Here is a 57,671-nt window from a genome sequence, read left to right as displayed (position 1 = left end):
ACCAATCCCTGAAGCTCAAAATGCTCAACAAAAAATTATTAATATCATTCGTTAAAAAATCGATTAAATAATGAAAAGGACTTCCTTATGCTTGGAAGTCCTTTTTGGTATACAAAAACAATATTCATTTTTAACAACTCTTTGATGATAAGAGCATGTATGTTTATCCCTCTGTGTATGGATCACTCTTATCCGACTATTATTGATGTTGTTCTCGCTTCGCCAAAATAACTGCATTATCGAGACGACTAGAAGATAACGCTTCTACACGAGCTTCTGGAAAAGCAGCCGAAGCAAGACCACTCAATACTTGTCCGGGAGGCATTTCTAGAAATAAACGAGCCCCTAGCTCGTAAAATAGCGTTGTTACTTCATGCCAGCGTACAGGATGAGCAATATTTAACGACAAATCTTCGATAATCCCTTCTGCTGTGCGAATAGCTCTCCCTTTATAATTACCAGCATATGGGATAACTGGACGAGACACTTTCATGCCATCCAGTGCTGTAGCTAATTGATCAGAGACGGAAGATAATAATGGACAATGAGATGGCACACTAACATTGAGTCGTTTGGCAGTATGCGCACCATTACTTTTGCAAGTCGTTAATAACTGATCGATAGCTTGCCATTCACCTGCAACTGTAATCTGTGTTGTTGCATTTAGGTTAGCGATATATACGGGATGTTCATCTGAATGAATACTCAAGCGAATCTGTTCCACCTGACGCGCAGTCATTCCGGTAATAACACCCATTCCATACCCTTGTGGATAAGCTTGCATCATCAATTGTCCACGCAAACGTGTCAAATGCAGAGCATCTTGAAATGAAAGGGAACCAGCAACCACTGCCGCAGCAAAAGCACCTGCACTATGACCTGCCACAAGATCAGGAAAAATACCTTCTGCTGCTAAAGCTCTAGACACAGCGACTCCAGCAATACATAGAGACATCTGTACATGATCTGTTGTCTGTAATGCTTGTTCACTATCCAGTTGATCGATCGATAACTGCAAGATTTCTTCTGCTTCTGTCAGTGTCTGCTTGATCACAGCATGATCAGGTAATTCATGCAACATTCCGGCACGTTGTGAACCTTGTCCCGGAAAAAGCATCACTACACTCATCTGGCATCTCTCCTTTATCTTATAATAATTACACTATACGTGGATTCCATGGATCACTTACCAGTAAAGGTCCTTGTAGTGTACGCATTAACACACGATCAGTAGCAGGCTTTGCCCATTCCTGAAGAGCAACTGCTCCGTAAGGTGTCTCAATTTGCACATCAACACGTACAGGCAGTTCAAGCGTCTGTTGCCATAATTGCTCTGCTACAGCCGGCTCAAGAAATTGCGCACAGCGTAGCATAATATCCAAATCGCTAGTCATTGTGACTGTACGATGCCCTGTGGCCAACTCAAAACCAACACTTCCTGTCGGTCCCCAGTTCATCTGGTTGTCTGCCCACTGGGAACAGAGTTGTTCCAATGCTTGTAAGGCTGGCATCGTAGACCAGCGGTCGTTGTAGTATCGCTTCTGTACACTTGGCAAGCTAGGTGATGCTATACATTGCTCTGGTGTTACTTTTTGTGCAACTAGCGATTGAGGAATATTCAATGCTTGTCGTAAATGACGTTCTTGACCACGTACACCGACAGCAATCTGTCCTTCTAGTGCAGGAGCACGTCTAACAACGACCCAGGGTGTCTGTTCTAAAGACAAATGTACCCATGATGGTATATCATCTAATTCTTCTATTTCTGTCCAGTGTGGATACAATTGGAGCAGATCATGAGTTGCTGTCATTAATCCCATTGCTCTGCTAATAACTGTCTTACTTTGATAGAAGCAGCTCGACCTGTAGCCGCGGTTGCACTGGTTAGGCGGTTACTTAGATCACGAGAACCCTGACGAGTATCTGCAATCGCTATCGTTAGATACTGCTTAATACGGTCGATATCTTCTGCTGGTGGTTGATCTGCTTCGATACCTTCGATCAATTGATCCAATGCACCTAATTTGGCAAAGGAACGAATATCATAAGCTGCACCTGGCACTTTGGTCGCTGCTTCATTTAGTTGATCGATAGAGCGACGGGTAATACGTGCCGCAGACTGCTTGGACATAACTTGTACAGTTACTTTTTCATCGTCCAAAGCAAGTAATCGATTCGCTTGCATCCCATGAGCTAGAAATGCGCCAGAGATTGCATTTCCTACAATCAAAGCGATAACGGGATGACCGGCAAGACGTGCGCTCGCATAAGCATCGACCGCTGATCCGCATGATAAATGAATCCCTAACACTTCTTCACGGTAACCGTAGGCTTGACTGGGGACATCGACAATAGCAACAATAGCACGCTTTTCTCCGTCTTTGTCTGCTTCAATCGCTTCACGAATATAACGGGCTATATTCCAACCTTCTTCCAGTCCTATCTCTCCTTGACGGGCTCGAACAAAGCGTGCATTAGGGTTGGGCACAACCGAGATATAACGTACCGATTGACCTTCTAACGATGTATCAGCACACAATACAGAAGCAATGCCCTGTTGGTCTGACGCTTGTTGACCGGATAACGCTTCAAACCATGTTCGTCCTCTAGTGATAGGCGCTTCATTTGTATCGGTTGGAGGTTGTTCTGTTTTCGCTTGCTGTTGTTGAAGTGCGTTCTGATCTACTACACCGGATTTCCAAGATTCACGAATAGACGATGGGACAATCAATGTATCGGCATCGACGGCTGCTAGTAATTTCAGGTAACGATCAACTTGAGCTGTACGAGTCACTTCTTTGATCCCTTGATTAAATACATCATGAATAGCTTGATTGATTTCTTGTACATCATCATTTACAAGAGCATCAGCGAATCCAGCACCTACCCGTTGTTCTCCGCCTACCATCGACCAGATACGAGAACGATCTGAAGCATCCATTTCTTGAATACCTGCTTCTTGCTCAATCACTTCTGAACCATTCAGTTGTAAGCGTCCTTGACGGGTCATAATCAGATGACTGGATAATCCTGCGGCACAGATTGACATCCCGCCATAACAGCCGATCATCCCGGAGATTACACTAACGACAGGTGTGTACGGACGAAGTGCCATAATGGCTGCGCCAATCTCTGCAATAGCCAGCAGACCATAATTGCCTTCTTGTAGTCGTACTCCACCTGTTTCTAACAATAATACCGGACGTGTTTTGATCCCTTTTTGATGATCAAGCAATACTTGCTCTAGAGCACCTGAGATTTTGGCTCCACAGACTTCCCCTATACCTCCACCTTGAAAAGCACCTTCTAAAGCAATCGCTACCGCAGGTTCGCCATCAATAGTTCCTCTGCCTACAATAACACCATCATCACTTTGTGCCACAATGCCTTGTAACGGCAAATGAGGAGACGTTATGCGATCAAAAGGGCCGATTAATTCACGAAAGCTACCTTGATCAAGTACAGCTTGCGCCCGTTCCCGTCCCGACAATTCGATAAAACTTTCAGTGGCAATCTCTATAGATTGAGTATTATTGTTCATCACGAAGCACCTCCATAGCTTGAGTTAACCGCAAATTAACCACACCGGGTGTAGCGCCAAAATCATTAATTTCAATCTTAACAGCATAAGAATAGAGTTTGAAAAAGCGATCAAATACTGCACGCCAGATATCTTCAAATCCATTCGCACTTGTACTGATCTGAACATACGCTTGATTATCGGTTGAAGGTTCGATCAATAGTTCCAAATCTCCTGAACCAGCCACACCAATATGAGCACGCCGAGTTAACGATTGTTGAGCTGGATATTGCAGATGAATAATTTGCATTACATACGACCTCCTGTCGTTTTTGAAAAAGGTTCGGTATACGACATATGTGTGATACCTGTGATTATCGAATCTATATATAAAGTAGCTGCAAGCAGATCTGCATTACCGCCAGGTGAAAAGTGATGTCTCACCATCCACTGGTCGAATGCTAATAGCGCTTGCCAGCCTTTATCGGTAGATGTTCCACCTTGCGCCAAAATCGCTGACGCACGCTCCTGTGTCTGCACAAGTGCCTGCTTCCCTCCACGATATAAAATGCAGGTGTCTGGCAATACCGCCATAATGGCAAGTAAACTATCTAGACGTGCATAACATTCGTCTATACCTTGATGCCGAGCTTGTTGTAGAGCCGGCAGACCGATATCGATCACATGGGGAAATCCACGCTCTGCTTCGTCTCTAGCACCGCCTGTTCCATAGTGACGCTTCACATGAGTTCCATGTGAACCACTATTAGGTGCATAACGATCTGTATAGCGAGCGATAGTCGCTGCTATCTCAGTAATTTTCACAGCAGCTATAGTCTCTAAAGATGTAGATACGATAGTGGATTGATGATGGGCTTGTGCTAACCAGAGCGAGGTAGCACCTGTTATTAATCCCAATGCCCAGATAGCACCCCGATGGGTATTAACACCTTTCGTCACTTCTAACATATGTTGTTCACCCTGTCGTCCGATCAAAGCTAGTTGTTCACGTAATGATTGATCGGCACATCTGCCATACGATGCTTGAGCCATTTGGACAAAAGTGACATGTAATGATTCTGCTGAATCATACATTAACTGAATATTCATATCTTGATGGGAACCATTATGATCAAGATCTACAAGTCCGGGCTTGGGCGTCAATGAAGCTTCATCTTTAAGAGCAGTTACAGCCAGTTCCCCTAACCATAATGCATAATGATCTGCTTCTACTTTTTGATAGCTTGGGGTCAATAACGATGAATAACTATCAACAGTGCTCATCATTACCAGCTCCGAAATTTGGATGGTGGTTCATATAGTCCATCTGACCAGTCTACAAGTTCTTCTATACTTTTAGCAGCTAACAAGGAACGCTTCGCATCGGTACGACGAATATCCAAATCTTCTGGAAAAGCAATCAATCCATCCTGACGTAATTTCTCATTCAAATCGGTATTATGACGTTGTCCCAAAGGTGTTACCCCTGCGATTGCCGCCAAAGCAGTACGACGTTCTTCAATATTTTGCGCTTTGTAGAGATAAGCGATTCCTTCTTCTGTAACGACATGTGTTACATCGTCTCCGTAGACCATAACAGGAGCAAGCGGTAGACCTGCATCATGCCCTACTTGAATCGCATCGAGAGAATCGACAAATGTTGGTTGATCTCCTGATTGGAATGTTTCCACCATTTGAACAACTAATTTGCGTCCACGTACGATCGGTTGTTGATCGGTAATCATATTCAGCCAAGCTTCTGTATCATGACGGCGACCACGAGCATCACTACCCATATTTGGTGCACCCCCAAAACCGCTTAAACGACCTGAAGTTACTGTCGATGAATTACCATCGGGATCGATTTGTAGACTTGCTCCAATAAACATATCTGCGGCATACTGCCCGGCAACTTGTCCCATCGCCCGATTGGAGCGAATTGTACCATCATGTCCGGTGAAAAAGACATCCGGGCGAGCCGCTGTATATTTTTCCATTCCTACTTCGCCACCGAAGCAATGTACACTTTCGACCCAACCACTTTCGATTGCTGGAATCAATGTAGGATGCGGATTAAGTACCCAATTTTTGCAAATCTTGCCCCGTAAGCCAAGCGATTCGCCATACGTAGGCAATAATAGCTCAATCGCGGCTGTATTGAATCCAATCCCATGATTCAGCGATTGGACTTGGTGACGTTCATAGATACCGCGAATCGCCATCATTCCCATCAAGATATGTGTTTCTTTGATATGACGCGGATCACGAGTAAATAAAGCTTCCAATTGATACGGTTGATCGGCTTCGACAATCACATCAATCCAGGAAGCGGGCACATCGACACGAGGTAATTCGTCAACAATTTCGTTGACTTGTACAATCACAATGCCATCTCGGAAAGCAGCCGCTTCAATAATTGTCGGTGTCTCCTCGGTATTCGCTCCTGTATAGAGATTCCCCTGACGATCTGCTTTGTCTGCGGCAACGAGTGCAATATTAGGCGTTAGATCGACAAACATCCGACCATACAATTCTAGATACGTATGAATAGAACCAATACTTAGCGTCTGATCTTCTACCATTTGCGCAATACGTAGACTTTGAGGGCCTGCATAAGAGAAGTCTAGTTTGCTTGCAATATTTTTTTCAAAAATATCTAAATGTTCAGGACGGGATACACTGGACATAATCATATGCAGATTATTTACTACTTGCGGATTCACATTGGATAATGCTTGCGATAAGAAACTGGCTTGCTTCTGGTTGTTACCTTCGAGAGCTACGCGATCACCACTAACCAGTAGCACTTCCAGTGCATCTACAATATGATCTGTAGGCAAAATCACACCATTTAACATCGAGCGAACTTTGTCCATACGACGTTTTTTTTCATCACGACGGGTCGTCCAAATACGTGGTGTTCCGGCTTTCAACTTGCTGATATGGGTTGACATGATACTCCTCCTTGATGTTTGATTAATTGAGATTGGATGGTGTTCTGATGGAATTACTTCATTTAAAATATTTTTGTAAAGTAGCAAGACTTCAACATATGACCCATGCCGCTGAAGAACTTCATATCGCTCAACCTGCACTGAGTAAATCGATCAAAATGCTCGAAACCGAACTCGGTGTATCTTTATTTGATCGTACCGGACGTTATATTACACTCAACGAATACGGAAGAACATTTCTCAAACATGTTGAACAAGCACTGCAATCGCTGGAAGATGCTACCCGCGAAGTACATGATCTAGCAACAGGCACTGTAGGTTATATTAAGCTCGCTTTTCCTGTAGGCTCACATATCGTACCGAATCTAATCACAGCTTTTCGTGAAAAATATCCTGATATTCATTTTCAATTGCTTCAGCATTATGAAGAAAATGTAAAGCCTGAATTTGATCTTTGTATCTCTTCATTGCCACAAAATTATGAACATATGCAAAGTATTCCTCTTGTGACCGAAGAGATATTTCTAGCTGTACCCAAAGGTCATGCTCTAGCAGATCGTTCTAGTATTGCTCTGTCTGAAGCCGCTCATGAACATTTTATCGGTCTCCGGCATGGACATAGCTTGCGTGAGACGACCGATGATTATTGTCATCTGGCTGGCTTCAAACCCAAGCATATTTTTGAAAGTGATGATCCTGCTACAGTACGCGGATTGATTCGAGCTGGACAAGGTGTTGCTTTTATTCCGGCTGTATCCTGGGAAGGATCGACAGGGCCAGATATTTCGCTTGTGCCTATCCATTCGCCGATCTGCCAGCGTACGATTGGTATTTCATGGCGTGGAGATCATTATTTATCTCGCGCTGCACTGGTATTTCGTGAGTTTACAATTGAATTTTTTGGTAACACTTCTGATTTGTGAAACAAAGCCATTATTTTTTTGCATATCCATTCTACGATATACACCATAGTAAACGAGAAAAAAGCTGTGATTGCAAAAGTCATCAGTAGATTCAACCCTAAAGGAATATCACTAAAATAATCTCCTATCAACAGAACAGTCAGTTGAAGTGCAAAATAACTGGCAAGATACGCACGAAACGCATATTTAGCGATAAATTTAAAATAACGTAGTGATTTGGAACCGGTATTGATTAACGATACTGTAAATCCATACACGATAATGATTAATGTAATATTGAATAGTACCATCGACCATTTCAAATAACTGGCATCAGCTAGATTGAGTGTATCTAATCCAAAAGAAAATAATTCACGATTGACCAGTATAAATAGCAATGCACCGATAGGTAATGCCCACCAGCGAATACGTTCTACCCATGCATGCCATTGTTGATTGTATGTAGACGCAATCACACCAAGCACTGCATAAATGCCAAACATGAATAGTAGTCGATCCCACTGAATCCATGCGGGATGTTCTTGATTATGAAATGCATAAATAGAGTACCATGCGATCAATCCAGCATAGATAATGACGGTAATGATTATTACCCCAATCGTATTCTTTTTATTTTTCAGTAAAAATAGAACCAATCCTGTGAGCAGTGGCAACAATAAATGAATCTGGAACATCATAATCGTATACCAGAGCTGTGGTGCAGCACCGCCAAGCAAAACACCTTTTACAATACTCCAGATCGTAGAGTAATGACCTACATTAAAAGCAATCATATAGACGGCTGTCCAGGCAAGATAAGGGCCTATAATCTCTTTCGTTTTGTGCCATACATAATGAGAATAATGGGTGTCTTTTAACTTCGCCAAATCAAATGCTATTGCAAAAATAAACATAGGCGCTGAAAATTTAACCAGATCGTATAATATGCCAATTTCTATCTTTTGGGCTGTACTTTGGTAATGAAGTAGCATCACATTTAACATCAATTGCCACATTACAGCACTTACAGCTAACGTCTTCATGATCTCCGGCTCAGTCGCTTCACTGACACGTACAGCAGGAGATGTGGATGACATACTCAAAATGACACCTCCAGTGACCAGCCATGATAGATTGCGCATGGCTTAACGGTTCTTTTTGCCTAAAATCCTTATCATGAATATGTATCATCAAGCGCTTGAAATCTCATATTCAATTACCTTACATGTATAATAGTAGAACAGATATACGGCTATGTATAATACAGAACGAGTTATCAGCTTATAACAGATTTGGTATAGAACAAGACTTACAAATTATGTTTCAAATCAGGAGGATATTATGATCAGACCTGCTACACCTAATGATGCACCTGTTGTTTTAGAATTAATGTATACCGCTATTGGCGATATCGCGCATGCTTTTACAGGTACAAATAACAAAGAACAAGCTCTACTTGCTCTTCGTCCATTGTTTGAGCAGACCGGCAATCGAATCAGTTATGAAAATATATTTGTAGAAGAACGTGAAGATCAAGTGATTGGCTTTGTTCTTGCTTATCATGGCAGTCAGATTGCTTCTCTCGATGCGCCCCTTATTGAACGTGTTCGACAACGTGGACAAGATCCATCAGCTATTATTCCTGAAGCCCGGGAAGACGAATATTATCTTGATTCACTGGCTGTCGATTCAAGCTATCAAGGACAAGGGATTGGAACAGTGTTAATCCATGCTTTTGAACAGCAAGCACAGCAATTAGGTCATCACAAAGTCATGTTGATTGTTGATCAAGAAAATCCCAAAGCGAGAAAATTATATGAACGGTTAGGCTATACGGAAGATGGTCAGATCACTGTAAATGGACATGAATTTTATCGAATGATTAAGGCAGTGTAGTTATTGTTTGAACATGTACTCCGATGTTTAACCATGTAGTAAAGACTAATTATGTTAAATAATTGAAATTAATAGTCTGGTTAGCATGTATATAGGAGGATCATCATGGAAAACAAAACAGCTAGAGAATCTGTTATCTATCAGATTTATCCACCTAGTTTTATGGATAGTAACAATGATGGTTGGGGAGATCTCAATGGAATTGCTTCGCGGATTCCTTATCTTCATCAACTAGGAATCGATACCATCTGGCTCGGCCCTATTTACGATTCGCCGATGATTGATAACGGCTATGATATCAGAGATTACTACCAGATTGATCCGAAGTATGGCACGATGGAACAATTCGAATCTTTGCTTGATCAGTTACATGATATCGATATGAAGCTAATTATGGATCTGGTCATTAATCATACTTCAGATGAACATCCCTGGTTTCAACAATCCAAAAGCGCTAAAGACAATCCTTATCGAGATTACTATATATGGCGACCTGCCAAAAGCGACGGTACAGAACCCAACAACTGGCGTTCTTTTCAAAGTGAATCAGCATGGACATATGATGAACAGACTGACGAGTATTATCTACATCTATTTGATCGCAAACAACCTGATCTGAACTGGGAACATCCACCATTACGGCAGGAAGTCTACAAAATGATTCGCTGGTGGTTAGATAAAGGTATCGATGGGTTTCGTCTGGATGCTATTAATATGATCTCCAAACATCCTGATCTACCTGATGCCGCAGAAGACGATCCGCATCCGATTGGACAGAAATTGTATAAAAATGGCCCGCGCATTCATGAATTTTTACAAGAATTGCATCGAGAAGCGTTTGCCCATTATCCACATATTTTGACGATAGGTGAAGCTCCTTCATTAACGATGGAGCAAGTTTTGGAATATACATTACCTGAACGGAAAGAATTGAATATGGTACTGGCAATGGATATGATGCGTATTGGTAAAGACCCACATAATCCCTGGGGTTCAGCGGATTGGTCTGTGTTGCAGTTAAAAGAATCAGTATCCAAATGGTATGAGCATGTGTTTGCCCGCGGAGAATATGGTGTGTACCTCAGTACACATGATCATCCACGTATGATTCCTGATGTGATCGGGCATCAAGAACATAATATGACAGCCGCCAAATTAGCAGCGACCTTTCTCCATCTGATTCCCGGTGTACCACTGGTCTATCAAGGTGAAGAATTGGGACTACCGAATACAACCTACGATCGAATCGAAGATTACCGGGATCAAGGAACGATTCATTATTATGAGGAAGCAGTACAAGACGGGCAGTCTCCTCAAGAAGTGTTATCCGGTATTCATCTGCGCAGTCGTGATGGTTCACGTTCACCTATGCCTTGGGATGCGCATAGTGAGAATTTTGGATTTAGCCCATCTGCTTCAACCAAGCCATGGATTCCTTTTCCAGATAAAAAGACTCTTACTCACTTGAGTGTGAGTGAACAAGAAGAACAAAGAGGCTCGGTGCTGTCGTATTATAGACATTTGATTGCTATGCGCAAGCAGTTCCCGATTATGTCGCATGGTTCTTTTACAATGTTATTAAAAGATCATCCCGAAGTGTTTGCTTTTATACGAGAATGGCAAGGTCAACGCTGGTTAATCTTACTCAATTTCGATGATGTAGAAGCCGAGATCGATTGGACACAGGAGTATAGAGTTTTTCCAACATCAATGGTGAAAATACTGGGGAATTATCCTCATACGGCTCACCCTCCTCATCCCGAAGAAGAACAACATATTGATGATCTGCAATATTTACGTCCTTATGAAGTGTTGATTTACCGGATGTAATTCACCAATCGAATAAATACTTATTATCTAAACGATATCTCTAATGTGCATATCCAATGTGCAAAAAAACCTTTTTCGTCTGCATGGTAACGCAGATCTGAAAAAGGTTTTTTACTTGTACTCTGTATCGGGTTTATATCATTTTTTGGGATGTGCTACTTATTTTCTATTTCTTTAGGGAGTTAACATTTTGGACATTTGATAATCTGTAATCTGGTATCCTGCTTTTTCATACACATGTAATGCTTTGAGATTGTGACCGAATACATGCAGTCCAATTTTGACGGCTCCTTCTTGCATTGCCGCTTGATCCAGTGCTTGCATAGTCGCTTGACCATATCCTTTGCCTTGATACGGTTCATAGATCAAAATATCGTATAAAAAGGCTTGCTTGCCTGCTGGAGCATCGCTGATCTGTAACCAGATATATCCGATAATCTGTTCACTCGCTACCTCAACAATATTATAAATGTAAGCCCCTGGTGTATCTTTTCCCTGTGGCAAATATTTGGCAAAGCTTTCTGTAGCTAATCGCTGTGCATCAACAGCATCCCATGTGCCTGCCAGTACTTTTTCCGCTGCATAATCCGCAGCAGATTGATCGCGAAAAGCTTCATATTGCTCATGATTCATCAATACTAATTCAATCATATACTAGCCTCTTTCTTTTTACGGTTTTTAAAAATAAGATTAATAATCAACGTAATCACAAATGAACAGGTCAGACTTCCCAACATCGCAATCGCAAACCCTGCGATATGATTCGATGAGAATGGAGCGGCAAATGCAGGAACATACGCAATACCACGTACATTCAATACACCTACTAATAATCCGCCTAAGCCAGCAGAAACAATCGCTCCTCCAAATACCCATTTACTTGCAAACATAAAAGGATAAGCGGCTTCCACAAATGTCCCAAATCCAATATTAATCAGAAATCCCGGTGCGGCTACAGCGGCTGCCCCTTTATCTTGTGGAGCGATAATATTAGCAAGTGTAATCCCTGCGGATACCATCACTAAGCCTGTCATATCTACAGCACCCAAAAAGCTGTTACCGCTTCGTTCCATTTCTAACAATACGATAGGTAAAATAGCAGCATGATAGACTCCACCCAAAATAGCAGGCCAAATTAACAATCCAGCAATTAGACCAGCAAGCGCACTATTCGCTGCGACCAGTGTTTCTAACAACTGACGTATACCTTCACCGGCTTGAGCAGCAATAGGAGCGATAAAAAAGTATACAACCAATCCTGCGACCAGACCCGATACTCCACCTGCTACTATATTAACGGTTGTTGCTGGAAAGCGCCATTCCACACATTGACGAAATAAATAATTGGCTAATAATCCAGCACCGATTCCGCCGATCAATCCGCCAATAATACCTCCATTAACCGATAATACACCGGCTACAATACCCGCTACTATTGATACTTCATCTAATTCAGCCACTTGCTTAGCGGCAACCACTGCAATAATAACAGGCAATGCCGCAATCATAATATCGAATACTTTGCTTAGCCCAGTCAATCCGGGAATCTGACTGACTGCTAGAATCAATGCCATCGCGATAAAGCCCGGTAATGAAGCCAGCATAATCCCTCGAATATTGATACGTGAAAATCCTGTACCTTGCTGTCCCCCTTGCCCGCTGGTTGCTTTACCGATCACCGGACGATACGATTGTCCCCAATACTTACTCAAAGAAGTAACGAAAGAAACGGCGCGCGTACGGTTCGTTGTCCCTGTTGTACCGGAAGTAGAGATGACTTTCAGTCCTTTAGTTGCGGCGGCTGCCATCGATGTTCCACCTGTACCAGTGACTGGTAATTGAGCCGTTGCTGCTGCTTCAATCGCTAATCGATTTGCCCCATCAGGGCTTGCACTCATCAAAATAACACCATCTACTTCACCATTGACTATCATTGTAGCTAATCGTTCATCTTCAGCTACAGCAGCTTGATTGATTTCTTCTAAAGTGCCTTCAGCACTAATCACTGCACGCTGTTCCTCTTCGTTCCATATGTATAAAGAAGCAGGGGTCGATTCTTTGATATGATCCATAGATGTTTGAGCAGCAATAAATTGAATACCTGCACAATGAAGCTCTGCTGCTTCGAGTTGTATCAGTAATTCTTGTAATAGTCCCTCTGGATTTTTGCCACCCAGACTATATAAATTGCCTCCGCTACTGCCTAATATAATAATATTTTTCATACGATCCTCCCCTGACTATTATAGTCGATTCTATTCACTATACCTTGTTAGCTCTTTCGTGGTAAAGCAATAACACATTAACCCGATATACTTAACCGGAAGTAACCTATTGTAAACGAAAAAAAGATTACTGCTAATATACACAGTAATCTTTTGAGAGTAAATATCTATGCTATTGGTGTATCGATTGTTTCTAGTGTTATAAACGATTACAGATCATCGCTATCTTTTTTCTCGATAGGTGTGTATTTATCCAACATTTTTTGCTGGAAATCAGCGATATCTTCATAATCTTCTTCAAATTTACGAGATATACGAATATAAATAGGTAATAACTCGCGGTAGATCGCTACATGTTCTTTGTACGGTTTGTGTTCGTAAGTTGTACCGATCATTTTAGACACTTCATCTAAGGAATCTATCCGTTTAAGAGCATACAATCCAAGCACTGCCGCACCCAGACAAGAACTTTCGATACTTTCAGGAACCACTACAGTCTGATCGAAAATATCTGCCATCATCTGACGCCACAATTCAGAACGTGCAAATCCGCCTGTCGCATGGATTTTTTTCGGCACACCGATTTGCTCTTCGACTGCTAACATCACCGTATACAAATTGAACAAAACACCTTCCAGTGCCGCGCGAATCATATGTTCTTTTTTATGATGCAATGCCAGTCCGAAGAATGAACCTCTTGCATCTGGGTTCCATAATGGAGCACGTTCACCGGATAGATAGGGATGGAATAATAGTCCATCTGCGCCAGGATGTACTTTTTCAGCAATACGAGTCAATACATCATAAGCGCTTAGTCCAAGACGCTTCGCTGTTTCTACTTCAGAAGCGGCAAATTCATCACGAATCCAGCGGAAAATAATACCACCGTTGTTAACCGGCCCACCGACTACCCATTTATCTTCAGTAAGAGCATAGCAGAAAAAGCGTCCTTTTGGATCGGTTACAGGCTTATCGGTTACTGTACGAATCGCTCCACTGGTTCCGATCGTAACTGCTACAACACCAGGTTCAATCGCATTTACACCTAGATTCGAAAGTACTCCATCACTTGCTCCGAGTACAAATGGAGTGCTTTCGATTAGACCCATTTCAGTCGCATACGTCGCATGTAAGCCATGCATCACATGTGTTGTAGGTACTAATGTAGAAAGGTGATCACGCGTAATCCCTGCGGTTTCTAGCGCTTCTTGATCCCAATCTAATTCTTTTAAGTTCATCAACCCTGTAGCAGAAGCCATCGAATGGTCTGCCACATACTCCCCGAATAATTTGAGGAAAATGTATTCTTTAATCGAAATATATTTGTACGCTGCATTAGCAATCTCTTTGCGATCATGTGTAATCCACATAATTTTGGTCAATGGAGACATCGGATGAATCGGTGTCCCTGTACGCATATAAATTTCGTGCCCTTTTTTCTCTTTTTGCAATTGACGAGAATACGCTGCACTACGATTATCTGCCCATGTCATACACTGCGTAATCGGCTTGCCTTCTTTATCCACGACTAACATACTGTGCATCGCTGAACTGAAAGATACAAATAAAATATCTTCCGGTGCTACACTGCTTTTGTCCATCGTTTGTCTTACCGAATCAATCACTGCACGAAATAATTGATCTGGATCTTGTTCCGCAATGGAAGGTACAGGCGTGTGCAAAGGGTATTCTGCTCCGCCTTGTGCTACAATTTTTCCATCTTCTTCAAATAATACAGCTTTGGTACTGGTCGTTCCGATGTCTACACCGATCATATATTTTGCAGTGCTCATGATCTAACCTACTTTCGCTCTAATTTCCAGAACTTCTTTTCTTATTTAGACTACTACATTCAATAGTAAAATTAAACCGAACGCCACTAGAGACAATAAAGTCTCCATGACTGTCCAAGACTTCAGTGTCTGTGGAACTGTCATATTAAAGAATTCTTTAACCATCCAGAAACCGGCATCATTTACATGAGACAGGATCAATGAGCCTGCACCTGTTGCCAGTACAACCAGTTCAATATTCGCTCCCGGTGTCAAAGCCAGTACAGGCGCAACAATACCTGCTGCGGTTGTCATGGCGACTGTAGCTGATCCTGTAGACACACGAATCAAAGCGGCGACCAGATACGCAAATACAATTACATTCACATGTGCAGATGTAGCAACTGCGGCAATCGCGTCACCGACACCACTATCAATCAATATCTGTTTGAATGCTCCACCACCACCGATAATCAAAATAATCGAAGCGGTTGGTGCAAGACAATCTCCTGCAAATTTGGATACTTGTTCTTTGGTAAAGCCTTGTCCGAATCCAAGAGAAAAAAAAGCAAACACTGTTGCAATAAACATCGCTACAATCTCATTACCAACAAAACGCAAAAATACACTTATACCATGAGTACTTTGCGGATCTGCAATTTCAGCAATCGATCCAGCTAACATTAGAATAACAGGCATCAAAATCGTCAACATCGTAATACCGAATCCTGGCAACGGCTTGTCTGGACGATCCAATTTGTTATTCGTTGTAAATTGCTCTGCTAACCCTTCAGGCGGATGGACAACGATTCGTTTACCAATATAAGCACCGAATAACGGTCCGGCTACTATCGCTGTTGGAATCCCTACAATCAACGCGTAAATAATCGTTTTACCTATACTAGCTCCAAACGCATCGATAGCTATCATTGGTGCAGGATGCGGAGGCAACAGTCCATGTACAGTCGATAGACCTGCCAGCATTGGAATCCCTACACGCAACAGTGAAATATTCGTTTTGCGAATAACGGTAAATAAAATAGGAATCAGCAAAATAATACCGACTTCAAAAAAGACCGGCATCCCTACAATAATCCCTACAATCAGCATCGCCCAGGGAATATTTTTCTCCCCGAATCGATTGACCATCGTTGTGGCAATCTGTTCTGCACCACCTGATTCTGCCATCATTTTACCGAGCATCGTACCCAGACCAATAACGATTGCAATCGAACCCAGTGTCCCACCTAGACCACTTTGTACCGATTTGACTACGTCCAGTGGTTCCATGCCGATAATCAATCCTAGAAACAACGATGCCATCAGCAGAACGACAAATGGATTCCATTTGTACTTCGCAATCATGACAATCAAAATAACAATAGCAACAAGAGCCCATACCAATAGTGTGGTTTCATGGCTCAAACCAAAAATGGAATACATTCATTTTCCTCCTTTTTCTGCTTATGTACATCTTTTCCCAAATAAACCCCTTCTATTATTACCCCAAATTAAAGATTTTTCAAACGATAATGTCATTTTAATTATTTCATGCTCATTTGTGACCGTTTACATTGTCTGAGAATAATGAAAAGAGAAAGACTGAGCAGGTATATGCAGATAACACGTATACAACGCAAAAAAAGCTGTCAGCACTTCATCCTTAGATGTGCACTAACAGCTTTTTGGTATTTATGAAGTTGGACGAGAAGAAGCGGATTCTGCTGTAAAAAAATGGTGCGAAAGACCATCGCTTAGACCGCGCCAGCTTGCGAGCAATGCTGAACATTTCATATGCTTTAACAGCGTACGCAAAATAAGTGTACCTGCTACAATAATATCTGCACGATCTTTGCCGAGATCAAATTGATTAACCCGTTCTTCCAGACTTAGCGTTGCCAGCGCTTCGGCATAAAAGAAAATCGTATCAGGATCAATGCGATAAGGATCACTAGCCGGTTTGGATTGACGTTTGCGTTCGCGCTCCATTCTGGCAAGAGCACGAATCCCTCCACCCAGACCGATTAAAGGCAAATCAGGATGATTCGCTGTCCAGGGATAGTCTGCTAATTGCTGATTGATTTTCTGTTCCAACTGCTCTGTCGATTGTTCGCTCCAATGGTCTGTTCCACCATTTTGCATCGTCATATTGACTGCACCACAAGGTAGTGATGTACTTTGTATTAATTGATTATTTTTGAAATATGAGATTTCTGTGCTACCTCCACCAATATCCACAATAAATCCTTCTGTGACATAAGCAGGCATCGAGCGCATTACACCCAAAAATCCAAAATAAGCTTCTTCTTCGCCTGACAATATCTGAACTTTGATATCTGTATTGCTTTCCCAGCATGCAATAATATCTTTGGTATTGGTTGATTGTCGGACTGCTGCTGTCGCTACAGCACGAATCTGACCTGTATGATTGGTTGCACAAATATGCTTAAACTTCTGGAGGATAGGAATAACCGTTCGGATATCTTCCTCAATCATGCTGCCATTCTCATCCCTGCGTACACCGAGTCGAACTGTTTCTTTGGCTTTGTGTATCATACGACAGGTTCCATCTGCACCTGCTTCATAAATGATCAGACGGATTGAGTTTGAACCAATATCAATGACTCCGAGTCGATTCCGGTTTTCGCTCATCGGATATTCGCCATGAACGCGTCCGCTATTCCATTAATCGCCATTAACGAGTTCCTCCTTCTATCTATTTTAGGTGCTGGCTATTCCACATTCTTAACCTCTATATACATATTTGACCTGACAACCATCTTGTTCATTTGACCTAAAGTTTAGATAGCCAAATGTTTAGTTGGTTATGATTTTATCAGGAACGGTCTCTCATTTCCATAATTACTCTGTAGAAACCTTATTTATTATCCAAAATAACAACAAATAGCCACTCTTTATTTTAAAAGAAGTAGCTATTTGAAGTCATTATATAACAGGCTCTATTTCAAATTGCGGATCGCCGCTTTTAATTAATACTTTGATCGCATCCTGATTAGTATTTACGAAAATATAACGATCGGTATCGACATCTTTGGCTTGCCAATCTTTGAGACGGATAATAAAACCTACATTGGTTTCTTCAGGAGCAACAATAATTTTGGCTACTGCTCTGCCTTCTTCAATCCGTTCAAAATCGACCTGTCTGTGACCTAAAATCGGTCCCCATACCCACAGATTCCACCCTTTGTAGTCTTGATTAGGACGCTCATACTCTACTTCAATGCTACGAGGAATATAAGGCAACACTTCCACTAACCACTGTGCGGTCGCTTTCCCGCAAGAAGCTGTAATCTTCGCTGTACCCGGACGAATCCCGCGTACTAGCCCATCTTTGTTGACACGAATAATGCGTTTGTCACTGGAATCCCAGTATACTTTCGGGCGAGCAATTGGACGACTGTATTGATCCAACACTTCCGCTTTTAACGGAATACGTTTGCCACCATACACTTGATGTTCCCCGTGTAAATGAATCATATGTGGCACCAAAGTCTCTACATGTAGCAAAAGAGTACTTTTCACACTGCCACACGAAGCACAGATTGTACTGTCTCCTTCGTGTAAAGCAATAATCTGTCCATTTTCACGCACGATAATATTTTGTTCATTGGAAGAATGGAACATCACCGCTTCTGCTTCAAAAATACGTCCTCGTTGATCGCGTGGAGTTACTTTCAGTTGCAACTTTTCACCGGGTTCCATAATACTTGGCGTATAATCCCATTCTAGGCTAGCTGCGACCGGAATATATTGATCTTCTTCATCGTACAACACCATCATCGACAGTTGTGGCACAATCACTTCTTGACCGACTACACTGGCTAATGGATGAATACCGGCCTGGTTCTCATTCACGACGACTTGCCATGGACTTACTGATACTGGCAAAGATACGGTCTGATCATGAGTGCTGGCATTATAAATTACAACGATCCGGTTCCATTTATCACCATGTGCATATTCTCCTAGTTGAAAAGCAACTACTTGCTTATCACTACGCAATACTTTTAAATGTTTTTCTACATCTTCTCGTTGATCCATACGAAAAGCAGGATGAGTACGCCTCAATTGAATAAGACCTTGATAATAATCAAATACTGGACGGAATCGATGTTTATTTTCCCAGCGTAATCCATTGATCACATCAGGACTGCGATAACTATTATGATCGCCAAATTTGGTACGTAACATTTCATCACCAGCATGGATAAATGGAATCCCCTGACTGGTTAACACAATGCCATTAGCCAACAAAGAACGACGAACCCAATCATTGGATAATACATGTTCAGGATCGATATATTTGTAAGGCTCTGCCGCTTGTACGGCTTCTTCTACACTGCTTCCATCGGCTAATTGACCATTATCCATATGCAGGAAGGAAAGAGCTTCATCTTGTCCATAAGTGCGTACGAGCTTATCCCATAAATTCAAATTGTCATGGGCAGTCACATAGTTAACTGTTTCACTAGGATGATCTGTAAAATCTCCGATAGCGCCATAAATGCCTTTGACAACATCGCCTTCTACGCCAAATGATCCGGTAGCAAATCCCTGTGTATCTCCATCACTATCGCCTTTGATCGCTTCACGGAAATTATCATTGAATACTGCAAATCCTTTACTCCGCTGTGAGCCTTTTAGTGTCTGTTGTGGAAGAAGTGACCAGCCACCTGTCCACGGCTCGCCATAGATCAATATACAAGGGTCTACATCCCGGCGTAGCTCTTGTGTTAATTGAGTGACGGTATCGGTATCGATCAGACCCATCAAGTCAAAACGGAATCCATCCAGATGATATTCATTTGCCCAGTAACGCAGTGAGTCTTTGATATATTTGCGTACCATCGGACGCTCTGTGGCAATCTCATTACCAACACCAGAACCATTGGTTAATTGACCTTTTTCATCGGTGCGATAAAAGTACCCTGGAACCAAACGATCAAAAGGCCCATCATCAACAGAATACGTATGGTTATATACCACATCCATGACTACACGCAGACCTTCAGCATGCAAGGACTGAATCAGACGCTTAAATTCACGAATACGTGATGTTGGATCTGTTGGATCGGTCGCATATGCACCTTCAGGCACATTATAATGCTGTGGATCATATCCCCAGTTGTATTTGATCTGCGTTGAATGAGGATCTTGTACTTTTAATTCATTTACTGTATGAAAATCAGCAATCGGTAACAAATGAACATGAGTGACACCCAGCTCTTTCAGATGATCGATACCGATGGAATTACCATGCTCATCTTGTAGACCTTTTTCTGTGAAAGCAAGATATTGACCTTTATGCTTCATACGTGAAGAATCATCTATCGAGAAATCACGTACATGCAATTCGTAGATCACCGCATCAGTAACACTGGACATACGCGGTTTGGTATCATGTTCCCATCCTTCTGGATTGGTTGTCTGTAGATCGACAATAGCAGTACGCTGTCCATTCGGAGATACCGCACGAGCATAAGGATCAACTGCATACTGTACAGAACCGTCAGCAAATGTAGCCCGGTACATATAATACTGACCTGCTAGATCAACGTATTGCACACATTGCCATACGCCGCCTTCTTCTGCTTTCATTTTATGAGCTTCACCTGTTGTATGATCGTGTACAAGACCATTCTCGTCGTACACACCCATATCTGTATATAACATCAGATCCATTTGAACCGCATCAGGTGCCCAAAGTTTGAATATACTTTGCTGAGGCGTATAGTGCAGTCCAAGATCATCTATATCATAAAAGTAGTCAGCCGCTACATCTAAGTTTCGGATTAAGGAATGATTCATTTTATCTAACATTATATTCACCACCATATTTTAGGTTATCTATGAGCATGAGTGCTCATCTCCACTTCATACCATCAAACTTTACTAACAAGTCTAGTATTTATTTACAAATGCTTATAATAATAGTATCGGAAATTTTGTCGAATTGCTGAAGGTTTGATGGAACTTTAGTCCTATGTGATGGGGGTTTTTGGAATATTCAAAACGTGCAATCGTTAGCACAAATATTTAATGAATATCATACCGACTATTATTATTTATCCGATTAGCGATTGTATAATTAGAAAAGCGGAGGTTGTATTGCATATCATGTGTTTATTATTTACCTCAATAACTTGCTTTTGAATACAAAAAAGGATAATGATGCCTAACTTATAGATCTGTTACGTGTAATGGTGTAATGATACCCGGGTAGCAATCTTAACATGATACTGGTTAAAACTGCTACTGCATAGATATCTCCAAAAAACGTTGCTAACACAGAACTATTATTGAGCTGTCAAAATAATCGGCCCATCTGCTGTAATCGCTATCGTATGCTCATACTGAGCAGACCATCCTCCATCTGCTGTACGTGCTGTCCAGCCATCCGCATCAATCGTCATCCGGTATGTGCTTTCATTGATCATCGGTTCGATCGTAAACACCATACCTTCTTTTAGACGTGTACCTTTACCCGGTTTACCGGTATGGGTAAAGTTAGGCTCTTCATGAAGATCACGACCGATACCATGACCTAATAGATCACGTACCACATGGAATCCATTGCTCTCCGCATGATGTTGTAGTGGAGCCATAGCATCGCCGAGACGATTGCCGACAATCGCATGTTCGATTCCGATATACAGACATTCTTTTGTAACACGCATTAGCTTTTCAGCTTCTGGTGAGATTTTACCTACTGCATAACACCAAGCAGAATCACCAAGCCAACCATTATATTCAGCAACGATATCGATTTTGGCAATATCGCCTTCTTGTAAAGGCGTACGATTTGGAAAGCCATGAGCGATAACATCATTAACCGATGCACACGTCTCATATTCAAAACCATTGTATCCATTAGTGAACTGCTTGCCACCTAATTTGGTAATATGCTTTTTGACAAATTCATTAATTTCCATCGTTGTAATACCAGGTTGAATCAGTTTGGCAATCTCACGATGACAATCTGCTACGATCTGATTAGCTGTTTTCATTTCTTCTATTTCTTGAGGCGTTTTCAGTATGATCATTGATCGGCTTCCTTTCCACAAGCTATTTCCTTTGGGCATCTGCCCGAATAAGTATTATCTCTATATGATTGTTATGGTTCCTCATTCATATTAACGTCAACTGTATATTTGAGCAACCTACCCAGCTTATCAGATATCTCCAAAAGTCAGTTGCATTTTGCGAAAAAATACAAAAACACCTGATAATGATTAGACGCATTATCAGGTGTTAGGTTGCATCTATACAGTTAACGTGTTAGATCATTTTACTTGGTATCTATCCGTTTGCCTACAATCGCTAGATGACGTTCTACATCGTCCAAAATAGCAACGCGTGGCAAATGTCCCCAGTCTTCAAATCCAAATTTACGCAACAAATTCAGACTTGGATCATTATGAGCAAATACAAAACCAAGCAGTGTATGTATATGCATTGTTGGAGCTTGCTCAATCGCATAAGAGACTAATTTGCTACCTATACCTTTGCCTTGATAATCGTTGTGTACATATACACTTAGCTCTACAGTACCGTTATAAGCAGGGCGTCCGTAAAATGTCTGTAGACTTGCCCAACCTGCAATCTGTCCATCTTGCCACAGCACCCACAATGGACGACGATCAGGAACATGTTCATCGAACCATGCTTGTCGGCTTTCTACTGTTACAGGTTCTGTATCCGCAGTAGCCAACCTTGCAGGAATAGAAGAATTATAAATATCGACAATAGCAGGTAAATCTTCTTGTCTAGCTATTTCTATCGTGTAAGGTAAATGTTGATCACTCATTTAATCTGCCTCCTTGTATAAAAACAAATGTAAAGATCAGCGTAATTGACGAAAGATTATGTGATGGATTAACGAACAAATGTGTTTTTGACACGTACAGAACGCATAAAGTAGAAAATCCAAGCAACCAGCGTAGCAATACTAAAAATATTACCTATTGTCGGAAATATTCCTATTTTAGGAATCAATAACATTGTCACAACGCCTACAGCGATTTGGAATAAGCAGTATGCAATCATAACACGTGGCAAGAATTTTTTGCGTTTGTAAAAGAACACTAGATTAGTAATCATCCACAGAAACGAAATAATGGAAAAGACAATTCCCATAATCATCACCAACATAAAGTTGTTGCCATAAACAGAAAATACACTATTAGTCATACCAGGTACTACCGCATCAAACTGCCCTGGATTCTTGTACATCCAGATTAAAAATATGTAACTAGGAATAGTAAATATCAAAGCAATAAGTACATAATACATATACACTTGAAAACAAGCTAACCAGCCGCCTAATCCTTGCAAAGGTGGTTGCATATACGGCGGGTATGGTGGCATTCCTCCATATTGCTGTTGAGGTGGAGCTTGATACGGATTCTGCTGAACGTCATTAGGATTCGGCGGATATTCGTTACTCATTCGGTATCATCATCCTTTCTTTTTTTGTTCTGATTATAACAGATATCAGATGATTCTATTGTACCAGTAGATGATAGATCATGTAAGACAAATCGCATAACAGATTAGAACGATTAGACTCCATATTGTGTGTGACCGAAATTACTTTCTTATTGCTCTTGTAAGCCCACCTGTTCTTGACTCCATTCCCAGAAACGAAGAGCTTCTGCATCATCCAGTGCTTTGGGCTTGAGCTTATGGATCTTTTTGCGATAATAATACAATCCTGAAGATTGAGCAACCGAAGAATCATCTGCAAGGAAAATAGCCGTTTCGGCGCCTTGCTCGGGTGTCTGGAAAAAAGGGAGATATGCTACTCCGGCTAGAATACGTTTTCCAAATCCAGTATCTCGATCTACTCCAATATTCGTAGCTACAGCTCCAGGATGCAGGCAATTGATCGTTATATTTGTATCTTTTAACTTGTCAGCCATCACACGTGTAAAAAAGATATTAGCGATTTTGGATTGAGCATAGGATTTAATGACTGTATATCCGTTGTGCAAATAAGGATCATCCCAATGAATTTTACCGATTTTATACGCACCAGAACTCACAACAACGATTCGTCCTTGCGGTGAAGATTTGAGTGCATCTAACAGCAAATGAGTAAGCAAAAAATGACCGAGATGATTAACACCGATACTCATTTCAAATCCATCTGCTGTTTCATGACGCTTCAAATTAACGACACCGGCATTGTTAAGTAGCACATCTAAGCGATCATATTTTTGGTTGAATTGTTCGGCAAACTCTCGAATATGCTGTAGTGATCCCAGATCACATTTCATCAGACTGATCTGATCAGAACCGCTTTTGTCACGTGCTTCTTGTAATGCTTTTTGCCCGCGTTCTTCGTTGCGACAACCCATAATGACTTCATATCCACGCTTGGCTAATTCTATTGTTGAAGCAAGTCCCATACCGGAATTGGCACCTGTAATCAATACACGTTTTGTATTCATGATGTTCCTCCTGTAAGTCATTCTTTTCTTGTTAATAAACCAGTACATCTATTTCTACGCATCTACTGATCGGTAACAGAATACAATAATTACTGGATGATCATGATACTACATTAAAAAACTGTGATTATACTTCATGTTCTACTCTAGGTAATAAGAATAGAAACAAAGTAATCACAGTTTTGACGTACCTATTTTTTAGTAACTTTTTCGTATCGATTGTATCGAATATTCTCGCTGACGATGTAATGACCTCTGACTATTTGCGTAGAGATACAATAAGTGATTTACTGCTTTAATTTGGCATACGCTTCTTCGTATTCTTTGATCAATTGATCGCCACCCGCAGTTCGCCAGCTTGTAATCGCTTGTTGCCAGCCAGCATCATCTAATTCACCCATAATGTATTTGGTCTGTGCATCGCTAATCATCTGATCCAGCTCTTGACCGCGCTCTGTATAGATATCAGATACCAGATTATACGCTGGATTGGATACCGCATATTTCCGGTCGTCTTTTGATAATTTTACACCTTTGGTACCAAGTTCAGTATCAACCAATTCAGGCACATGATAGCCTTCGATATTGAGCAAATTATCACGATACGGCTTCACATCTCGTTGGTATCCATCGAAATCGATAAATTCTGTTTTGCCGTCTGCTGTTTTTTTGTAATGCTTGCCTTCGATTCCTCGTAATTGCAATGTACTTGTTGGTTCATCCATCAGTTTATCAAGTGTACCTAGTAAATCTTTAAGTTGCGCTTCATCTTGTACTGTCGCTTTGGGGAAAGCGAGAAAACCAAAGTTACCCGGTTCACCTGCTATCCGAATCCCTTCCGGCCCTACAAATGGAGAAATATCCACCACTCCATCCGGTACCGCAGCAGTTAGCAATTGCTGTGTACTTTTTCCATTGGTGGCTACGCCGTTTAGTTTCATACCGATTCTACCGGATGCCATCATTTTATCTGCTTCTGTAGAATCCAGTGAAGGGAAATCAGCATTGATTAATTTTTCAGCATACAGACGATGCATCATTTGTAACACTTCAGTATATTGCGGTGTAATAAATTCAGGCGTGAATTTGCCAGTATCATCTACTCCCCAGCGATTCACTCCACCCAGACTTACAGCTATACGGGTCAAAGGAGCTTGAGAACCTTCAGTATATGTTTTGAATAATGGAAAAGCGTACGTATCGTTTTTGCCATTACCGTCAGGATCTTTAGTCGCTATCGCTTTGGCGGTGTTGTACCAATCTTCTATACTTTTCGGGACACCTAATTTCAATGTATCAAACCAGTCTTTACGATACACGATAGCCGCCCGTCCGATATCGCGGAAATTCGGGACTCCATACAATTTACCATCGACAGTGATATTGCTGTAATACTCCGGGTCTTGAGCAGCTAGATTGGGATAGTCTTTGAGATAAGGGCCGATCTCCCAAAATTGATCTGAACGAATTGCACCTACAGTAGTTGGAATATAATTTAGACGCATAATATGAGGCAAGTTGCCTGAAGCGATCATAACATTGACTTTATCGTTAAAAGCAGAGCTTGGAATCCATTGAATATCCAGATCTTTACCGATATGTTTTTCCAGTCCTGTTTCTACATCATTTCCAGTTTTGGGAATATCACCGACTTGCATCAGTGAAATACGTACTGTCGAAGAATCCGCTGTTGCCGCTCCTGAATCGCTATTGCCACAACCTGTTAATCCCAAAGCCAATACAGTAGCAAGTGTCCAACATGCACTTTGTTTAACTACCAATTTCATTGTTATTTCCTCCCGGACATTATAGTACGAACATGGTTATTTGCTTTGTTTTTGTTGTTGCTGTTCTTTGTACGAGGTTGCGTATTCTTGCATCACTTTGTCACCGCCAGATGTTTTCCATAGTTCAACTTGTTGTTGCCAGCCATTTTCGTCGATTTTGCCCATAATATACTTGGTTTGTGCATCGTTAATCATTTGATCCAGATCACCACCACGTTCTTCATAGGTCGGTGAATACAAAGTAAGTGCTGGATTCGGAATAGCATACTGCGTAATCTCCTTCGCCATCGCTACTCCTTTTTCGCCAATCTTGGTATCTTTTTGCGCAGGCACGTTATAGCCTTCGACCAATGGCAGATTATCACGATATGGCTTCACTTCACGTTGAAAAGCAGCAAAATCAGTCATTTCTACCCGTCCATCTTCTAACTTCTTATAATGCTTGCCATCGACTCCGCGTAATAACAAAGTAGACATTTCAGGGTCCATTAATTTATCCAAAAAAGACAACAGCGCTTTGAGATCAGCTTCTGTAGGTACAGAGACTTTGGGAAATACAAGAATACCTGCATTACCGGATTGAGCTGGAACACGATAACCGTCCGGGCCTTCTAATTTGGCAAGATCGACCTCGGCATCGGGTACATTTTCTTGTAAACGTTCAAGCTGACTTTTGGCAGTTTGGGCAACAGCGATCTTCATACCGGTTAGACCAGAATCGAATTTCTTATCAGCTTCTGTAGAATCAAATACTGCAAAATCTTGATTGATCAATTGCTCATCATATAGACGTTTGAGTAAATCCATTACACCTTTATATTCGGGGGTCATAAATTCAGGTGTAAACGAACCATCTTCTTCGACTTTCCATTTATTCGGTGCACCCAGACTAACAGCCAGACGTGTTGTAAAAGAATATTCGCCTTCGTTGTATTTTTTGAATAACATCATGCCATACGTATCTTTTTTACCATTTCCATCGGGATCATTTAATGTTAACGCTTTCACATCGTTGTACCAGTCTTCTGTACTTTTCGGTAGATCTAACTTGAGCTTTTTAAACCAATCCGAGCGGTAAATCAATGTCGCACGTGCAATATCGGAAAAGCGAGGTACACCATAGATTTTGCCATCGACTTTGACATTATCGTAAAATACATCTGCTTGAGCGGCTAAGTTAGGATAATCTTTGAGATACGGGCCGACTTCCCAGAACACATCGTTACGCATCGCATTGGTCACAGCAGGTGTATAATTCACTTTCAAAATCTCCGGCATATCTCCTGAAGCGATCATGACGTTGATTTTGTCATCATATGCCGAGTTCGGTATCCATTGCACGTCTAACTTTTTACCAGTATATTTTTCAATTTGCGTTTGAATAGGATTACCGGCAGAAGGAATATCGCCTACTTGAGAAATCGCCATTGTGATCGTATTATCGACTGATGCTCCTTGAGATCCTTTGCTTCCACATGCACTAAGTACGGTAGATGTCGCTAACACAAGACACATTAAAGCTGCTGTTTGCTTTTTCATAAATAATCTCCTTTCGTTGAGAGGGGGTGTGGAGGGCTTCGGGGAAGAGGGTTCTTTCAGTCGCTGGTAAGATCGGATATCTTGAAATGACCGCAAGCGGTCGATATCCGAGTCTTAAAGGCGACTTCCAGAATCCCTCTTCCCCTCCGCCTAGCACATTGGGTGGGTAGTGGCAGAAAAGATGTAAAACATAAAGATTTTAAAGAATTGACTTAGAGAATTTAGGGAATTTAGAGAATTTAGAGAATTTAGAGAATTTAGAGAATTTAGGGATTTTAGGATGTAAAGATTTGAGATTTTGAAATTTGGATTGAGTTGAAATTGTTTGTGTTGAGTATTGGTAGTTCAGGTGTTGTTAGAGTTGATTCTGATCTTTTAGGTGTTTTATTCTTGTTTTGGTGTACGTGATGATTATGGATAGAAATAGGTTGTGTTTAGGGTTTGGTTATTGGATTCGGTTTAGATGATGGTGACTTTATTAACTACTTATCTTATTTAAGTTATTTAAATCATCTCAAATAAGTATTTTAAGCTTACATAGGTGTTATTAAGGATTTAGCCTTTGACTGAGCCTAGAAGTGCGCCTTTGGCAAAGTGTTTTTGTAGGAATGGGTAGACCATTAAGATTGGTAATGTAGAGAATACGATAACTGCCATTCGGATGGTGAGTGGTTGGATATCGGCTTCTTCGATACTGGTGTCTCCGATTCGGCTTTGAGCTAAAATAACGATTTCGCGTAGCCACACTTGTACAGGCCATTTGTCGCTATCGTTGATGTATAGAATAGCGCTGAAGAAGCTATTCCAGTGGGCTACCGAGTAGAACAGTGCGAATGTCGCCATTGCTGGTAGCGACAATGGTAGAACGATACGGAAAAGGATAGACACGTCGTTACATCCATCGATTTTGGCGGCATCTTCCAGTCCGTCAGGAATCTGTTGGAAAAAGTTTTTGAGTACGATCAAGTTAAATGCACTAATCGCGCCTGGAATCATTAACGACCATAGGGTATCCGTCAAATGAAGAGAATTGACGACAAAATACGTTGGAATCATCCCACCACTGAATAACATGGTGAACAGTACACCGAGCATAATGTATTTTCGACCTCGCAAATAAGGACGTGATAACGGGTACGCCATCAATGTGGTAAGCAGTAAATTGATCAATGTACCGACCACTGTAATATAGATCGATACCCATAAGCTATTCAGTAGTGTAGATGTTGAGAAAATATAGCGATACGCAGCCAGCGAGAATTCTTTCGGAAAAAGAATAAATCCTCCTTTAGCGACTTCTGCCGGACTGGTAAATGATACAGCAGTGATATAGATAAAAGGCAATACCGTTACAATCCCTAACAATAACAACAAAGTATGATTGGTATAATCAAACAGCCGATTCCCTAATGTACGATCTTGTTTCATGATGTTGTCTCCTTTCGGACGATAAGTAACTTGGATATCTAGCCAATCGTTTCTAAAAGTATAGATGCAGATTAATAGATACCTTCTTCTCCGCATTTTTTGGCTAATTGATTCGCTCCGACAACTAACAGCAAGCCAATCACTGATTTGAACAATCCAACAGCAGCACTATAGCTATACTGTGCTTGCGTCATTCCTTTGACGTACACGTACGTATCAAACACTTCACCCACATCACGATTCGTGGAAGTCAGCATTAAGAAAATCTGTTCAAATCCAGTATCCAAAAAAGTACCCAGACGTAAAATAAGTAAAATGATGATCGTACTACGGATAGCCGGTAAAGTAATATGCCATAATTGTCTCCAACGACTTGCTCCGTCCATACGTGCAGCTTCATACAATTGAGTATCTACACCTGACAAAGCCGCTAGAAAAATAATTGTTCCCCAACCGACTTCTTTCCAGATCGATTGCGAAATAATCATCGTACGGAACCAACCGGGTTCAAGTAGAAACGCTATTTTTTGACCGGTAATTGCAAAAATCAGTTCGTTTAAAATTCCGCCTTCTGTAGTAAAAATCATATAAAATACACCGACAACAACTACCCATGAGACAAAATGCGGTACATAGATTAACGTTTGAACAAACCGTTTAAATCGTTCCGTCACCACTTCATTGAGCATTAACGATACAATAATAGGTAAAGGGAAAAAGAAGATAATATTGTATACCGCCAGAATCAGCGTATTGCGAAATAACATCCAAAATTGCGGTTCACTAAAAAAGCGTTCAAAATGCTTGAATCCTACCCAGTTACTTTCCCAGATGCCCCGGTATGGAACATAATCTTGAAATGCCATCACAATGCCGTACATCGGTACATATTTGAATACGACAAAATAGATAATCCCGGGTAATAACATAATGTATAACCAACGATTTTTGTAAAATTCCCTCCATGACATATTCGCCTGACGTTCTTTTGTACGCATACGTGTAGATGATTTGACTGATTTAGCTTCCATCCTTCACCCTCCTTGAAAGCGTTAACATTTGTATAGACTTATTGTCGCTTCCAGAAGGATAACAGGCTATCATCCAATTTTAGCTTTATATGTAAAAAAAGAAGCTATTCCTTTCTATATCAGGGTTTTAGCTTCTTTTTTCATGTGTGAAATAACCTTTTTTCAACCTCTATATATGCTAGATTCAACTACAATAGTCTTATATTAACTTTCGACTGCGATGTTCTTCGCGATATTTTCCAGGAGTAGTACCTACGATTTTGCGGAAAATACGAATAAATGCTGTCGTGTTGCTATAGCTTAATTTTTCTGCAATATCAGCGATTCGCCAGTCAGTCGTTTCTAACCATTTTTTCGCTTGATTCATTCGATATTCTGCTACATAATCACTGAACTTAATTCCTGTTTCTTTTTTAAATACACGACTCAAATACACCGGATGAAAATTAAGCTGTTCTGCACACATTTCTAATGACAAATCTTGCTCGTATCGTTGTTGAATCATCTGGATCATCTGATCAGCGATATTCATATACTGTGATTCTGCCTGATTTTGCAAAAACTGCTGTAACGGCTCAAATAACGATTGTGTAAACCACTGCCTAATTTCTTCTACTGTCTGTAACTCAAGCAATTTATGCAACGATGCTTTTTTGCCTAACACACTATTTACGGTTCCACCTTTTTGTTGCACAATCTCATAGACACGAGCCGCTAATTGAGTCAGTAACACCGGATAATCGCGAAAATGAATTTCTTTGTCCATCACATGACGAATATACTCATCAAAATAAAGAGGCGTCTGCTCGTAATCTCCATTTTGGAGCGATTGAATCACACGATCTTCTAACTGCTTGAGCTGAGTATATACTGCCACTTCCATAGCTGTACTATGATCGATATCTTCAAAATGGATAATTAATTTGTTCCCCAGACTCATTCGTTGCTTGAGCGCTTCTAATCCTTCTCCATACGCATCAGGAGCGCCTTGATAATGTTCAAAAGGACGACTGATCCCGATACTAACCGATAATGTCAAATAATCTTGAATCTGAGTACGCACCCGCTCTGCCTGAGCATGATACCATGAAGTTGCATCTTCATTGTCTACAGGTTCTACCAGAATACTGACTTGCGATTGCTCTATCAATACAGGGCTAAATCGATGCTCTACAGAAATTAATTCAGACACCATATTATTAATCGCAAATAAAAGCAGTTCCCGGTCGGTTTCTTCATAACGTGTTCCTTGCACGGTATCGATCTGTAGCACCAATACCGCCATAGAATGTACAGGTTGAGGAAATCCATAGATTTGGCGACGACGTTCAAATTCACTAGCTGGAATCTGCCCGCTAATCAGCTTAATAACAGATAATTCACGTAACTGCGGGATTTGCTCTCGAATCTGCTCTTCTAGCTCTTTTCCTGTTAAGCGCATGCGTTCAACCTGTTCACCAATATAAGCAAATTCGTCTCGCCGCTTCACAGACTTTTTATCATATCCAGTTGCTGATTTGCTTTTGCCTAATAGAACACGTAAATATCCGGTGATTGTAGACGGTTGTTCTGCTTTCAGCCCTGTTGTATAATCTGCTGACTCTCCCGCTCCTAACAATTGCATCAATTTGGAGACAGGGGAATACATACGACGACTGCTAAGAAAAGCCAACAAAGCGGTTAACAATAACATCGCTACACAGACACTAATTGTCAAAATCGCTATTTTTCTTGTCTGGGACGTAATCTGTCCTATAGATACAACAGATACGTATACCCACCCGTTTAATGTGGAAGAAGAATAAGTCACGCCTACTTCTTTACCTTCACTTTTCCAGTTAAAAAATCCTTGACGTTGCCCTTGATGAACATGATTAAATACTTCATTTTGTAAGCCTGGATACTGTGTATTCTGACCACTATCTAGAAATTCTTGTTGATATTGATCAAACACATAGATTTGTCCAAGACGTGTACTGCTGGTGACCCAGTTATCGATCTCATCATTGGCAATATCTAATACTAACAACCCACGCGGCTCACCGGTTGAAGGTAATAATGGAATTTTGAACACCATACTGACTACTTTTGTTTTCTTGGCGGAAGATGTAGCCGTTAATTCATTTTCAGTCATCATATCTATATTTGACGTATATCCGTTATTAGCGATAGATGTATCTGTTACCCAGAACATACTATTTCGATTATGCCGATATGATCGAAGTACTGCTTGATCTTCGGCATCAGACACTTGACTAAATGATGTTCCTGATACTACCCAATTGTGTTCAAAATTAATTAATCGCATCTGGTCCAGCGATGTAATCGTTTGCAAATTGTTGAATCCTGTTGTTAAATTTCGTATCTTTTCAAAGTCTCCTGATTGTAAAGGCTGTTTCATCGTTTCGGTTACCAATGAAGAATTGACATATTGAACAGCCGATAACTGTAATGTTTTGAGTACCTGATCTACACGTAATTGAGTCTCATTCAACAATTGTGCATTACCATCCTGTACTTTTTGCTCTACATCGCCGGCTGCTAATGTATACGAAAATATTCCGATGACCAGTACAGGCAGTGATCCCAATATCACCATAATCAAAAATAAACGATATAGATATTTAGACAACAATCTCCCCTCCAGATGTAGTCATCAATAACATAAGTGTAGTGTTCATATCACATGAAATTTATATCATTCGCTCTATGTAAAAAAATTCTATTTTTGCTTTATTTAATCATTCTATCGTATTATCCAGATTCCTCCAACCTAAAATTATAAAACATCAATACATACTAAAAATGAATACCAAAAAAGACTGATCACCTGCTAGGCTTTCAGTCTTAATCTTGTTACAATACAAATAACTAGATATTATCTACTTATTTTGTATATATTCACTTTTTTACAACTTAGTCTTGTGCATGTTCAGCATAAGCTTCTGCACTCAAAAGGCTTGATAATGCAGTATCTAGATCACCGCTAACTTTTACTTCTACCATCCAGCCACGTCCGTAAGGATCAGAGTTGACCAGTTCAGGTTCTGTTTCTAATTCAGGATTGAAATTAGTGATTGTACCTGTCACCGGGCTAAAAAGATCAGATACAGTTTTAACCGATTCAATCGTACCAATTACAGCTTCAGAAGCAACTTCTGCACCTGCTTGTGGCAATTCAACAAACACGATATCTCCTAGCTGATGTTGAGCAAAATCAGTAATACCGATACGGACGGTATCATCACTGATGCGTTCTACCCATTCATGTTCTGCACTGTACAGTAATTGATCTTTAATCTCACTCATTGTTCATTCCTCCGGTTCATGGTTGTGATGTCTTCATGCACACAAGCGTATAGCAAGGCAGATTATACTGTCAATACTCTTGACATTGCTTTTTGAATCAAGTATTAATATAATATACATACATTCATCACTGTTTCAATACTTAATGTTCGGAAATACATAACATCATATGTAGCGAATGAAAGTACAGGGAGAGACTGTTCAGAATGATGACAGCGCCGAAGGAGTAAGCCAGTGATGGTGAATCTCTCAGGTAAAAGGGACCTGTACCGGACGCAGCTCTGGAGAGAATTGGCGTTATTCGGTCACCGACGATATCCGAATAATTACGACCAATCACCCAAGGGGAAACTTGTGGCTTCTCAGTATGACTAGAAGTGCAAGGTAACTCTCAGGTATCAAGGACAGGGAGAAAAAGAAATAGTTCAGGTATAGTACCTGCTTATTTCCTTTTCTCTCTGTCTTTTTTTGTTGAGCTTTTTCGAATGATTTTATTCTTTTTTTACAAACAAATGATATATGCGATTTTTCGCCACAATACTAATTTGATGAGGTGACGATCATGACAACAGAACTGAAGCGCACGCCGATTTTTGCTCTTTATGCTCAATCCGGTTCTCCACGTTGTATCGATTTTGGCGGTTGGGAATTGCCTGTTCAATTTTCAGGAATTCAAAAAGAACATGAAGCTGTACGTGAACAAGCAGGATTATTCGATGTTTCTCATATGGGTGAAGTGATCATTTCAGGTGAAGGTTCACTCGCTTATTTGCAGCAATTATTAACTAACGATGCTTCTCGTCTGCAAGATGGACAAGCTCAATACACATTAATGTGTTACCCAACAGGCGGTGTAGTCGATGATCTACTGGTATACCGTCTGGGCGAAGAACATTATATGCTGGTGATCAATGCTTCGAATATTGATAAAGATATCGATTGGATGAAGCAGTCTTTGCCTGCTCAAGTCACTCTTGAAAATATTTCAGAACAAACAGCACTAATTGCTTTACAAGGGCCTCAAGCAGTTGCTATTTTGCAAGCGGCTACGCAAAGTGATCGTTATGCTGAACTAGCCGGATTTTCTTTTATCGATAAAGCTGAAATCTTCGGCGTTCATGCTCTCATCTCACGTACAGGCTATACCGGTGAAGATGGCTATGAACTGTATGTATCTGCTACCGACGCTCCGGTGATCTGGGAACAACTGCTACAAGTTGGAGAACCACTTGGCTTGATACCTTGTGGATTAGGTGCGCGTGATACGCTTCGTTTTGAAGCTCGTCTGCCACTTTACGGTCAAGAGCTATCCGCCGATATTTCGCCACTGGAAGCTGGACTTGGTTATTTTGTGAAGCTCAACAAAGATGATTTTACAGGTAAAGATGCATTAGTCGCGCAAAAAGAAAAAGGGTTATCTCGTAAATTAGTCGGAGTCGAAATGATCGATCGGGGTATTCCTCGTCCTCACTATCCGGTCTATCGAGATGGACGCCAAATCGGCGAAGTCACTACAGGAACTCAATCCCCTACACTCAAGCGTAATCTTGGACTTGCTTTAATTGAAGCTGACAGCACTGATCTAGGAACACCAATAGAACTTGAGATTCGCGGTAAAATGCTCAAAGCTGAAGTGGTCAAAGCTCCTTTCTACAAACGAGCGTCTGCTGTCACTAAATAAAATCACAAGGCAACGGATATGTTGCCCCAAAGGAGTCTACCTTTATGAAATCGCATCGTTATATTCCTATGACCCCACAGAATGAAGCTGAAATGTTAGAAGTTGTGGGTGCTTCTTCGATAGAGGATTTATTTACAGATATTCCGGCATCTCTTCGTTATCAAGGCACGATGCCTATGTCTGAAATGCTGGATGAATATACACTTACCCGTCATATGTCCGGTCTTGCTGGTCAAAATGCAGATACAGATCGTTATACTAGCTTTCTGGGTGCAGGCTTATACGACCATCATTTACCTTCTGTGATCAATCATGTGATTTCACGCTCTGAATTTTATACAGCCTATACTCCATACCAACCGGAGATCAGTCAAGGTGAATTACAAGCGATTTTTGAATTTCAATCTTATATCTGTGAATTAACAGGTATGGCGGTTGCTAATGCAAGTATGTATGATGGTGCAACTGCACTCGCTGAAGCGGCTTCTCTTGCAGCATCTGCTACAGGACGCAAAAAAATTATTGCTCTTTCAACTATTCATCCCGAGTCCCGCGGAGTGGTACGCAGTTACGCTCGTGGATTGAATCTGGATGTGGTTGAAGTTCCTTATGGAGATGGAGTTACCGATATTCAAGTTCTTGCTGAAGCGATAGACGAACAGACGGCTGTAGTACTTGTCCAATCTCCTAACTTTTTTGGTGGTATTGAAGCGATTCAAGCAGCGGCTGATCTAGCACATGCCAAAGGTGCTTTGCTGGTCGTTAGTACGAATCCGATCTCACTAGGATTACTCGAATCTCCTGGTAAACTTGGAGCAGATATCGTTGTTGGTGATGCACAGCCACTTGGAATCTCTATGTCACTAGGAGGGCCTACTTGTGGATTTTTCGCTGTTGCTCAACCTTTAATGCGCCGTATGCCGGGACGAATTGTTGGACAGACCAAAGATATCGATGGTAAACGTGGTTTTGTGTTGACATTGCAGACTCGTGAACAACATATCCGTCGTGATAAAGCGACTTCTAATATTTGTTCTAACCAAGCATTACTTGCTCTATGCGCATCGGTATATCTATCTGTGATGGGTAGACAAGGTATGGTAGATGTAGCTGATCTCAATTTGCAAAAAGCGCATTATGCTGCTAACACATTATCTTCTATCCCTAATGTCAAATTAGCGTTCCAATCTCCTTTTTTCAATGAGTTCGTGCTTGCGTTACCAGAAGGAACTTCGGTCGCTGATATCAATACTCAATTGTTAGCAAAAGGAATGATTGGTGGTTATGATCTAAGCTTGTCTTACCCTGAATTGTCCGGTCATATCTTATTCGCAGTCACAGAGAAGCGTACCAAAGCCGAGATAGATCTATTGGCAACTGAACTGGAGGCAATCCTATGACAAACGAAACTGTAGTCCATGAGACCGTTACTTCTGTACAAGGTGCTGTTGTTACTGAAAAAGCTTTGATTTTTGAACTAAGTCAACCGGGTCGAGTTGGTTATTCTTTACCGGATTGTGATGTTCCTCGTATCGATGTATCTCAATTGATTCCGCAGGAAATGCTTCGTCAAGAAGAGCCTGCTTTACCAGAAGTATATGAAGTCGATGTGATTCGTCATTATACCGAATTGTCCCGTCGTAACTTTGGTGTTGATAATGGCTTCTATCCACTCGGTTCTTGTACAATGAAATACAATCCTAAAGTGAACGAAGATGTAGCTCGTTATGCTGGATTTGCGAAAATTCATCCGTATCAACCAGAGCAAAGTATTCAAGGTGCACTGGAATTGATGCATACTTTGCAAAAAGACCTTGCTGCTCTAACAGGTATGGATGCTGTGACTTTGCAACCTGCTGCTGGTGCGCATGGTGAATGGACAGGTCTAATGATGATTCGTGCGTATCATGAAAAACGTGGCGAGCATCGTACTAAAGTGATCGTACCCGATTCTTCTCATGGTACCAATCCTGCGAGTGCTACCGTTGCTGGATTCCAGACGATTACGATTCCTTCGACACCAGAAGGGCTAGTGGATCTTGATGCACTTCGTGCTGCTGTTGGATCAGATACGGCTGCTCTGATGTTAACCAACCCAAATACACTGGGTCTTTTTGAAAAGCAAATCAGTGAAGTCGCACAAATCGTCCATGAAGCAGGCGGATTGCTCTATTATGATGGTGCGAACTCCAATGCAATTATGGGCATTACCCGTCCAGGTGATATGGGCTTTGATGTGGTGCATTTGAACTTACACAAAACAATGAGTACACCGCATGGTGGCGGTGGCCCGGGTGCAGGTCCTGTCGGTGTGAAAAGCAGATTGCTTCCTTTCCTACCTGAACCAGTTGTCGAAAAATTAGAAGATGGTACATTTACTCTTCGTAGCGGTTCGCCTGATTCGATCGGTCGCGTCAAAGCATACTATGGTAACTTTGGTATTCTAGTGCGTGCTTATACGTATATTCGTAGCTATGGCCCAGAAGGTCTACGCCGAGTATCTGAATGTGCTGTACTGAATGCCAACTATATGATGCACCGTCTCAAAGATCATTATGAAATGCCTTATACAAGCGTATGTAAGCATGAGTTTGTAATGTCTGGTAAAGGGCTCAAACAGTACGGTATTCGTACACTGGATGTTGCCAAACGATTACTTGATTTCGGGTACCATCCACCTACCGTTTACTTCCCGCTGAATGTAGAAGAATGTATTATGATCGAACCTACCGAGACAGAAAGCAAAGAAACACTCGATGCTTTTATTGATACCATGATTCAGATCGCTGGCGAAGCGAAAGATAATCCTGAATTGCTACTCAATGCACCGTATGGTACAGCAGTAAGACGCTTGGATGAAACCACTGCTGCTCGTAAACCAGTTTTGAACTGCGCTTGTAACTAAAGCTTAAATAAATTTTTTATTTTACGCTAAAATGATCAACTTATAAATATTCTTCATTTCCATGTACACTTTCAGTTCGATTTATGTACATGAGCATAGCCAAATATCTCAATCAAAAAAAAAGACTTTGCTGATGATAGCAGAGTCTTTTTTTGATCTATCTATTGCATCCTCTTTATTCTCAAAGAACTTCAACTCATTTTACAACAGTAGAACGTATGCTATATCTATAAATCTACAGCAATAAAATCTATTCTATAGTCATAAAAAAAGCTGATTTCTCCATAAAGAGAAATCAGCTAAAAGTAAATGTTGGGAAAACTTATTAGTGCTTATGATGCCTAGCACGTAACGGAAGAAAATATTAAGCGTGGATTGCTTGTACCAGTTCAACCACTTGCTCTGCTGTTTGCATATCCAAAGCTTTAGCAGCTAATTCTTGCATGTCTGCTTTAGACAATTTAGCTAGTTGGCTACGTGCTGGAAGAATAGAGCTTGCGCTCATACTGAACTCATCCAGACCTAGACCAAGTAGCAATGGAATTGCTGTCGCGTCGCCAGCCATCTCACCACACATGCCTGTCCATTTACCTTCTTTATGAGCTGCATCGATAACCATTTTAACCAAACGCAAGATAGAAGGATTGTATGGTTGATACAGGTAAGATACCCGTTCGTTCATACGATCTGCTGCCATTGTGTATTGGATCAAATCGTTCGTACCGATACTGAAGAAGTCCACTTCTTTAGCAAATTGGTCAGCAAGTACTGCTGTAGAAGGAATTTCAACCATGATGCCAAGTTGGATATTGTCAGAAACAGCAACACCTTCAGCAACCAGTTTTTCTTTTTCTTCTACCAATACTGCTTTTGCTTCGCGGAATTCCATCAATGTTGCGATCATCGGGAACATAATACGTAGGTCACCATATACACTTGCTCTAAGCAATGCACGTAATTGAGTACGGAAAATGTCTTGACGATCTAGACAAAGACGAATCGCACGGAATCCAAGGAATGGATTCATTTCTTTTGGAAGAACAAGGTAAGGTAGTTCTTTATCGCCACCAATATCTAGTGTACGAACAACAACCGGTTTACCTGCCATTTTTTCCAAAACAGTTTTGTACGCGTTAAATTGCACATCTTCAGAAGGCAATTCATCGCGACCCATGTATAAGAACTCTGTACGGTAAAGACCTACGCCTTCGCCGCCATTATCCAATACACCAGCCACATCGTTTGGCGTACCAATATTAGCAGCCAATTCAACATGTACACCATCTTTGGAGACAGTTACTTCATCACGCAATTTGCGCCATTCGGTAACTTGAGCTTCATATGCTGCGCCTTTAGCACGATACTCAGCAAGAGTTGCTTCATCAGGGTTAACAATAACATTACCTTCAAGACCATCAACGATAACGATATCCCCATTTTGAATAACTTCCATAACTTCTTTAGTACCGACTACCGCTGGAATTTCTAGCGAGCGAGCCATAATTGCGGAGTGAGAAGTACGTCCGCCAATATTTGTTGTGAAGCCTTTAACAAAATTACGATCCAATTGAGCTGTATCCGAAGGAGTTAAATCTTCTGCAATGATAACCACTTCTTCACGAATCTCTGCTGGACTTTGGAAGTTTACACCCATCAAGTGATTCAATACACGTTTGCTTACATCTCTCATATCCGCAGCGCGTTCTTGAAGATAAGTGCTCTTCATATTTTCAAACATGGTTACAAATTGAGCAGCAACTTCATTCAGTGCGAACTCAGCATTCACCATTTCTGTAGAAATTTTATCTTTTACAGGGCTAATCAATTCAGGATCATTCAGAATCAACAAATGCGATTCGAAAATCTCTGCTTTTTTAGCGCCCATTTCTTGTAACGTACGTTCTTTGATCGCCTCAAGTTCAGTTTTGGAAACTTCCAAAGCCGACTCAAGTTTAGCCAATTCCGCATCTGTATCGCTAATCGAGCGTTTGGTAATCTCGTATTCAGGATGTTCTAGACGGAATGCTTTGGCAATGGCGATGCCCGAAGACGCCGCGATTCCCAAAATATTAGCCATTGATTTCGCCTAGCCCTTCATTCACCATAACGTCAGTCAAAGCTTTCAATGCTGCATCTTCTTCTGCACCTTGTGTAGAAAGAACGATAACGTCACCTTGCTCAAGACCTAGAGACAATACTCCAAGGATTGATTTCAAAGTTACTTTTTTACCTTTAGCTTCTGCAAAAGATTCTGTAGAAGCAAATTTGTTAGCAGCTGTTACCAATGCTGTTGCTGGGCGTGCGTGGATACCATCTTCGTCAACGATTTTGAATGTTTTTTCCATTATAAAATTCACTCGCTTTCTTCATCATAGTAGGATAGTAAAAATAATTCATAACTAACTAATAACTAGATCATCCCTTATATTGTACAGCATTATAAAGCATGATGCACGTCTCAAAACAATTATTTTCGACTTTTTTCAGCAATCGCTAACATTATTCAGCAATATCCTGCAAATTCATGGTGTTTTTAGAAAAAATAAAATATTTTCTAAGTCTTGCTTACAATGCAGCTTAATAACAAAACTATAAGCATTTTGTAAGCAGAAAGCGATAAGAACAGAGGCTTGCTATCGCAAACATCATCTACATCTTATCGCACTCCTACTTACAAGTACGTATAGTCTGTTATTTTATATTCTTTTGAGATTCATTGCAAAAGTCGAAATGAATACTATTACTTGATTGTAACGATATTGCCTTCTCCTGTTTTTACATTACCTGTTTTGTGCAACGTTACTGTAGCACCTTCTGGTAAGTTGGAGAAAATGATCGGAGTAATGATCGATGGTGCATTTGCTTTTACATACTCCAGATCCACTTCAAGGATTGGTTGTCCAGCCATTACATCATCGCCTTCTGCAACCAATACTGTAAAGCCTTGGCCTTTCAATTTAACTGTATTTACGCCTACATGCACAAGAATTTCTTTACCGGCTTCAGACATAATACCGATCGCATGTTTACTAGGGAATACGTTAAATACTTTACCGTTAACCGGTGAACAAATCGTTCCGTTTGTTGGCAATACAGCGAATCCATCACCTGTCATTTTTTGTGAAAATACAGGATCTGGTACTTCACTAATATTCATCAACTCACCATCAGCAGGAGCTACAATCACTTCTTCTGCCAAAATGTTCACTTGATTCTCTGCTGTTCCTTCTGCTGGAACAGAATCTACTGTTACTGGTGTTGGGCGTGGAGTACGTCCTGCAATAATATCTTGCATTTGTGATTTGATCGTATCAGAACGTGTTCCGAAAATCGCCTGCACATTATTACCCACTTCTAGGACACCGGAAGCGCCTAAAGATTTCAAACGATCTTTATTTACATTTTTAGGTTCTTTTACTTGAATACGTAGACGAGTAATACAAGCATCTAGACTTGAAATATTTTCTTGTCCACCAAATGCTTCAAGAATGTTATGTGGCAATTCATCTTTGCTATTACCACCACTGCTTACTGCACTATCATCACCAGCAGGCGTATCTTCGCGACCTGGTGTTTTCAAGTTGAACTTGCGAATCGCAAAACGGAATCCGAAGTAGTAGATGACTGCCAGAATTAGACCGACGATGATAACATCCCACCATGCTGTACGGTTAGGAATAACGCCGAACAAGATAAAGTCAATCAGACCACCTGAGAATGTCATACCAATTTTAACGCCTAGAATTTGCATAGTCATGAAAGAAAGACCAGCGAAGATTGCGTGAATACCGAACAATACTGGTGCTACGAACAAGAATGAGAACTCAAGAGGTTCTGTAATACCTGTTAAGAAAGAAGTCAATGCTGCGGAACCCATAATACCTGCAACGTATTTTTTGTGTTGTGGTTTAGATTCATGGTAGATCGCAAGTGCAGCAGCTGGAAGACCGAACATCATGAACGGGAATTTACCAGTCATAAATGTACCTGCTGTAAATGGAACACCATCACGAAGTTGCGCCATAAAGATTTTTTGGTCACCACGTACATATTGTCCTGCTTTGTTTACATACTCTCCGAACTCATACCAGAATGGTGAGTAGAAGATATGATGTAGACCAAAAGGAATCAATGAACGTTCAATCACACCGAAAATAAATGCAGTTAATGTAGGATTCGATTCAACCATACTATGAGAAACAGTGTTCAAGAATGTTTGGATCGGAGGCCATACAAGAACCATTATTAAACCTAAAATCAAAGAAGTAATAGCTGTCATGATCGGTACAAAACGTTTACCTGCAAAGAAACCAAGATATGAAGGCAATTCAATACGGAAGAAACGTTTGTACATCGATGCAGCTAGAATACCGACGATAATACCGCCGAATACGCCTGTTTGTAAGGTAGGAATACCAAGTACAGAAGCTACTGAGAAGTCGCCTTTACCGACCATATCGGCTGTAACGCCCATCACTGTACCCATTGTTACGTTCATGATTAGATAACCGATAATGGCTGCGAGCCCGGCTACCCCTTCTCCTCCAGCAAGACCGACGGCTACCCCGACGGCAAAGAGCAAGGATAAGTTATCAAAAACAATTTGTCCCGAGTTCATCATTACTGTTGCTGTAATTTGAACCCAATGTGCATTTAATGCAGGAATATACTGCAAAAAGTCAGGGTTAACAAGCATGTTACCAAAACCAAGCAATAAACCTGCTGCCGGCAAGATTGCTACTGGAAGCATCAATGCTCTACCTACTTTTTGCAAAACGCCAAACAGACGTCTAAACAATACCGCCACTTCCCCTCGAATAGTATAAATAATATATAGTTGCTTCAACAAATTAAGGCGGAAAGCCACAAAAAAAGGCACGAGCGAACAATGCATCTGATAGGATAAGGATCTCGGTACATAAGGATAGACTACCCCTGTGTGCTTACAGCCTTACATCAAATACTTTGTTAACTCATGCCTGATCGAATCAGTAACACGTTAAAAATCCGCTATTCATTTGTTGATTACGTTCTGAATTATAGCACCCACTTTTTAAATCTGCAAGCCTTTTCAATAAAAAAGGTTAAATCAATTTTGAATCTATTCTTGCGCACTTTCTTCTTCCTCTTCACGCTTCTCGACAAACCGTTGTAAATGCATGGTCAGGTAGCTTACTTCAGCTTTGTAGACCGGTCGGCGCAATCGCTTTTCCATCATCTTAGTCAATTTCCATGACAACGAATAGACTTCAGGATATTCCATTTTGAGCATTTCTTCTAAGCGATGAGTAGCTGCTACTTTTTCACCTCTACGTATACGTTCAATCGCAAATCGTAAATGAGTAAGCAAACGAGAATAATCCAGCGTATCGCCTGTAATAGAGATTTTGAGACTATCTTCGATCACTTTGACCATATCGGCAATTAGACGAGAATCCGCTTTGATCGCTGTGATATGTTGATCGGTGAGCGCACTATAAATATGCAGTGCCACAAAACCAATCTCATCTTCTTCTAAAGCTACACCTAGCTTGTCATGAATAATCTCTAACGCATGAGCAGCTAATTTATATTCTAACGGATACATTTCTCGTGTCTCATACAGAAAAGGATTCTGAATCGTCATTCCTTGCTCGGCACGTTTAATTGCAAATGCAATATGATCGGTTAAAGCGATATGAATATGTTCATTCAGTGGAGTCTTACTTTCCGAATTAATATAATAAATAATTTCGTTAATAACTTCGATAATACGCTCGTCGATCTGCACCGCGAGTTGCTTATATTGTTCCTGTTCTTGCTGATTGGTTAAAATAAACATCTTCTCGACAACATCTAAAGGAATCACATCACGCGCTTTACGGTTAAAGCCGATTCCTTTGCCAATCACCACAACTTCTTCATACTGAGGATGATCAGCGATAATAACGTTATTATTCAGCACTTTAGCCACAAGTAGGCTGCTCACATTTGCACCCCTTTTACGATCACCTTCATCCCGTAAAGTTACCAAAAATTCCCCCTCTAGTCAATACAATCTACTGGCTAGCTATGGATATAAAGAAGACGACAAATCCTTGATGAATAAGGATTTGTCGTCTTTGCATCATTGAAAGTGAGTTTGCTTTATAGCATGATTATTACATATGTTTCTTCCATTACCGTTCTTGTTCACTGGAAATTCCGATTCCTGTGGATGTGGTTGTATCCTGTTGATCATTTGGAGACTGGCTTGAAAGTGATAATCTCTCTTCAGTAGGAGCTGTCTGTTGAGCATATTTGGTAGTAGCTATATCAGAATCAGTGCTAGAAGTGTTATGTGAAGCTTGCTGTGATTTGCCACCTGCAAATCCTTTAATTAATTCTTCAATATCCAGTCCCGATACACTTCTAAGCATTTCTGGGGCGGTTGCCATTAATTCTGTTACATAGTTGCTGACTCTGGTTGCTCCTCCGCCTTCACCTTTGCCTGTATCAACAACGGTTAATTTATCGATTGCACTGATCGGTTCTGCAATTTTACCCGCTAATTCAGGTAGCATTTTGGCAACCAGATCAAGTATTGCAGCTTGTCCATAATTTTCAAATGCTTCGGCTAATTTTTGCTTCGCTTCAGCTTCAGCAAGACCACGCAAACGAATCACTTCGGCTTCGGCAGTACCTTTAGCACGTTCGGCATCAGCTTCCGCTTGTCCGGCTAGACGTTGTTGTTCCGCAGAAGCTTTGGCTTCAGTCTCGATCGAATATTGATGGGCTTCGGCTTGACGCATTTTGCGAGCTTTTTCCGCTTCGGCTGCTTGTTCAACTGAGAAGCGATCCGCTTCGGCTTTTTTCTTCACTTCTGCATCATAGTATTTCTCACGTACTGTAATTTCTCGTTCTTGTAGATCAATCTCACGTTCTTTACGAACCAATTCGATTTTCATTTGTTCTTCCATCATAATCTGTTTGGCTTTGGCTTCTTGAATATGGTACGCCTGATCGGCTTCCGCTCTTGCTGTATCCTGATCTTTTTTAAACGAAGCTACTTTTAATTCTTTTTCTTTAGAAGCTTCCGCTATATTAGTATCTCTAAGTAACTCTGCTTTTTGTCCGGCTTCTTCTGCTAGTGCTTTCTGAACACGAGAATCTCTAACCGCTTCAGCTTCAGCGATTTCTGCATCTCTTTTGACGGCGGCGATTCGAGGTTTACCTAGCGATTCAAGATATCCATGCTTATCCCGTATATCTTTGATCGTAAAGGAGACGATTTGTAGACCCATCTTTTTGAGATCGCGAGCAGCAACACTTTGTACTTCTTGCGCAAATCGATCACGATTACGATACACTTCTTCTACAGTCATCGAACCCATAATCGAACGCAAATGTCCTTCTAATACTTCTTGTGCTTCCGCTTGTAAAGCTTGAATCGGCTTGCCCATAAACTGTTCTGCCGCTGTGGCGACATCTTCTACTGAACTACCGATTTTGATAATAGCTACTCCATCTGCGAGCACAGGTACACCTTGCTCAGTGTAGACTTCGGGCGTTGTTACATCCAGTTTGTGCGATAACAACGATAAAAATTCAGACTTTTGAAACACAGGTAAAATAAATGCACCGCCACCGCGTACAATCTTAATTTTGCGCCCTGCTCCATCATCTGAAATATTACGGCTACCGAGAAAAGAACCGGTGACCACCATTGCTTCGTCTGTACTAACTGTTTTGTACCTCGCCCAGAATGTAATACCAAGTACGATCAAGACTACAATCACAATTGCAGGTACAACAAACATTTCGTTTACAAATGCCATAATCCTCGCCCCTTTTGGTTTGATATAGGCTTGCTTGCCAAAAAATAGTCATACTGCTTGCACGCTACTAATACTTATACTGAATCTTCTAAAAGTGATATACCTAATGTTCCTTCTTTTTCTTCTACAATGACTACCCGCATACCGGCGGCAATAGCACAACGATCAAAACTGTATGCAATATGTAACGTGTTGCCACCTGTAAGCTTAATCATGACTTCGCCGTATCCTACTTGTGGAATAGGGATAGTCACTTCTCCTATACGCCCTACCATTTCTTGAATCGAATAACTTGTGGATACTTCACTATGTTCCATTGGTTTGACATAGACAAAAAATACAAACATTCCTCCGACAACAGCAATCAATAGTGCAAGCAGTATCACAGCTAAAGGAGCGAATGAACTGTAACGTACTAACATGATTCCTGCTCCACCGAACAACGTAACAGCCGCCGCTACAATAACAGGCTTAAATAGATCGAACCCGGGCAAATCGATACCGCCCAGTACATCACCAAGCAAGTCACCAAATAACAAACTAAACAATGCATACAAAGCACCGGTGATCAAGCAAATCCAAAATAGCGTTTCCATTTCTGTTCGCTCCTTTCTTTGATTTGACGGAAAAAAGCGATATTCAGCTCTTTTCCACCATTTTTTGGCGTTATACCTATATTTACGTATTGATGGTAAGGAAAGTTTCATTTTTTAAACGATACATAAAAAAAGCTGTTTATTCCTTATCATCACTGACAGGAATAAACAGCTTGGTGCATCAATATAATATTAAAATGAGTTGGGATTATAAAGACATACTGTAGATTTTACGTACATCTTCTGCTTCTAACTTGTTGAAGTTACCAAATGCGCCAAATTTCATTGCTTTGTCTACCATGACATCGATTTGGCTATCATCGATTTCGTAATCTGCTAGACGGCTAGGTGCATCGATAGAAGTCCAGAAATCGCGCAATGCTTGGATACCTTCATTAGCTACTTCTTCATCGCTCTTACCTGTTGGGTCTACATTGAATACATTGACTGCTAATTTAGCAAAACGAGCAGGGTTTACTTTCAAGTTGTGTTGCATCCAGTTCGGGAACAAGATCGCAAGTCCACCACCATGAGGGATATCGTATACAGCAGAAACGGCATGCTCGATATTGTGAGTCGCCCAGTCTCCGTTATAACCCATATTCACTACACCGTTCAATGCCATTGTACCTGCGTACATAATTGTTGAACGCAATTCAAAGTTTTGTAGATCATTGATCAATTTAGGTCCAGCATCAATAACACCACGTAGAATCGATTCACAGAATCCATCTTGAATATCGGTATTCTTTTCAGCATGGAAATAATGTTCTAATACATGAGACATCATATCTACGATACCATAGACCGTTTGGTCTTTAGGCAAGGAATATGTGTTTTCTGGATCAAGGATAGAGAATGCAGGGAATGAATATGCACTACCCCAACCTAATTTTTCTTGTGTTTCTGTATTTGTAATTACAGAACCGCTGTTCATTTCTGAACCTGTTGCTGCCATTGTTAATACAGTACCTAATGGTAATGCATCGGTAGGAGCTGCTTTGCGTTGTGCAAAGTCCCACATGTCGCCATCATATTTTGCACCAACAGCAATTGCTTTGGCACAGTCAAGTACACTACCGCCACCAACAGCAAGAATCAAGTCAATGTTATTCGTTTTACACAAATCTACACCTTTGTGTACTGTAGACAAACGTGGATTCGGTTCTACGCCAGCAAGTTCTGTAATGTTAGCGCCTGCTTCGTTTAGATAACCGATGACTTTGTCATATAGACCTGCACGTTTGATACTACCGCCACCATATACAAGCAATACGTTTTTACCGTAGTTACCTACTTCTCTTTTCAACTTTTCAAGTTGACCTTTACCAAAAATAAGACGGGTTGGATTATAAAATTCAAATGAATTCATTCAAAATTCCTCCTTGGAATATAACGATTGCATAGATGAAGTTATTCTTCTCTATACCTATAAAAATACATCTAACACCTCAACTGTAGGACAACTGCTGTAATAAGTTATAAGTAAGTTACTGTTCCTCAGCCCTTTACAATTATATACCTTATACAGATAAAAACAAAGTTTTCCGATGAAACTGCTTGTAACATCAATTTCACACAATTATATTTGATGAAATCATAAAAAAATCTACTACCTCTTATCATTACCCAGAGATAGTAGATTGACTAGCATTACATTTAACTTTTTAAGACATAATTCATTTTGGTAATAAAACGACGGAATGCTTCGCGTCCTTGATCATTGCGTTTGTATACACCTGCGTGTTCTAGAATTTCAGCAAATTTGGTGCCGACTTCATTTTGAATCGTTAAGGTGGCTTGATCGTGGTCTAGCTCTGTTCCATATGCTTCAACCAGATGTTCAATCCATAACAAGTGTATCGCTAACGGATGTTCAGGTTGTTGTCTGATCATTTCCAACACAGCGATATCTCCTGTCAAAATCGAAGCAATCTGATCCAATTCTTCTTTTAATCGACCTGGCAAAATAGCTAAGCCCATCACTTCGATCAACCCGATATTTTCACGTTTTAGATGATGCATTTCAGGATGAGGATGGAAAATGCCATCTGGATATTGTTCATTGGTACGGTTATTACGGAGTACAAGATCAATCTCATATTGACCGTCACGACGACGAACAATTGGTGTAACGGTATTGTGACGAACTGATTCTCCATTTTGAATCGTTGATGCTAGAATATCTACTTCAGCGTCACTGTACTGTTTCCATGCTTCATAGATTTCGTTAGCAGAGTTCAACAATAAAGAAGAATTATTCGCGCGTAGACGCACTACAGACATCGGCCAGTTGACCAATTCTAATGTAATATCGTCATGAACAGCATGACCATATACTTCTTCTACAGTTGCACGCTCAATCGGGAATGTATGTCGTCCACCTTGAAAATGATCATGCGTTAAAATCGAACCGCCTACAATCGGCAAGTCTGCATTAGATCCGAGGAAGTAATGCGGAAATTCATCGACAAAATCGAGCAGACGACGGAATGTGTCTTTGGTTAATTTCATCGGTACATGATCATGATGCAATACGATACAGTGCTCGTTGTAATACACATAAGGCGAATACTGGAACAGCCATGATTCTCCATTCAATTGAAGCGGAATTACACGTAGATTTTGTCTGGCTGGATGATTAATACGTCCTGCATAACCTACATTTTCGCGACACAACTGACATTTTGGATAAGATGGTGGTGGCATTAATTTGGCCAAAGCAATCTCGGCTGACGACTTCTCAGGCTTGGATAGATTGATCGTCATTTCCATTTCACCATAAGAAGTTGGTTGTTTCCAATATACATTTTTGGAGACGCGATCCATTCGAATATAGTTAGAATTGATCGATAACTGGTAAAATTCACTGGTTGCTGATTCAATACCTTCACGATCTAATGTATCGAAAAAATCACCTGTTACTTCAGATGGGCGTGCCATCAATAGTCCCATAATTTCCGCATCCATCAGATCACGATACGTATCTGTATTTTCCACAAGTAGACCAATACTGTATGCATAATCGATCAAAGTATCTAACATGACTTGAGGTTCAGCCGCCGCCTGTCCCTGAGCGATCATATGAATTGCAGGTACATCAGGATTGTAAGGCTCATCGAACTGGAATTGCTTTAACAATAGATTCCGTCCGTAATCGATATCTGCTCCTTTAATCAATCCTTTATCAAAAGCGAACTTAATCAGTTCATCTATCGCTAAAAGTGCACTATTCTGTTCGGTTGTCCGTTCTACTGAATTACTCATGATCACCATATCCTTGTGGATGAGATTCGTGCCATTGCCATGCACCACTAATAATATCTTCTAATTGATTATAAGAAGGTTTCCAACCCAGTACAGAGCGTGCTTTCTCAGAAGAAGCTACCAATACTGCTGGATCACCACTACGACGTGCTTCAAATTTGACAGGAATATCGCGTCCAGTGACTTTGACTGCGGTCTCTATCACTTGCTTAACCGAGAATCCTTGACCGTTACCTAGATTGAATACGTTACTTACACCATCATTGTTCAAATACTCTACAGATTTGATATGAGCATCTGCTAGATCACTAACATGGATATAATCACGTACACATGTACCATCTTCTGTTGGATAATCTTCACCGAATACAGAGATAAATTCACGTTGACCTAGTGCTGTCTGCAATACCAACGGGATTAAATGTGATTCTGGACGATGATCTTCTCCAATTTTGCCACTGATGTGTGCGCCTGCTGCATTGAAGTAACGTAATGCTACATAACGAATACCATGTACTTTATCAAACCAATTCATCATGCGTTCCATCATCAACTTGGTTTCACCGTATACGTTTGCTGGTTCTGTACGATCACTTTCTTCAATCGGTACTTTTTCCGGTTCACCGTACGTTGCCGCTGTTGAAGAAAATACGATTTTTTTCACGCCTGCTTGTTGCATTGCATCCAGTAGACACATCGCTCCATAGACATTGTTATCATAATATTTGAAAGGATTTTGCATACTTTCGCCTACTAATGAGCTTGCTGCAAAATGGATGACTGCTGTAATATCATTTTCTGCAAAAATACGTGCTAACAATTCTTTATCCCGTAGATCGCCTTCGTATAATGTACCACCTAACAGTGCTTCACGATTCCCTGTTAACAAATTATCAATCACCACTACTTCTTCCCCACGCTCTAATAAATCCGCTACTGTATGCGATCCGATATAACCTGCTCCACCTGTTACTAATATTGCCATTTCATTCGCCTCCTAATAGTAGTATATATGCTGATGTCTAGTGTAACGCTCTTTTGTGAAGAGCATATAAACAACAGATTTGCATCATAAATCAATTTGAGAAAAGCAGATACTGATCTATAGATAGATCATAATAAGCAGTATCGATGTGACCTTATGTCTGTTACGACTCATTATTATTATACTGAATAGATATACATTTTGCGTTGCTGTAGATAATAAATAATACGTTTTTACCTTGATTTACTTTAATATAACGTAGTTTTGAATATTTGACTTGAACTAAGTATACTATATGAATATCATAAGATGTAATGAATAGATGTGTGATCTATATGGACAAATGTGACTTCGGCTGTTGACTATTAAAAAGGAGTGCTTGATAATGACAACCGCCAAAACGTATCAAGTTTCACCTAATCCTATTTTTCATGATCAGGGAGCTTTGTATGTATTGTTTGCTGGAGAAAGTCAGACAGATCCTGATCATCGACTGGGTCCCAAAATATATGATTATTATTTGCTACATTATATCGAAAGTGGTCATGGACAATTTATAACTGAAGAACGAACCTATCATCTATCTGAAGGAGATTTATTTTTGATTCATCCCGGTCAACTGGTTAGTTATATTTCCGATCCGAACCAACCCTGGCATTATCGCTGGCTTGCGTTTGCCGGACAAGAAGCTACCACTTTAGTAGAAAAAGTAGGATTTACTCTACATGCTCCGATAGCTCGTTCTGGTGATCAAAAGCGGATCGGCACTTATTTGGAACAATTGCTTGTTTCATTTGCCAGTCAAAAAGAAAGCTCTGATCTGGCTGCACTCGGATATCTCCATCTTATTTTAGCAGAACTTAGTGACTTAATGATGCAGCAAGCTGTACTTCCTGGTACGCAATCGATGACCCGCCGTATCGTCAAACAAATGATTCATTATATGTCCAGTCAATATGCCCATCCTGTATCGATTGAAGATATGTGTAATAGTCTCGGGTATAATCGAGCATATATGTCTCGTATATTCAAAAAAGAAACAGGTATGACACCGGTAACCTATCTGCTCAAATTACGAATCGATAAAGCACGTCAGTTATTACGAGAACGTCCAGAGTTATCTACACAGCAGATAGCAGCTTCTGTCGGTTTAACCGATGCTCTTTATTTTTCTAAGCAGTTCAAACGGTTTTATCAAGTATCGCCTACCGCATATCGAGCTTCTGTTCATCAGTATAACCATAAATGATTTTGTAACATCACCCCATAGATATGATCGTTATAGTGATTCTATCTATGCAGTGAATATCATAAGCGGGAGAAGGAATAAAGGAATGAATAAAAAAGAACAGGTACTGACTAATTTTCGAGATTTATTTAGTAAAATGGTCTGGCTAAATAAACTCAAACTGGAAAGTGCTCTGAATGATTATAAGCCTTCTGAAGTACACTGTATCGAATATATTGGTAACCATACTGATGCAAATGTAACTAAAATGGCAGAGTCTATGTATATGACAAGAGGAGCAATAAGCAAAATCACTAAAAAGTTGATCGACAAACAACTGATCGAAAGCTATCAGAAAGCGGATAACAAAAAAGAAATTTATTTCAAACTTACAGAAAAAGGGCTCCAAATTCAGCAAGTACATGATCAATTACATCAAGAATTTGAAGAACGAGATCAAGTAGTATTTGAACAAGTGACTGATGAACAATTTGATCGTATGCTTCATTTTATAGAAAGATACAGTAATCATTTAGATCATGAAATTAAAAAGTTAGATCATGATCCAAAGCCCGAATAACAGATATATGTTAAATATATAGAATCTATCCTAGACAACCACTCTTCATTATAAGTGAGTTGTCTTTTTTATATTTTATTTTTGTTGACAAGGAAACAAAATCATAATATTATAAATTTGTTTCCCAGGAATCAATATGAAAAAATAAGGAGAGATCACTATTGTCTACATCTCATCATTCATCACCTACCGCACCACCTGTAAATAAACATGCTTTGCGCTTTGGACTGATTTCTGTATTTCTTTGCGGAATTGGATTCAGCATTATAGCTCCTGTCGTTCCTTTTTTAATTCAACCTTATGTTCATTCTTCAGCAGAACAAGCACTAATGGTTACGTTATTGATGTCTGTGTATGCTCTTTGCGTATTTCTGGCTGCACCTGTACTTGGATCGTTAAGTGATAAATATGGTCGTCGTCCTATCCTGTTATTATGTCTGCTCGGTTCAGCTATTGGATATTTGATTTTTGGTATTGGTGGAGCGTTATGGGTATTGTTTGTAGGGCGTATTATCGAAGGGATAACAGGCGGAAGTATCAGTACCATCTTTGCTTACTTTGCAGATATTATCCCTGCGCAACAACGAACCAAATATTTCGGGTGGTTAGGTGCTGTTGTAGGTGTAGCCACTATTATCGGTCCTACATTAGGCGGAGTGCTCGCTAAATTTGATTATACATTCCCTTTATATTTTGGAGCTGTTATTACGTTGCTCAATATGGTATATGGAATCTTCTTTATGCCAGAAAGTCTCAAACCAGAATATAGACAACAACAAATGACACTCAAAAAGTTAAACCCTTTTTCACAACTGTCTGCTTTACTTTCCATCAAAAATATAAATCGATTGCTGTTATCTGCTTTTTTACTCTGGATTCCAAATGGATCTTTGCAAGCTATCTTTTCTCAATTAACGATAGATACATTTCATTGGAAGCCTGTATTAATCGGGTTGATGTTTTCAATCCTTGGAGTGCAAGATATTATTGCTCAAGGTCTGATTATGCCTCAACTTTTGAAAAAATACAGTGATCAACAAATCGCTACATTCGGTATGATTGCCGAAATTATGGGTTATGCACTTATTGCAGTATCGATCGGATTTACTTATTATCCTCTTTTTATCGCAGGGCTGTTTGTATTTGGTTGCGGTGATTCGATCTTCGGACCTGCATTTAACGGTATGCTCTCCAAATCTGTAGATGCTAGTGAACAAGGAAGAGTACAAGGAGGAAGTCAATCGATCCAAGCTTTGGCTAGAATGATCGGTCCTCTTATTGGAGGTCAACTCTATATTTTACTCGGTCATGCTGCTCCTGCTTGGTTGGGAATCATACTGATCTTCTTGGCTATCATCGTTTTGCATAAAGGTGTAAAAATGGTACAACAAAAAAGCTTTAGAACATGATTATGTTCTAAAGCTTTTTTTTCTTGAAAATTAAAAATAATAGTGTAATTCTGTTACTCTATTTCCTACTCTTGTTTACTTAGCTTCATCTGTTTGCAAAATCGAATCGATACGATCCAATTCAGCTTGTGTGAAATCAAGATTGTTTAATGCAGCCACATTTTCTTCAATCTGAGAAACACGACTTGCACCGATAAGAGCAGACGTTAATTTGCCTCCACGTAAAGCCCATGCTAATGCTAATTGAGCCAGACTTTGTCCACGCTCTGAAGCCACTTCGTTTAGCGCTTGTGCTTTGCGAATACTTTCCGGTGTAATCGAATCTTCACTTAAAAAGACAGACGAACCGGCTGCTCGTGAATCTTCAGGTACACCTTTCAAATATTTGCTAGTTAACAATCCTTGCGCAAGCGGACAGAACGCAATACTTCCTGTACCTGTTTCTTCAAGCACATCTTGCAAACCATCTTCGATCCACCGATTAACCATAGAATAGTTAGGCTGATGAATCGTCAAAGGTGTACCTAATTGTTTTAAAATAGAAGCCGCTTCGCGTGTCTGCTCTGCGGAATAACTAGAAATCCCTGCATACAAAGCTTTACCCGAACGTACAGCATAATCTAAAGCCATCATGGTTTCTTCTAACGGAGTCTCTGGATCAAAACGATGAGAGTAGAAAATATCTACATAATCTATATTCATCCGCTTTAGACTCTGATCAAGGCTGGATAATAAATTTTTGCGAGAACCCCATTCTCCATAAGGCCCTGGCCACATATAATAACCGGCTTTGGTCGAAATAATCATCTCATCCCGATAAGCCGCAAGATCATGCTTCAATACTTGTCCAAATGTTTCTTCTGCTGAACCTGCAGGAGGGCCATAGTTATTTGCCAGATCAAAATGCGTAATTCCTATATCAAAAGAACGCGTGATCATTTCACGACTATTCTCATAGACATTAATTCCACCAAAATTATGCCATAATCCTAACGAAATCGCTGGTAATTTCAATCCCGAACGACCGCTACGATTGTACTTCATCTCTTCATAACGCTTTTCTGAAGCTACATAGACCACAATAACCCCTACCCTTCTTCAAGCAAAAATGGATATATTCACATCTTCCAAATCATAGCGTAAGCGTTACCATTATGCAAATAAATTCATTTCGCTAAAATGATATCTAAAGGCGTTGTTGTACTTGTTCCATCACACTACCCATTGGATCTGTAATCAATAAGTCAGCTTGACGATCATGACCTGTTGGTGAAGCATTTAACAAGACAGTATGTTTCCCGCGGAAATAAGATACCAATCCTGCTGCTGGATAGACTGTTAGCGAAGTACCACCAATCAATAATAGATCAGCTTGAGATAACACTTCTACTGTCTGTTCAAGCACATCTTGATCTAATGATTCTCCATATAACACTACATCCGGTCTGATTACGCCTTGATCAATCGGACAACGTGGTACTCCTGATTGAGCCAGTACATCGTCTAATGTATATTGTTGCTTGCATGTTGTACAGTAATTACGATGAATAGAACCATGCAGTTCCAACACATTACGATTACCTGCCATCTGGTGAAGACCATCTATATTTTGCGTAATAATAGACAATAGCTTCCCCTGCTTTTCTAACAAAGCTAATACATGATGTACCGGATTAGGCTTGGCTTGCGGATGGATCAATTTACTACGGTAAAATTCAAAAAACAACTCTGTTTCTTTTTCAAAAAAAGGACGGCTTAACATTTCTTCAGGCGAATAACCTCTTTTCCCATTTTCACTGTATAATCCTTGTGCAGAGCGAAAATCCGGGATGCCACTTTCTGTCGATGTGCCTGCTCCACCGAAAAAGACAATTCGCTTTGATTCTTGTATCCATGTCGTTAATTGTTCTATTTTATCCATAATCGTAGGCTCCTCTTTTCTTCCCTTTGTCTACTTTATAATCGTTTTAGATATTTATTCTTTTATTATAGCAAGCTGATCGTAATTCATAATGATCATATGAGCATCCGGTAACTCGGTAAGAGCTGATTCTTCAGAAGAACTGATACCAATACAACAAGGGATACCTGCATTCTGACCCATCTGCATATCTGCATTACTATCTCCGATCAATACAGTCTGATGCGGTGACATACCCAAACGTTCACATGCTATATAGACCAGATCAGGTGCAGGCTTGCTTTGTTGTACTTGATCACTACCGATAATATATTGAAAATAACTTTCCAATCCACTCCAACGAAGATGTTTTACCGCTTCAGATGTCCAATCTGCTGTAATAACAGCAAGTGGAAGCTGTATTGTACGACATTGCTCTAGAAATAGAAGCAGTCCGGGCAATGGTTGCACCGGACGTTCCTTTTCTATATGTTGCATTGCTATATCACTGAACTGACGAATCTGAGCTATCGCTTGATCCCATGGTGTACCTGTAGCATACAATTGCCATGCTAGTACCGCTGTGGATTGTTCGACCGAAGCCATCGCCAGTGGCCCACAGCGATCATAATCGATCAGATGACCTTCTTGATTATAGCGAGTACCAAATACATGCTCTCGATCTCCGATCAACGAATGACCGCTAGCTTGCAAATGATTCTCGATCTGAGTCAACATGCGTTCAGCCCATGATCCCCACAACTGCATAAAATCAAACAATGTCCCATCTTTGTCAAATAAAAGAGCATCACAATGTACTTGTTGTGTTTTGATTTGCAAACGTACCATTGGCTTGTACCCCTTTAGCTACAGGTATCTAGAATATTCTCATAGAAATGATTACTTTTTCGTTGCAGACTTCTGAGTAGCAGGAATTTCTTTCATCCAGCCCAAAATAGTATTTACCGTCTGCTTACGTTGTTCGTCTGCATCAATTTGAGCAGGCAGATCGTCTTTTTGCTCACCATAACTACCAAATTGAGCATGATTACCACCTTCAATACTATAATAAACGGTTTGTTGTGGTAAAAAAGCACGTGCCGCTTCATACGTATCTTTTTTGAGCAATCCATCTTTAGAAGCAGTAATCGATAACACAGGGATATCTGTTTTTTGCAGATTTCCTTTTTGCTCTGGATAAGAAGCTAGGAAAAATACACCGGCGATATGATCCAGATGTGCGGCCGCATAACGGGCTGCAAATACACCGCCCAATGAATGACCTCCAATCACAAACTTCTCATCAGGATAGCGATCAATCACAGCTTGCGCTGCATCGGTTTTGAAAAAGGCAAAATTAAACGGCATTTTCATAATGTATACCGTATGTCCACTTTTTGCTAGATCATGAGCAAATAAGCTATAAGCTTCTGGCTTAACTCTTGCACCCGGGTAAAAAATAATGCTATTTCCTTTAGGTTTGGCATTGCTAAAAGATATCCATTCTTCTGTATCTTGCACTGCGATCTTGTCGGTTCCAGAGACTAAAGCTTGCTGAGCCTGACTGGTTGGCGTATACGGTGTAAATACATACCATGCCGCCGCTCCTGCCGCAAGAATAAGCACAATCAGAATAACGAGTAGAATTTTACCGATCT

Annotated in this window: 46 protein-coding genes and 1 riboswitch (2 of these 47 cut by a window edge); of the genes, 10 read left to right on the top strand and 36 right to left on the bottom strand. The window is 40.6% G+C overall.

What is annotated here, in order from left to right; translation table 11 throughout:
- On the top strand, positions 1-55 hold the 3' portion of the coding sequence (locus tag ACFSGI_RS04785; RefSeq protein WP_204823043.1) for an alpha/beta hydrolase fold domain-containing protein. Its footprint begins 869 nt before the window's first position; the window shows 55 of its 924 coding nt (coding positions 870-924); its start codon lies off the left edge, out of view; it ends in the stop codon at positions 53-55.
- A 144-nt stretch (positions 56-199) separates the two neighbouring features.
- Here the strand turns inward: ACFSGI_RS04785 and mdcH are convergent, their stop codons facing one another.
- The 6 genes from mdcH to mdcA are packed head-to-tail and all read right to left on the bottom strand — an operon-like array spanning position 200 to position 6,474.
- Complete coding sequence (gene mdcH, locus ACFSGI_RS04780; RefSeq protein WP_204823042.1) at positions 200-1,129, bottom strand: malonate decarboxylase subunit epsilon; 930 nt, start codon at positions 1,127-1,129, stop codon at positions 200-202.
- 28 nt (positions 1,130-1,157) lie between these two features.
- Positions 1,158-1,811, bottom strand: a complete 654-nt coding sequence (locus tag ACFSGI_RS04775; protein WP_204823041.1) for a malonate decarboxylase holo-ACP synthase — start codon at positions 1,809-1,811, stop codon at positions 1,158-1,160.
- A complete protein-coding gene (locus ACFSGI_RS04770; RefSeq protein WP_204823040.1) occupies positions 1,811-3,541 on the bottom strand; it encodes a biotin-independent malonate decarboxylase subunit beta in 1,731 nt (576 codons plus the stop codon). The genes ACFSGI_RS04775 and ACFSGI_RS04770 overlap by 1 nt, the downstream gene beginning before the upstream one ends.
- Complete coding sequence (locus ACFSGI_RS04765) at positions 3,531-3,830, bottom strand: malonate decarboxylase subunit delta (protein WP_204823039.1); 300 nt, start codon at positions 3,828-3,830, stop codon at positions 3,531-3,533. The genes ACFSGI_RS04770 and ACFSGI_RS04765 overlap by 11 nt, the downstream gene beginning before the upstream one ends.
- Positions 3,830-4,804 carry a triphosphoribosyl-dephospho-CoA synthase gene (locus ACFSGI_RS04760; protein WP_204823038.1) on the bottom strand — a complete coding sequence of 325 codons (975 nt, stop codon included), beginning with the start codon at positions 4,802-4,804 and terminating at the stop codon, positions 3,830-3,832. Before ACFSGI_RS04760 ends, ACFSGI_RS04765 begins: the two co-directional genes overlap by 1 nt.
- 2 nt (positions 4,805-4,806) lie before the next feature.
- Positions 4,807-6,474: a malonate decarboxylase subunit alpha gene (gene mdcA, locus ACFSGI_RS04755; protein ID WP_204823037.1), complete on the bottom strand. Its 1,668-nt coding sequence runs from the start codon at positions 6,472-6,474 to the stop codon at positions 4,807-4,809.
- Between the two features lie 47 nt (positions 6,475-6,521).
- Between mdcA and ACFSGI_RS04750 the strand changes: the two genes are divergently transcribed.
- Positions 6,522-7,397 (top strand): LysR family transcriptional regulator, encoded by an 876-nt coding sequence (locus ACFSGI_RS04750; protein WP_204823036.1) that lies wholly within the window; start codon positions 6,522-6,524, stop codon positions 7,395-7,397.
- Here the strand turns inward: ACFSGI_RS04750 and ACFSGI_RS04745 are convergent.
- Entirely contained in the window at positions 7,325-8,473 is a 1,149-nt protein-coding gene (locus ACFSGI_RS04745) for an acyltransferase family protein (protein WP_379283922.1), read from the bottom strand. The genes ACFSGI_RS04750 and ACFSGI_RS04745 overlap by 73 nt on opposite strands.
- A gap of 244 nt (positions 8,474-8,717) precedes the next feature.
- Here ACFSGI_RS04745 and ACFSGI_RS04740 point away from each other — a divergent pair, with 244 nt between their 5' ends.
- Together ACFSGI_RS04740 and ACFSGI_RS04735 are read left to right on the top strand one after the other, a co-directional pair.
- Complete coding sequence (locus tag ACFSGI_RS04740) at positions 8,718-9,272, top strand: GNAT family N-acetyltransferase (RefSeq protein ID WP_204823034.1); 555 nt, start codon at positions 8,718-8,720, stop codon at positions 9,270-9,272.
- 105 nt (positions 9,273-9,377) lie between these two features.
- On the top strand, positions 9,378-11,102 hold the full coding sequence (locus tag ACFSGI_RS04735) for a glycoside hydrolase family 13 protein (RefSeq protein ID WP_204823033.1): 1,725 nt from the start codon (positions 9,378-9,380) through the stop codon (positions 11,100-11,102).
- 174 nt (positions 11,103-11,276) lie between these two features.
- On the opposite strand, the gene ACFSGI_RS04730 is transcribed toward ACFSGI_RS04735, so the two are convergent.
- The 16 genes from ACFSGI_RS04730 to gcvH all read right to left on the bottom strand — a co-directional run bounded on the left by ACFSGI_RS04730 (position 11,277) and on the right by gcvH (position 33,666).
- Positions 11,277-11,753: a GNAT family N-acetyltransferase gene (locus ACFSGI_RS04730; RefSeq protein WP_204823032.1), complete on the bottom strand. Its 477-nt coding sequence runs from the start codon at positions 11,751-11,753 to the stop codon at positions 11,277-11,279.
- Entirely contained in the window at positions 11,750-13,327 is a 1,578-nt protein-coding gene (locus ACFSGI_RS04725; protein WP_204823031.1) for a PTS sugar transporter, read from the bottom strand. Before ACFSGI_RS04725 ends, ACFSGI_RS04730 begins: the two co-directional genes overlap by 4 nt.
- A gap of 209 nt (positions 13,328-13,536) precedes the next feature.
- Positions 13,537-15,120, bottom strand: a complete 1,584-nt coding sequence (gntK, locus tag ACFSGI_RS04720) for a gluconokinase (RefSeq protein ID WP_204823030.1) — start codon at positions 15,118-15,120, stop codon at positions 13,537-13,539.
- A 45-nt stretch (positions 15,121-15,165) separates the two neighbouring features.
- The gene (locus tag ACFSGI_RS04715; RefSeq protein WP_204823029.1) at positions 15,166-16,542 is read right to left on the bottom strand and encodes a GntP family permease; all 1,377 of its coding nucleotides are present in this window, start codon (positions 16,540-16,542) and stop codon (positions 15,166-15,168) included.
- Positions 16,543-16,791: 249 nt separating this feature from the next.
- On the bottom strand, positions 16,792-17,751 hold the full coding sequence (locus ACFSGI_RS04710) for a Ppx/GppA phosphatase family protein (protein WP_204823028.1): 960 nt from the start codon (positions 17,749-17,751) through the stop codon (positions 16,792-16,794).
- 294 nt (positions 17,752-18,045) lie between these two features.
- Positions 18,046-20,940, bottom strand: coding sequence for a type I pullulanase (gene pulA, locus ACFSGI_RS04705; RefSeq protein ID WP_204823027.1), 2,895 nt, complete (start codon positions 20,938-20,940; stop codon positions 18,046-18,048).
- A 476-nt stretch (positions 20,941-21,416) separates the two neighbouring features.
- Entirely contained in the window at positions 21,417-22,163 is a 747-nt protein-coding gene (gene map / locus ACFSGI_RS04700; protein ID WP_204823026.1) for a type I methionyl aminopeptidase, read from the bottom strand.
- A gap of 245 nt (positions 22,164-22,408) precedes the next feature.
- A complete protein-coding gene (locus ACFSGI_RS04695; RefSeq protein WP_204823025.1) occupies positions 22,409-22,927 on the bottom strand; it encodes a GNAT family N-acetyltransferase in 519 nt (172 codons plus the stop codon).
- A gap of 68 nt (positions 22,928-22,995) precedes the next feature.
- On the bottom strand, positions 22,996-23,568 hold the full coding sequence (locus tag ACFSGI_RS04690) for a DUF2569 family protein (RefSeq protein WP_204823024.1): 573 nt from the start codon (positions 23,566-23,568) through the stop codon (positions 22,996-22,998).
- A 149-nt stretch (positions 23,569-23,717) separates the two neighbouring features.
- Positions 23,718-24,572, bottom strand: coding sequence for an SDR family oxidoreductase (locus ACFSGI_RS04685; protein ID WP_204823023.1), 855 nt, complete (start codon positions 24,570-24,572; stop codon positions 23,718-23,720).
- Between the two features lie 287 nt (positions 24,573-24,859).
- On the bottom strand, positions 24,860-26,359 hold the full coding sequence (locus ACFSGI_RS04680; protein WP_204823022.1) for an extracellular solute-binding protein: 1,500 nt from the start codon (positions 26,357-26,359) through the stop codon (positions 24,860-24,862).
- Between the two features lie 36 nt (positions 26,360-26,395).
- Complete coding sequence (locus tag ACFSGI_RS04675) at positions 26,396-27,898, bottom strand: extracellular solute-binding protein (protein ID WP_204823021.1); 1,503 nt, start codon at positions 27,896-27,898, stop codon at positions 26,396-26,398.
- A gap of 555 nt (positions 27,899-28,453) precedes the next feature.
- A complete protein-coding gene (locus tag ACFSGI_RS04670) occupies positions 28,454-29,326 on the bottom strand; it encodes a carbohydrate ABC transporter permease (RefSeq protein ID WP_204823020.1) in 873 nt (290 codons plus the stop codon).
- 71 nt (positions 29,327-29,397) lie between these two features.
- Positions 29,398-30,324: an ABC transporter permease gene (locus ACFSGI_RS04665; protein ID WP_379283920.1), complete on the bottom strand. Its 927-nt coding sequence runs from the start codon at positions 30,322-30,324 to the stop codon at positions 29,398-29,400.
- 232 nt (positions 30,325-30,556) lie between these two features.
- Positions 30,557-32,989 (bottom strand): helix-turn-helix domain-containing protein, encoded by a 2,433-nt coding sequence (locus tag ACFSGI_RS04660; RefSeq protein ID WP_204823018.1) that lies wholly within the window; start codon positions 32,987-32,989, stop codon positions 30,557-30,559.
- Positions 32,990-33,273: 284 nt separating this feature from the next.
- Positions 33,274-33,666 carry a glycine cleavage system protein GcvH gene (gene gcvH / locus ACFSGI_RS04655; RefSeq protein WP_204823017.1) on the bottom strand — a complete coding sequence of 131 codons (393 nt, stop codon included), beginning with the start codon at positions 33,664-33,666 and terminating at the stop codon, positions 33,274-33,276.
- Positions 33,667-33,844: 178 nt separating this feature from the next.
- A riboswitch (glycine riboswitch) is annotated at positions 33,845-33,942 on the top strand.
- A 286-nt stretch (positions 33,943-34,228) separates the two neighbouring features.
- On the opposite strand from gcvH, the gene gcvT reads away from it, so the two are divergent.
- Genes gcvT through gcvPB form a run of 3 tightly spaced genes read left to right on the top strand, consistent with a single transcriptional unit; the run spans position 34,229 to position 38,252 of the window.
- Complete coding sequence (gcvT, locus tag ACFSGI_RS04650; RefSeq protein WP_204823016.1) at positions 34,229-35,347, top strand: glycine cleavage system aminomethyltransferase GcvT; 1,119 nt, start codon at positions 34,229-34,231, stop codon at positions 35,345-35,347.
- 44 nt (positions 35,348-35,391) lie between these two features.
- Positions 35,392-36,747 carry an aminomethyl-transferring glycine dehydrogenase subunit GcvPA gene (gene gcvPA / locus ACFSGI_RS04645; RefSeq protein ID WP_204823015.1) on the top strand — a complete coding sequence of 452 codons (1,356 nt, stop codon included), beginning with the start codon at positions 35,392-35,394 and terminating at the stop codon, positions 36,745-36,747.
- Positions 36,744-38,252, top strand: a complete 1,509-nt coding sequence (gene gcvPB / locus ACFSGI_RS04640; RefSeq protein WP_204823014.1) for an aminomethyl-transferring glycine dehydrogenase subunit GcvPB — start codon at positions 36,744-36,746, stop codon at positions 38,250-38,252. The genes gcvPA and gcvPB overlap by 4 nt, the downstream gene beginning before the upstream one ends.
- Before the next feature lie 364 nt (positions 38,253-38,616).
- Here the strand turns inward: gcvPB and ptsP are convergent, their stop codons facing one another.
- The 9 genes from ptsP to galE all read right to left on the bottom strand — a co-directional run bounded on the left by ptsP (position 38,617) and on the right by galE (position 50,896).
- Positions 38,617-40,329 (bottom strand): phosphoenolpyruvate--protein phosphotransferase, encoded by a 1,713-nt coding sequence (gene ptsP, locus ACFSGI_RS04635; protein ID WP_204823013.1) that lies wholly within the window; start codon positions 40,327-40,329, stop codon positions 38,617-38,619.
- Positions 40,322-40,597 carry an HPr family phosphocarrier protein gene (locus ACFSGI_RS04630; RefSeq protein ID WP_069329214.1) on the bottom strand — a complete coding sequence of 92 codons (276 nt, stop codon included), beginning with the start codon at positions 40,595-40,597 and terminating at the stop codon, positions 40,322-40,324. The genes ptsP and ACFSGI_RS04630 overlap by 8 nt, the downstream gene beginning before the upstream one ends.
- A gap of 395 nt (positions 40,598-40,992) precedes the next feature.
- Positions 40,993-43,050 carry a glucose-specific PTS transporter subunit IIBC gene (gene ptsG / locus ACFSGI_RS04625; RefSeq protein WP_204823012.1) on the bottom strand — a complete coding sequence of 686 codons (2,058 nt, stop codon included), beginning with the start codon at positions 43,048-43,050 and terminating at the stop codon, positions 40,993-40,995.
- Between the two features lie 303 nt (positions 43,051-43,353).
- Positions 43,354-44,220, bottom strand: coding sequence for a glucose PTS transporter transcription antiterminator GlcT (gene glcT / locus ACFSGI_RS04620; protein WP_204824907.1), 867 nt, complete (start codon positions 44,218-44,220; stop codon positions 43,354-43,356).
- A gap of 190 nt (positions 44,221-44,410) precedes the next feature.
- The gene (locus ACFSGI_RS04615) at positions 44,411-46,048 is read right to left on the bottom strand and encodes a flotillin family protein (RefSeq protein WP_379282560.1); all 1,638 of its coding nucleotides are present in this window, start codon (positions 46,046-46,048) and stop codon (positions 44,411-44,413) included.
- Positions 46,049-46,122: 74 nt separating this feature from the next.
- Positions 46,123-46,644, bottom strand: a complete 522-nt coding sequence (locus tag ACFSGI_RS04610; protein ID WP_204823011.1) for an NfeD family membrane protein — start codon at positions 46,642-46,644, stop codon at positions 46,123-46,125.
- A 208-nt stretch (positions 46,645-46,852) separates the two neighbouring features.
- Positions 46,853-48,016 carry an iron-containing alcohol dehydrogenase gene (locus tag ACFSGI_RS04605; protein WP_204823010.1) on the bottom strand — a complete coding sequence of 388 codons (1,164 nt, stop codon included), beginning with the start codon at positions 48,014-48,016 and terminating at the stop codon, positions 46,853-46,855.
- A 287-nt stretch (positions 48,017-48,303) separates the two neighbouring features.
- Complete coding sequence (locus tag ACFSGI_RS04600) at positions 48,304-49,911, bottom strand: UDP-glucose--hexose-1-phosphate uridylyltransferase (protein ID WP_204823009.1); 1,608 nt, start codon at positions 49,909-49,911, stop codon at positions 48,304-48,306.
- Positions 49,904-50,896, bottom strand: a complete 993-nt coding sequence (galE, locus tag ACFSGI_RS04595) for a UDP-glucose 4-epimerase GalE (RefSeq protein WP_204823008.1) — start codon at positions 50,894-50,896, stop codon at positions 49,904-49,906. The genes ACFSGI_RS04600 and galE overlap by 8 nt, the downstream gene beginning before the upstream one ends.
- A 385-nt stretch (positions 50,897-51,281) precedes the next feature.
- Here galE and ACFSGI_RS04590 point away from each other — a divergent pair, with 385 nt between their 5' ends.
- The 3 genes from ACFSGI_RS04590 (at position 51,282) to ACFSGI_RS04580 (ending at position 54,113) form a co-directional block, all read left to right on the top strand.
- Positions 51,282-52,145 (top strand): AraC family transcriptional regulator, encoded by an 864-nt coding sequence (locus tag ACFSGI_RS04590; RefSeq protein ID WP_379282556.1) that lies wholly within the window; start codon positions 51,282-51,284, stop codon positions 52,143-52,145.
- A gap of 85 nt (positions 52,146-52,230) precedes the next feature.
- A complete protein-coding gene (locus tag ACFSGI_RS04585; RefSeq protein ID WP_204823007.1) occupies positions 52,231-52,704 on the top strand; it encodes a MarR family transcriptional regulator in 474 nt (157 codons plus the stop codon).
- A 161-nt stretch (positions 52,705-52,865) separates the two neighbouring features.
- Positions 52,866-54,113, top strand: a complete 1,248-nt coding sequence (locus ACFSGI_RS04580; protein ID WP_204823006.1) for an MFS transporter — start codon at positions 52,866-52,868, stop codon at positions 54,111-54,113.
- A gap of 75 nt (positions 54,114-54,188) precedes the next feature.
- Here the strand turns inward: ACFSGI_RS04580 and mgrA are convergent, their stop codons facing one another.
- The 4 genes from mgrA to ACFSGI_RS04560 all read right to left on the bottom strand — a co-directional run.
- Positions 54,189-55,193 carry an L-glyceraldehyde 3-phosphate reductase gene (mgrA, locus tag ACFSGI_RS04575; protein WP_204823005.1) on the bottom strand — a complete coding sequence of 335 codons (1,005 nt, stop codon included), beginning with the start codon at positions 55,191-55,193 and terminating at the stop codon, positions 54,189-54,191.
- A 106-nt stretch (positions 55,194-55,299) separates the two neighbouring features.
- Positions 55,300-56,034 carry an NAD-dependent protein deacylase gene (locus ACFSGI_RS04570; protein WP_204823004.1) on the bottom strand — a complete coding sequence of 245 codons (735 nt, stop codon included), beginning with the start codon at positions 56,032-56,034 and terminating at the stop codon, positions 55,300-55,302.
- 54 nt (positions 56,035-56,088) lie between these two features.
- Positions 56,089-56,862, bottom strand: coding sequence for an HAD family hydrolase (locus tag ACFSGI_RS04565; RefSeq protein ID WP_204823003.1), 774 nt, complete (start codon positions 56,860-56,862; stop codon positions 56,089-56,091).
- A 51-nt stretch (positions 56,863-56,913) separates the two neighbouring features.
- On the bottom strand, positions 56,914-57,671 hold the 3' portion of the coding sequence (locus ACFSGI_RS04560) for an alpha/beta fold hydrolase (RefSeq protein WP_204823002.1). It continues 67 nt past the right edge of the window; the window shows 758 of its 825 coding nt (coding positions 68-825); the start codon falls outside the window, past its right edge; its stop codon occupies positions 56,914-56,916.

Origin of the sequence: Paenibacillus nicotianae (assembly GCF_042681745.1) — a bacterium.
Taxonomy (GTDB): domain Bacteria; phylum Bacillota; class Bacilli; order Paenibacillales; family Paenibacillaceae; genus Saccharibacillus; species Saccharibacillus nicotianae.
The sequence above is the reverse complement of the archived record's forward strand: the minus strand, read 5'-3'. Positions and strand labels throughout refer to the sequence as shown.

Coding starts and splice junctions, on each gene's coding strand:
- mdcH (WP_204823042.1), bottom strand. CDS start 1,129: ATGAGTGTAGTGATGCTTTTTCCGGGACAAGGTTCACAACGTGCCGGA.
- gcvT (WP_204823016.1), top strand. CDS start 34,229: ATGACAACAGAACTGAAGCGCACGCCGATTTTTGCTCTTTATGCTCAA.
- ACFSGI_RS04600 (WP_204823009.1), bottom strand. CDS start 49,911: ATGAGTAATTCAGTAGAACGGACAACCGAACAGAATAGTGCACTTTTA.
- galE (WP_204823008.1), bottom strand. CDS start 50,896: ATGGCAATATTAGTAACAGGTGGAGCAGGTTATATCGGATCGCATACA.
- gntK (WP_204823030.1), bottom strand. CDS start 15,120: ATGAGCACTGCAAAATATATGATCGGTGTAGACATCGGAACGACCAGT.
- ACFSGI_RS04690 (WP_204823024.1), bottom strand. CDS start 23,568: ATGAGTAACGAATATCCGCCGAATCCTAATGACGTTCAGCAGAATCCG.
- ACFSGI_RS04615 (WP_379282560.1), bottom strand. CDS start 46,048: ATGGCATTTGTAAACGAAATGTTTGTTGTACCTGCAATTGTGATTGTA.
- ptsP (WP_204823013.1), bottom strand. CDS start 40,329: ATGGCTAATATTTTGGGAATCGCGGCGTCTTCGGGCATCGCCATTGCC.
- ACFSGI_RS04585 (WP_204823007.1), top strand. CDS start 52,231: ATGAATAAAAAAGAACAGGTACTGACTAATTTTCGAGATTTATTTAGT.
- ACFSGI_RS04675 (WP_204823021.1), bottom strand. CDS start 27,898: ATGAAAAAGCAAACAGCAGCTTTAATGTGTCTTGTGTTAGCGACATCT.
- map (WP_204823026.1), bottom strand. CDS start 22,163: ATGATCATACTGAAAACGCCTCAAGAAATAGAAGAAATGAAAACAGCT.
- ACFSGI_RS04750 (WP_204823036.1), top strand. CDS start 6,522: ATGGAATTACTTCATTTAAAATATTTTTGTAAAGTAGCAAGACTTCAA.
- ACFSGI_RS04735 (WP_204823033.1), top strand. CDS start 9,378: ATGGAAAACAAAACAGCTAGAGAATCTGTTATCTATCAGATTTATCCA.
- ACFSGI_RS04665 (WP_379283920.1), bottom strand. CDS start 30,324: ATGCGTACAAAAGAACGTCAGGCGAATATGTCATGGAGGGAATTTTAC.
- ACFSGI_RS04775 (WP_204823041.1), bottom strand. CDS start 1,811: ATGACAGCAACTCATGATCTGCTCCAATTGTATCCACACTGGACAGAA.
- gcvPA (WP_204823015.1), top strand. CDS start 35,392: ATGAAATCGCATCGTTATATTCCTATGACCCCACAGAATGAAGCTGAA.
- ACFSGI_RS04765 (WP_204823039.1), bottom strand. CDS start 3,830: ATGCAAATTATTCATCTGCAATATCCAGCTCAACAATCGTTAACTCGG.
- gcvPB (WP_204823014.1), top strand. CDS start 36,744: ATGACAAACGAAACTGTAGTCCATGAGACCGTTACTTCTGTACAAGGT.
- ACFSGI_RS04710 (WP_204823028.1), bottom strand. CDS start 17,751: ATGAGCGAAAACCGGAATCGACTCGGAGTCATTGATATTGGTTCAAAC.
- ACFSGI_RS04685 (WP_204823023.1), bottom strand. CDS start 24,572: ATGAATACAAAACGTGTATTGATTACAGGTGCCAATTCCGGTATGGGA.
- ACFSGI_RS04605 (WP_204823010.1), bottom strand. CDS start 48,016: ATGAATTCATTTGAATTTTATAATCCAACCCGTCTTATTTTTGGTAAA.
- ACFSGI_RS04745 (WP_379283922.1), bottom strand. CDS start 8,473: ATGTCATCCACATCTCCTGCTGTACGTGTCAGTGAAGCGACTGAGCCG.
- ACFSGI_RS04680 (WP_204823022.1), bottom strand. CDS start 26,359: ATGAAATTGGTAGTTAAACAAAGTGCATGTTGGACACTTGCTACTGTA.
- gcvH (WP_204823017.1), bottom strand. CDS start 33,666: ATGAGTGAGATTAAAGATCAATTACTGTACAGTGCAGAACATGAATGG.
- ACFSGI_RS04610 (WP_204823011.1), bottom strand. CDS start 46,644: ATGGAAACGCTATTTTGGATTTGCTTGATCACCGGTGCTTTGTATGCA.
- ACFSGI_RS04570 (WP_204823004.1), bottom strand. CDS start 56,034: ATGGATAAAATAGAACAATTAACGACATGGATACAAGAATCAAAGCGA.
- ACFSGI_RS04770 (WP_204823040.1), bottom strand. CDS start 3,541: ATGAACAATAATACTCAATCTATAGAGATTGCCACTGAAAGTTTTATC.
- ACFSGI_RS04565 (WP_204823003.1), bottom strand. CDS start 56,862: ATGGTACGTTTGCAAATCAAAACACAACAAGTACATTGTGATGCTCTT.
- ACFSGI_RS04730 (WP_204823032.1), bottom strand. CDS start 11,753: ATGATTGAATTAGTATTGATGAATCATGAGCAATATGAAGCTTTTCGC.
- ACFSGI_RS04725 (WP_204823031.1), bottom strand. CDS start 13,327: ATGAAAAATATTATTATATTAGGCAGTAGCGGAGGCAATTTATATAGT.
- ACFSGI_RS04740 (WP_204823034.1), top strand. CDS start 8,718: ATGATCAGACCTGCTACACCTAATGATGCACCTGTTGTTTTAGAATTA.
- ACFSGI_RS04670 (WP_204823020.1), bottom strand. CDS start 29,326: ATGAAACAAGATCGTACATTAGGGAATCGGCTGTTTGATTATACCAAT.
- ACFSGI_RS04760 (WP_204823038.1), bottom strand. CDS start 4,804: ATGAGCACTGTTGATAGTTATTCATCGTTATTGACCCCAAGCTATCAA.
- mdcA (WP_204823037.1), bottom strand. CDS start 6,474: ATGTCAACCCATATCAGCAAGTTGAAAGCCGGAACACCACGTATTTGG.
- ACFSGI_RS04590 (WP_379282556.1), top strand. CDS start 51,282: ATGACAACCGCCAAAACGTATCAAGTTTCACCTAATCCTATTTTTCAT.
- ACFSGI_RS04630 (WP_069329214.1), bottom strand. CDS start 40,597: ATGGAAAAAACATTCAAAATCGTTGACGAAGATGGTATCCACGCACGC.
- ACFSGI_RS04695 (WP_204823025.1), bottom strand. CDS start 22,927: ATGAGTGATCAACATTTACCTTACACGATAGAAATAGCTAGACAAGAA.
- ACFSGI_RS04715 (WP_204823029.1), bottom strand. CDS start 16,542: ATGTATTCCATTTTTGGTTTGAGCCATGAAACCACACTATTGGTATGG.
- pulA (WP_204823027.1), bottom strand. CDS start 20,940: ATGTTAGATAAAATGAATCATTCCTTAATCCGAAACTTAGATGTAGCG.